Raw genomic sequence first — 54,593 nt, forward strand, 5'->3', positions numbered from 1 at the left:
ATTCAGCACGCCAGTTTCCGCTCGCTCTTCGCGCCGGGGCAGGCACGGGATACGGTCGCGCTGTGGGCGGCGTTCTTCATGTGCCTGCTGGCCGTGTACGCGGCGTTCAGCTGGTTGCCGACGATGCTGGCTTCAGAAGGTTTGAGCGTGGCTGTGGCCGGTTCGGGCCTGACGGCGTACAACCTGGGCGGCGTGATCGGCGCCTTGGTTTGCGCGGTCACCATCGCGCGATGGGGTTCACGTTGGCCAATGGCGATGTGTTGCGTGGGCGCGGCCGCGAGTGCCTTTGCGTTGCAGGGTGTCGATGCCAAACTGAACACGAACCTGCTGATCGTCGGTCTTGGGCTGCACGGGCTATTCGTCAACGCCGTGCAATCGACGATGTATGCGCTGTGCGCCTACGTTTATCCGACGGCGGTGCGCGCGACAGGCACGGCATCGGCGGTGGCGTTCGGACGGCTGGGCGCGATCCTCAGCGCATTTGCAGGCGCGATGGTTATCACCGCCGGTGGGTCGGTGGCCTATCTGGCAATGCTCGGGATTGTGATGCTGGTGGTGCTGGCCGCGCTGCTGGCGATGCGTGAGCAAATTCCCCGCCTAGCGGAGCGCGCGCAAGCATCCATGGCAGCGGCGCCGGTTCCGCACGGCAGCCCGGTCAAACCGTAGCTGCCGCGCTGGGAGCCGTGCTACATCAGGATGATGTCGTATTGCTCCTGGCTGGCCGCCGACGATTCCACTTGCAGCGAAATCGGCTTGCCGATGAAATCGCCCAGCATCGCAAGGTGCTGGCTTTCTTCTTCCAGGAACAGATCAATCACCGCTTGCGAAGCAAGGATGCGAAATTCGCGCGGATTGAACTGCCGCGACTCACGCATGATTTCGCGCAGGATGTCGTAGCACACCGTGCGTGGCGTCTTCACCTGACCCTTGCCCTGGCACACCGGGCACTGCTCGCAGAGCACGTGCGCGAGCGATTCCCGCGTGCGCTTGCGCGTCATCTCCACCAGCCCAAGCTGCGAGAAGCTGTTGACGGTGATGCGCGTGCGGTCGCGTGACAGCGCCTTGCGCAGTTCCGCCAACACCGCGTCGCGATGCTCGGCCGACTCCATATCGATGAAGTCGATGATGATGATGCCGCCCAGGTTGCGCAGCCGCAGTTGCCGCGCGATGGTGTGGGCCGCTTCCAGGTTGGTCTTGAAGATCGTGTCGTCGAAGTTGCGTGCGCCCACGTAACCGCCGGTGTTGACGTCGATGGTCGTCATCGCCTCGGTCTGGTCGATCATCAGGTAGCCACCCGATTTCAGGTCGACCCGGCGCGACAGCGCGCGCTCAACCTCCGCCTCGATGTTGTACAGATCGAAGATTGGCCGTTCGCCGGTGTAATGCGTCAGGCGCTCGACTACGGCCGGTGTGTACTCTTGCGCAAACTCGACAAGCTTCTGATGGTTCTCGCGCGAATCGACCTGGATGCTGCGCGTTTCGTCCGTCACGAAATCGCGCAGCACGCGCTGGGCGAGGTTCAGGTCCTGATACAGGATCGACGGGGCGGGCAGGGTGGTCGCGTTGTGACGGATGGTCGCCCAGATCTTGCGCAGGTAAGCAACGTCGTTGGCAAGTTCTTCGTCGGTCGACTCTTCGGCGATGGTACGCACGATGAAGCCACCGCGTTCCTCAGTGGGCACCATGGCGGTCACGCGCGTGCGCAGCGCCTCACGCTCGGCCTCGTTACCGATCTTCTGCGAGATCCCGATGTGCGGGTCTTGGGGTAGATACACCAGCGTGCGGCCGGCAATGCTGACCTGCGTGGACAGCCGCGCTCCCTTGGTCCCGATCGGGTCTTTGATGACCTGCACCATCAGCGCCTGGCCCTCGAAGAGCGTCTTCTCGATGGCGACCTGGGGGGCGGGTGGCGCGTCCTTGGCGTCACGCGGGTGCCAGATGTCGGCCACATGCAAAAACGCCGCGCGCTCGAGCCCGATGTCGATGAAGGCCGATTGCATGCCGGGCAGCACGCGCACCACCTTGCCAAGGTAAATGTTGCCGACCAGGCCGCGCGTTAGCGTGCGCTCGATGTGAAGTTCTTGAACGGCGGCTTGCTGGACGATGGCCACGCGCGTTTCTTGCGGCGTGATATTGACGAGGATGTCTTCGGACATGGGGGTACCTGGAGAGCGGGTTTCAGCACCCGCCTCCGGGCTTGATCGTATGCGCCCGAAGCGTGTCTTGAAACCGGCCCTCGCACGCTGTCCGGTGCGTGCTTCAGCGGCCGGTCAGGGGCGAGTTACAGCGTGATGCTCGCCTGTGCGAGTAGTGCGGCGGTCTCGAACAAGGGTAGGCCCATGATACCCGAATAGCTTCCCGAAATATGGGCGACAAAGGCGGCTGCGCGACCCTGGATGCCGTACGCGCCCGCCTTGCCGAAGGGCTCGCCGCTGGCGATGTAGCGGGCGATGTCGTTGTCCGTCAGCACGGCAAAGCGCACATCGGAAACAGACAGCGCGTGCATTGGCGTGCCGCTGGCGGTGACGACCGTCACGGCGGTCAGCACGCGATGTTCGCGGCCGGACATGGCGCGCAGCATGCGATGCGCATCGGCGGCGTCGGTCGGCTTGCCGAGGATCTCGCCGCCCAAGCATACCGTGGTGTCGGACGTGAGGATTGGTCGGGCGGGGAGGTCGCGTGCAATGCGGCGGCGCACCGCGGCTTGTGCCTTCAATGCGCAGACACGTTGGACGTAGTCATCGGGCGTCTCCCCGGGGAGCACGGCTTCCAGCGCTTCGGCATCTTCATCTTCGCCGGCCAGCAGCAGCTCGAAACGCGCGCCGATCTGGCGCAACAGTTCCTGCCGGCGCGGGCTCTGCGAGGCGAGATAGAGGTGCGGCGCGCCGGGTGCATCCATGGTCATACGCGATGATATGGGTGGTTCTGCGTGATGCTCCACGCGCGGTAGAGCTGCTCGGCCAGAAGCACGCGCACCATGCCGTGCGGCAGCGTCAGGCTCGATAGGCGGATCAGCATGCGAGCCTTGGCCTTGAGCGCCGGGTCCAGCCCATCCGCGCCGCCGATCACGAAGGCGATGTCGCCGCCTTCCTGTTGCCATCCGGCGAGGGATTCAGCCAGTGCGACGGTGGTGAGGTCTTTGCCGCGCTCATCCAGCGCGATCATGCGGCAGCCCTTGGGCAGCGCGGCTTCAATGCGCGCCGCTTCAAGCTGCATGACGGTGGCAGCGGTGCGACTGCCGGAGCGCTGCTCAGGCTTGATTTCGCGCAGTTCGATGCGCAGTTCGGGCGGCATGCGCTTGGCGTATTCAGAGAAGCCGTCCTCGATCCAGGACGGCATCTTGTGCCCCACGGCAACGATCAGCAACTGCATGGCGAGACTGCGCGCTCGACGTTACGCTGCGCGCTTCTTGGCCGGAGCGCGCTTGGCTGCCGTCTTGGTTGCCGTTTTTGCGGCGGTCTTGGTGGCGGTCTTGCCAGCACCGGTAGCCCGCTTGGTGGCGGGCTTCTTGGCGGGAGCCTTCTTGGCCGGTGTTGCGGCCTTGGTCGGGCGTTCACCTGCCAGCTTCGGCTTGGTGGTGCGACGCTTGGCCGGCGTGACCTCTTCGGCCTCGTCTTCCTCGTCGTCGTAACCTTCGCTGGCCTTGGGCAAGCCACGCTTGCCGGTGCCGCCCAGTTCGATGCGCACCGGCTTGTCACCCCAGATCTCTTCGAGGTTGTAGTACTGGCGCAGCTGCGGCTGCATGATGTGGACCACGGCGTCGCCGCAGTCGACCAGCACCCATTCGCCTACGTCTTCGCCTTCCACGGCGATGACGTGGCCGCCGGCTTCCTTGACGGCGTCACGCACCGATGCGGCCAGAGCTTTGGTTTGGCGGTTAGACGTGCCGCTGGCGATGACCGTACGGTCGAACAGTTCGGTCAGGTGGGTCGTATTGAAGACCTTGATGTCTTGCGCCTTGACGTCTTCGAGCGCGTCGACGATCACGCGTTGTAGTTTGCGAATATCCATACTGAGTGAGAAGAACGTTTAAAAGGCGAGAAAAAAGGTCGAAAAGAAGCGCGTGAATGCGGTCAATCACGCGGTCAAGCACTGACCGTGCCATTGGCACGGCGGTACAGCGAATGCGATTGGATCAAGTCGGCCACGCCGGCGGGCAGGTCGATGTCGCAGCGCGCGCCGGTGGCAAGCTGCCGGCGCAGGCGGGTGGACGACAGGTCGACAGCCAGGGTCTGGTCGATCCACATATGGCCTGCGGGTGCGCATTGTATCAATGCCGTGCCGGCCCGGCGCACATCGAGTTCGCGCTGCACCGGCGCATGTAGCGCCTGAAGGTCGAAACCGGGGCGTGTGGCGACGCACAAGTGAACGTATTCGAACAGGTCCTGCCAGCCGTGCCAAGTGTCCAGGCCGACGAGCTGGTCGGCGCCCATGAGCCATGCCATGGAGGTGTCCGGGCCGTAGACACCCCGCAATTCACGCACGGTGTCGATGGTGTAGCTGGGCCCGTGGCGGTCGACTTCCATGCTGCTCGCGTGGACTCGGGCGCGGCCGCCGCGCACCGCTTTGGCGGCCAGTTCGGTCATGGCAAAGCGCAGCGGCGCGGGCGTGATGTCGGCGGCTTTCTGCCAGGACACGCCGGTCGGGATCCACAGCAGCTCATCCAGGTCGAGGCGGGCAATGCACAGCTCGGCCAGGGCGATGTGGCCGACATGCGGCGGATCGAACGTGCCACCCAGCAAGCCAAGCCGATAAGGGCGATCGAGATCGGGGCGCACGAACGTGGGAAGCGTCATACCCAATCGCGCGCCGGCAGGAAATCGGTGTACAGCGCCGCTTCCGGCGAACCCGGTTCCGGCTGCCAGTCGTAGCGCCAGTTGGCCACCGGCGGCATCGACATCAGGATCGATTCGGCGCGGCCGCCGCTTTGCAGGCCGAACAGCGTGCCGCGGTCGAATACGAGGTTGAACTCGACATAGCGGCCACGACGATAGGCCTGGAAGGCGCGCTCGCGCTCACCGTAGGGCGTGGCGTGGCGTTGTTCGGCGATGGGCAGCCAAGCGGGCAGGAAGGCGTCGCCAACCGAGCGCATCATCTCGAAGCTGCGCTCGAAGCCCAGCTCCGCAAAGTCGTCGAAGAATATGCCGCCGACGCCGCGCGCTTCCTTGCGGTGCTTCAGATAGAAATAATCGTCGCACCATTGCTTGAAGCGCGGGTACAGCTCGTCGCCGTAGGGCGCCAGGGCGCCCTGGCAGGTGCGGTGGAAGTGTGCGGCGTCTTCGGTGAAGCCGTAATAGGGCGTGAGATCCATGCCGCCACCGAACCACCAGACGGGCTCGGCGTCGGGGCGCACGGCGACGAAGCAGCGCACATTCATATGCACCGTCGGCACGTAGGGATTGCGTGGGTGGAAGACCAGCGACACGCCCATTGCCTCGAAACCGCGCCCCGCCAATTCTGGCCGGTTGGCGGTGGCCGACGGGGGCAGGGTGTCGCCCATCACGTGCGAAAAACCGACGCCCCCGCGCTCAAGCAGCGCGCCGCCTTCCAGAATGCGGGTGCGACCGCTGCCGCGCAGGCGCTCGGTGGGCGGCTTCTCCCACGCGTCGGTGACGAACGTGCCGCCGTCCAGCGCGCTGGCGGCAGTGGTGATGCGGTCCTGCAGGTCCAGCAGGTAGGCGCGGACGGCTTGGGTATCCATGCGATCAGAAGGGGCCGCTCGTAGGGGCGAGTCAGGCCGAGTCATACGGTTGTCACCATTGTAGCGGGCGGGCAGCCGGGGCAAGTCGGGGATCACCCGGGGTGACGGATGCCGCGCCTGCCCCATGGTGGGGCATCAGCGCGGCTGGCTATTGCTTAATGGCGGATGGCGCGATGGCCGATATCGGTCCGGTACTGGGCGCCGTCAAAGTGGATCTGCTCGATGGCGTTGTACGCCGCACGCTGGGCCGCTTTGACGGTATCGGCCAGGCCAACCACGCACAGCACTCGGCCGCCGTTGGTGGTCAACACGCCGTCCTTGAGCGTGGTGCCAGCGTGGAAGGTGACGCTGTCTTCGGTTTCCTTCGGGATGCCGGTGATGACGTCGCCCTTGCGCGGCGTGTCCGGGTAATTGTGTGCGGCCATAACCACGCCCAGCGCGGTGCGGCGGTCCCAGTCCAGCTCCATGCCGTCGAGCTTGCCGTCGATGGCGCGGTCGAGCACGTCGTACAGATCGGTCTTCATGCGCGCCATGATGGGCTGCGTTTCCGGATCGCCCATGCGGCAGTTGAATTCGAGCGTCTTGGGGTTGCCTTCTGCGTCGATCATCAGGCCGGCATACAGGAAACCGGTGTAAGGAATGCCATCCTTCTCCATGCCTCGGATCGTCGGCATGATGATCTCGCGCAGCGCGCGGGCGTGCAGCGTGGGCGTGACCACCGGCGCGGGCGAGTAGGCGCCCATGCCGCCCGTGTTGGGGCCGGCGTCGCCGTCGAGCAGACGCTTGTGGTCCTGGCTGGTGGCCAGCGCCACGACGTTTTTGCCGTCGCACACGACGATGAAGCTGGCTTCTTCGCCAGCGAGGAATTCTTCGATCACCACGCGCGCACCGGCGTCACCGAGGCGGTTGTCAGCCAGCATCATGTCGATGGCGCTGTGCGCTTCTTCGGCGGTCATTGCCACGACCACGCCCTTGCCGGCGGCCAGTCCATCGGCCTTGATGACGATCGGGGCGCCTTCCTGGTCAATGTACGCGTGTGCCTGCGCAGCATCGCCAAAGGTCTGGTACTTGGCGGTCGGAATGCCGTGGCGGTGCATGAACGCCTTGGCGAAATCCTTCGACGATTCGAGCTGCGCGGCGGCCTTGGTTGGCCCGAAGATGCGCAGGCCCTTGGCGCGGAACAGGTCGACGATGCCGGCGGCCAGCGGCGCCTCCGGCCCGACCACCGTGAAGTGGATGCCCTCGCGCTCGGCAAAGGCGGCCAGCACTTCCGGATCCGTGATCGGGAGGTTCTGCAGGCGCTTGTCGAGCGCCGTGCCGCCGTTGCCGGGGGCCACGTATACCACCTGCACCTTGGGCGAGCGTGCCAGCTTCCATGCCAGGGCGTGCTCTCGACCGCCCGAACCGACCACCATCACTTTCATGCTGTACCTACTCAAAAAATCGAAATCTGGAAAACAAAAACGGCGATCGTGAGGTCGATCGCCGTTATGCGCGTGTCCGGGACTTACTCCCCGATGACCGCGTTGGTGAAGACTTCCTGCACGTCGTCCAGGTTTTCCAGGACGTCGAGCAGCTTCTGCATCTTGACCGCGTCTTCGCCGGTGAACTCGACTTCGGTCTGCGGCTTCATGATGACTTCGGCCAGTTCCGCCTTGAAGCCGGCGGCTTCCAGCGCGGTCTTGACCTTGGTGAAATCGTTGGGCGGGCAGATGACTTCGAGCGAGCCGTCTTCATGCGTGACGACATCGTCGGCGCCGGCTTCGAGCGCTGCGTCCATCAGCTTGTCTTCGGGCGTGCCCGGCGCATAGATGAACTGACCGATGTGGTCGAACAGGAACGCGACGGAGCCCGATGTGCCCATGTTGCCGCCGTACTTGTCGAAACCGTGGCGGACTTCGGCCACGGTGCGCGTGCGGTTATCGGTCAGGCAGTCGACGATCACGGCTGCGCCGTTGATGCCGTAGCCTTCGTAGCGGATTTCTTCGTAGTTCGCGCCTTCCAGGCCACCCACACCGCGCTGGATGGCGCGGTTGATGTTGTCCTTGGGCATGTTCGCGTCGGTGGCCTTGTCCATGGCCAGGCGCAGGCGCGGATTGGAGTCGGCATCGCCGCCGCCCAGACGGGCCGCCACGGTGATTTCCTTGATCAGGCGCGTCCAAACTTTGCCGCGCTTGGCGTCGGCAGCGGCTTTCTTATGTTTGATATTGGCCCATTTGGAATGACCGGCCATGAAACTCTCCGAGCGGAATGCAGTGGAATCTGGCGCTCAGATGGCGGTTTGACGCCACCTGCACGCTCTATAATCGGTCGCGGATTTTAGCATGCTGCACACGCCCGCCGCCCCGTCCATCCGGTCGACTTGCTGGCGTGTCGTCCCCCCAGATTGATCCTCGTCCAAACGCCATGACCGATCCCATCCTGATTGCCAAGAACGCCAAAGCGGAGTTGGTGCTGTTGCCCCAGCTCGCCAACCGGCATGGCTTGATCACCGGCGCCACTGGCACCGGCAAGACCGTCACCCTGCAAACGATCGCCCAGGGCCTGTCGAAGATCGGCGTACCGGTTTTCCTGGCCGACGTAAAAGGTGATCTGACCGGCATTTCGCAAGCTGGCCAGTCCAACGACAAGCTCAAGGCCCGCCTGCAGGAGCGCGGTCTGGAAGAGCCGCAATGGGCCAACTGCCCGGTCACGTTGTGGGATGTGTACGGCGAGCGTGGCCACCCCGTGCGCGCCACCGTGTCCGACATGGGCCCGCTGATGCTCTCGCGCATGCTGGAGCTGAATGACATCCAGACCGGCGTGCTCAATCTCGTCTTCAAGATTGCTGATGACTCGGGCCTCGCGCTGCTCGACATGAAAGACCTGCGCGCGATGCTCCAGCACGTTGGCGAGCACTCGTCGGACTACACGAACAAGTACGGGAACATCTCGTCGGCCAGCATCGGGGCCATCCAGCGCAACCTGATCGCGCTGGAAGAGCAGGGCGCCGACCAGTTCTTCGGCGAGCCGATGCTGGATATCAATGACCTGATGCAGACCGTGCGCGGCCAGGGTGTGATCAACATCCTGGCGGCCGACAAGCTGCTCAATGCGCCCAAGTTGTACGCGACGTTCCTGCTGTGGATGCTCTCTGAATTGTTCGAGCATCTGCCGGAGGTGGGCGACGTGGACAAGCCCAAGCTCGCCTTCTTTTTTGACGAGGCGCACCTGCTGTTCAATGACGCGCCGCCGTCGCTGCTGCAGAAGGTGGAGCAGGTGGTGCGGCTGATCCGCTCCAAGGGTGTGGGCGTGTACTTTGTGACGCAGAACCCCGCCGACGTGCCGGACACGGTGCTTGGCCAGCTCGGCAACCGCGTGCAGCACGCGCTGCGGGCCTTCACGCCGCGCGATCAGAAGGCCGTCAAGGCGGCAGCGACAACGATGCGCGCAAATCCGGAATTCAGCATCGAAGAGGCCATTGGCGAATTGGCCGTGGGCGAGGCGCTGATCTCAATGCTGGACGAGGGCGGCCGCCCCGAGGTTACGCAGCGTGCGTTCGTCGTCCCGCCCGCATCGCGCATCGGCCCGATCTCGGACGACGAGCGCCGCGAGCTGATGACCAATTCGCTGGTGGCCGGCCGCTATGAGGCGGCAATCGACCGTGAATCGGCGTACGAAATCCTGAGCGGCCGCGTGGCAAACGGCGGGCCGGCATCTGCGCCGGCACCCGGTTCCATCGGTACGGATTTCGGTGCATCGACAGGTTCAGTGCCCGCACCGGCGCCTGCGCCTGCGCCCGCGCAACCGGAGAGCGGCTGGCTTGGCGATGTCGGCGCAATCCTGACGAAGGGTACGGGCCGCAGCGGCCGGGGCGATTCGATTGTCGAAACATTGGCCAAGTCGACGATGCGCACCATCGGTTCGACCGTCGGGCGCGAAATCGTGCGCGGCGTGCTGGGCAGCATTCTGGGCGGATCGAAGAAGCGCTGAGCGCCCCGACGTACCAAAGACAACAGCCGGCATTGCCGGCTGTTTTTGTTCGCGCTGGGAGCGTGCGATCAGTTTTTCGTGCCGAAAAGGCGGTCGCCCGCATCGCCCAGGCCCGGGATGATGTAGGCGTTTTCATCCAGGTGCGAATCGAGCGACGCCACGAACAGCTTCACGCCCGGATGCGCCTGCTGGAATACCTCCACGCCTTCGGGCGCCGCCACGAGCGCCAGGAACAGGATGCTCTCGTCGGGCACGCCGCGCTTCTTCATCACGTCGACGGCGTGTACGGCGGAGTAGCCGGTGGCGACCATCGGATCGCACAGGATAAAGGTGCGGTCCTCCAGATCAGGCAGGCGCACGAGGTATTCCACCGGGCGGTGTTGCTCGTCGCGGTACACGCCGATGTGGCCGATGCGTGCCGACGGAATCAGTTCCACCAGACCGTCGCTCATACCTACGCCTGCGCGCAGCACCGGCACCACAGCCAGCTTGCGGCCCGCGATGACGGGCGCTTCCATCGGGCCCATCGGCGTGTCGATGTGGCGGCTGGTCAGCGGCAGGTTGCGCGTGATCTCGTAGCCCATCAGCAAGGTGATCTCGCGCAGCAGCTCGCGGAACGTGCGCGTCGACGTGTCCTTGTCGCGCATGTGCGTGAGCTTGTGCTGGATCAGCGGGTGATTGAGGATGAACAGGTTCGGAAAGCGCGGATCTTGTTTCATGGCGGCAAGGAATTCTCAGATGGGGCGCATTGTACCGGCGCGCCCCGTGCCGATTGTGGGGGTGCTCAGCGGCGCCCGCGCATCAGGATCACATACACCACGGCCGAAATCGCGAGTCCCACGAACCATGCATACGTGTATAGCGCTTCGAACACGCCCGGCACGCTGGCGACGAACCCGGCCTGCTTGAAGAAGCCCGGCAGATTGGGCAGAACACCGATGACGAGCGCGACGATGGCACGGCCATTCCAACCGTTGCCGTAACCGTACGGGCCGTCCATGCGGAACAGCTCGCCGGTCTTCAGCACGGTGCGACGCACCAGGAAATAGTCGACCATCATGATCCCGGCCACCGGCCCTAGCAGTGCGCCGTAACCGACCAGCCACGTGAAGATGTAGCCCTTGGTCGTCTCCAGGATCTTCCACGGCATCATCGCTAGGCCGATGCCCGCCGTGATGTAGCCGCCGATGCGGAACGAGATGCGATGCGGCGCCAGGTTCGAGAAGTCATACGCCGGCGAAACCACGTTGGCGGCGATGTTCGTCATCAGCGTGGCGGTGATGAGCGCCAGCAACGCCACGATGACCGACGGGCCCGTCATCTTGCCGGCCAGCGTGACCGGATCCCAGATGGCCTGACCGTAGATGACCACCGTGGACGACGTGACGAGCACGGCCACCAGCGCCAGCAACCCCATCGGCAAGGGCAGCCCGATTGCCTGCCCGACAAGCTGATCGCGCTGGCTGCGCGCAAAGCGGGTGAAGTCGGGAATGTTCAGCGCCAGCGTGGCCCAGTAGCCCACCATGGCAGTCAGCGACGGCCAGAAGAAACCCCAGAACTCGCCGGCGCGCTTGCCGCCCGCCGAAAACGCCGATGGCGCCGACAGCATCGGGCCAAAGCCGCCCGCGTTGATATACGCCCACCAGACCAAGCCAAGTGCTGCCAGGATCAGCAGCGGGGTGGCCAGCGCCTGGAAGCGCTTGATCGATTCGAGCCCCTTGGTGATCAGCCAGATGTGCAGCGCCCAGAACAGCAGGAAGCAGAAGCCCTGGCCCGGGTTGATGCCCAGCCCCGGAATGTTGCTGCCGACCAGCATGTTGTCGGTGACGACGTTGAGGATCGTGTAGATCGCCTGGCTGCCCAGCCACGTCTGGATGCCGAACCAGCCGCATGCCACGATGGCCCGCAGAATGGCCGGCAACTGCGCGCCGCGCACGCCGAACGATGCGCGCACCAGCACAGGGAAAGGGATGCCGTACTTGGTGCCGGCATGACCTACCAGCACCATCGGCACCAGCACGATCAGGTTGCCCAGGAACACCGTCAACACGGCCTGCCACCAGTTCATGCCCTCGCTCATCAGGCCGGAAGCCAGCATGTAGGCCGGCACCGACACCACCATCGACACCCACAGCGCGGCGTAGTTGGTCGCCGTCCAGGTGCGGGCAGCCTGCGGGGTCGGGTTGAGGTCTTCGTTCCAGAGCGTCGGGTCGGGTGCCCCGGCAGCGTCCGCAGAGAACGCGGGGGAGGTGGTTTGGCTCATGTCGATGAGGAATCCGTTGTCGTTGTTGATATTCGGAATGCTGGCGCGATTGTACGGCGGTCCCGTGTGCCCCAAAGCGAAACCTGTGCCACGTGCGGTGCACCCCGCGCCGGAACGTTTTGTTGAATTCCAATACAATCGACGACGCTCTCCAACGCCGCCCGCATCTCTCCGCGCCCCGCTGTGACCACCGCGTCTTCTGCGTCTTCCACTCCCGCAAGAACCACCGATACCGGCGGCCTGCTGCTCGCCTCCGTGGGCGCCGTCCTGTTTTCCGCCAAGGCCATCGTCGCCAAGCTGATGTACCGCTATCAGGTGGACGCCGTCATGGTCATCACCCTGCGCATGCTGCTGGCGGCGCCGCTGTTCATGGCGATGGGGTGGTGGCAGTCGCGCCGTGCGGAGCCGCTGACCGTGCCAGACCGCTGGCGCATCGTCGGCTTGGGGCTCATCGGCTATTACCTGTCCAGCTTTCTCGATTTCCTCGGCCTGCAGTACATCACGGCCGGGCTGGAGCGGCTGATCCTGTTTCTAACGCCGTCATTCGTGCTGCTGATTACATCCACGGTATTCAAGCGGCGCATTACCGGCTTGCAGTGGGTGTCGCTGGCGCTGGCCTATGCCGGCATCGTGCTGGTGTTCGCGCACGACCTCAACCTGGGCGGCAACAACGTGTGGCTGGGCGGCGGATTGGTGCTCGCCAGCGCCATCAGCTACGGTATCTATCTGCTGGCTAGCGGTGAGCTGGTCAAGCGCGTTGGGTCGATGCGGCTGGTTGCCTATGCGATGTGCGTGTCGACCGCAGCCTGTATCGTCCAGTTTCTGGTGCTGCGGCCGGTGTCGGCCCTCGTGTTGCCCTGGCAGGTGTATGGGCTGTCGACCATCAACTCGGTGTTCTGCACGGTGGCGCCGGTCACGATGACGATGATGGCGGTGGCGCGCGTGGGTGCGCCAGTGGCGTCGCAGGCGGGCATGATCGGGCCGGTGTCAACGCTGCTGCTGGGCTGGTGGCTGCTGGGCGAGCCGATCACGATTTGGCAGATTGCCGGAAGTGCGCTGGTGCTTGCCGGGATGGCGCTGCTGTCACGCCGTCGCGGCTGACAGGCGGCCGACACAGATAACAATCACAAGGAGTCAGACAGGATGGACTTGGGGCTGAAAGGCAAGCGTGCGCTGGTGTGCGGCGCAAGCAAGGGATTGGGCTTTGCGTGCGCCGACGCGCTGGCCGCTGAAGGCGTGGACGTGGTGATTGTCGCGCGCGGTGCCGAGGCGCTGTCGGCAGCCGCTGAACGCATCCGCACGGCGCACGGCGTGCGCGTGGAAGCCGTCGCCACCGACATCACCACGCCGGAAGGCCGCGCCGAGGCGCTGCTCGCATGCGAGCGACTGGGCGGCTCGCCCGACATTCTCGTCAACAACGCGGGTGGCCCACCGCCGGGCAACTTTCGCGACTGGGACCGCGACGCGTGGAATGCCGCCCTGAACGCCAACATGCTCACGCCCATCGACCTCATCAAAGCCACCGTCGACAAGATGATCGAGCGCCGCTGGGGCCGCATTGTCAATATCACCAGCGGTGCCGTGAAGGCGCCGATCGACGTGCTGGGTTTGTCCAATGGCGCGCGCTCCGGCCTGACCGGCTTCGTGGCGGGCCTGGCGCGTGAAGTCGCCAAGCATGGCGTGACCATCAACAATCTGCTGCCGGGCCAGTTTGAGACCGACCGCCTGACCAAGACGCTGGAAGCTGGCGCTAAGGCTGCCGGCATCAGCGCAGAAGAAAATTTCGACCGCAAGCGGCAGGGCAATCCGGCCCGACGCTTCGGCCAACCGGCCGAGTTTGGCGCCGTGTGTGCTTTCTTGTGCAGCCAGCACGCTGGCTACCTGAATGCGCAAAACATCCTGATGGATGGCGGCAGCTTCCCTGGCACCTTCTAAGCCAATAACGATGACCACTCTTACGCCCGAAAGCGCAGCCCGCAAACGCCGCGTCGCCCTGATCGCACACGATCACAAGAAAGACGACATGATCGCTTTCGCACAAACGCACCGAGCCTTCCTGTCGCAATGCGATCTGCTGGCGACCGGCACCACCGGTGGCCGCTTGGAGAAGGAAGTCGGCCTGACCGTGCAGCGCATGCTGTCCGGCCCGTGGGGCGGCGACTTGCAGATTGGCGCACAGTTAGCCGAAGGCCGTGTCGACGCCGTCATCTTCCTGCGCGATCCGATGACGCCGCAGCCGCACGAACCCGACATCAACGCGCTGGTCCGTGCCTGCGACGTCCACAACATTCCCTGCGCCACCAACCTGGCCACCGCCGACCTGGTGATGTCTGCCCTGCAACGGGTGGCGCCCGATCCGAAGGAGATCCACGCATGACACAAGCGAAAGCCATCCGCATCTTTGAGACCGGCGGTCCGGAAGTGATGCAGTACGTCGATGTCGACGTGCCCGCGCCCGGCCCCGGCGAGGTGACGGTCAAGCAGCACGCCATCGGCCTGAACTACATCGACGTGTATTTCCGCACGGGGCTGTATCCCCAGCCGCTGCCGGGCGGTATCGGCATGGAAGCGTCGGGTGTGGTGGAAGCCGTGGGCCTGGGCGTGACGCACGTCAAGCCCGGCGACCGCGTGGCCTATGCCGGCCGCCCGACCGGGGCCTATGCGGCGGTGCGAACCATGCCGGCCGACATTCTGGTGCGCCTGCCGGATGCGATCGACTTTGAAACCGGCGCAGCGATGATGCTGCAGGGCATGACCGCGCAATACCTTCTCCGCGACAGCTATCGCGTTCAGCCCGGTGATACGGTGTTGTTCCACGCAGCCGCTGGCGGTGTGGGTTTGATTGCGTGCCAGTGGCTCAAGGCGCTGGGCGCAATCGTGATCGGCACCGTCGGCAGCGATGCCAAGGCTGAACTCGCCCGCGCGCACGGCTGCGATCACACCATCGTCTACACGCGCGAGAACTTTACCGAGCGCGTGCGCGAAATCACCGGCGGCAAGGGTGTGCCGGTGGTCTACGACGGCATTGGCAAAGATACGTTTACGGGTTCGCTGGACTGCCTCGCGCCGCGCGGGATGATGGTCACCTACGGCAACGCATCGGGCCCCGTGCCGCCGGTTGACCTCGGTGTGCTGAGCGCAAAGGGATCGCTCAAGATCACGCGCCCGACGCTGATGACCTACACGGCGCGGCGCGAGCTACTGGAACCGATGGCGGGAGAGTTGTTTGATGTGGTGAGCAGCGGCAAGGTGAAAATCGAAATTCACCAACGCTACGAACTGCAGAACGCGGCGCAGGCGCACCGCGATCTGGAAGCGCGCAAGACGACCGGCTCGACGATCCTCTTGCCGTAAGGCGGAAAGTTACCGCCCGGTGGGCTTCACACGCCGGGCGGCGGCAAAGCGCGCATCCTCGCGCACGCGGTCGGGCAGGCCGCGCAGCAGTATGTGCAGCGCGAACGGCACCAGCACGATGTCGTCCACCCAGCCGATCACCGGGATGACATCCGGAATCAGGTCGACTGGCGATACGACGTAGCCCACCAGCAGCAGCGCCGCCGGCGCGAGCCACCAGGGCTTGTCCGGATGGCGCAGGGCAAACCACAGCAGGCGCGCATCGTTGCGCACCACGCTCCACAAGCGGAAGAGTCGTCCGAACATCGTGGGCTCCTTGATGAAAAGCCGGCGTCACATGAGAGCGTTTGACCGGCAAACCATCGTATCAGCTTGGGGAAACTGCCCGGTTTTCAAGATCAGGCGCCATCGCCCATGAAAAAAGCCGGCCCTCTCGCGAGGTGCCGGCTTTTTGCCGCAACGAACCTGTTCATGGTCCGTAGCGAGCGCTCCGAAGTTGGCTTGAGAAGCGCAGCCGTACATGGGTACGGCGAGCATCACAGAGCCAAGATCGGACCGCGCAGTAGGACCGTGGGCAGGTTAGCCCGGAATCTTGCCTTCCACGCCGTCGACGTAGAACTTGATGCCGTGCAGGAAGCCATCGTCGGCGACCTTGTCGGCGGGCAGGACTTCCTTGCCGGTGTTGTCCTTGAGCGGACCCTTCCAGATCGGTGCCGAGCCGTCGATGATGCCCTTCTTGCGGGTCTCGACCAGCGTCTTCACGTCTTCCGGTACCACGGCGTTGTACGCACCCAGATCGATCGCGCCTTCCTTCAGGCCCCACCACACGGTTTCCGGCTTCCACTTGTTTTCAAGCACGTCGCCGACGACCTTGGTGTAGTACACGCCCCATTTGTTGATCGAAGCGGCCAGGTGGGCCTTCTCGCCAAACTTGGTCATGTCGCTGTCCCAGCCGATCGCGTAGACGCCTTTCTCTTGCGCGGTCTGCACGACTGCTGCGGAGTCGGTGTTCTGCATCAGCACGTCGACCCCTTGGCCGATGAGGGTGGTGGCAGCTTCGCGCTCCTTGCCCGGATCGAACCATTTGTTGACCCAAACCACGCGGGTGGTGGCCTTCGGGTTGACGCTGCGTGCGCCCAGCGTGAACGAGTCGATGTTGCGGATCACCTCGGGGATGGGCACCGAACCCACCACGCCAAGCTTGCCCGACTTGCTCATCTTGCCGGCCACCACGCCCGCCAGGTACGCGCCTTCATACGTGCGCACGTCGTATTGGCCGAGGTTGTCAGCGGTCTTGAAACCGGTGGCGTGCTCGAACTTCACGTCCGGGAATTCCTTGGCGACCTTGAGCATCGATTCCATGAAACCGAAGCTCGTGCCGAAGATGACCTTGTTGCCCTGGGTGGCCAGGTCGCGGAACACGCGCTCGGCGTCTGCAGCGCTTTCGGGCACGTTTTCGACAAAGCTCGTCTTCACCTTGTCGCCGAACTTGGCTTCGACTTCCTTGCGGCCGGCGTCGTGAGCGTATGTCCAGCCCGCATCGCCCACCGGGCCGACGTAGACAAACGCGACCTTCAGCGGCTCATTGGCCGGTGCCGGCGCGGCAGCGGCGGGGGCCGAGGAAGCGGCCGGCGCGGCGGTCTTGTCGCCTGCGGCTTCGTTGGATTTGCCGCAACCCCAGAGGGTCAGGGCAGCACCGGCGGCCAGGGCGGCCAGCGTGATCCTGCGGGTAACGTTCATCGATTTCTCCTGTTGTGTGGCTCGTTGACTGTGTTGAAGCTTGAAACAAAGGACGGGAATGCAGAAGCCGTAGGCAGCAGTTTAGGCAGCCCCTGGGCGGAACGGCTTGCCGAGCGATGCAGGCATGTTCAGGCGAATCCAATCCGGATTGCGCGAGATGATGGCCAGCACGACGATGGTGGCGGCAAACGGCGCCATCGACAGAATTTGCGATGGCACCGATACGCCCATCCCCTGCAGGTAGAACTGCAGGATCGTCACACCGCCAAACAGCAGCGCGCCGAACAGGATGCGCATTGGGCGCCAGGTGGCAAAGGTGGTCAGCGCGAGGGCAATCCAGCCGCGGCCGGCAACCATGTTTTCGACCCACATTGGCGTGTAGACCAGCGACAGGTATGCGCCGGCCAGCCCGCAGCATGCGCCGCCAAACAGCAGCGCGCCAAAGCGGATGGTGCGCACCGGGTAGCCGAGCGCGTGAGCCGACTCCGGCGATTCACCGATCGCGCGCAGCGTGAGCCCCGCGCGCGTCTTGAACAGGAACCAGGCAATCGCGCCGCACAGCAGCAGGCTGAAATAGACCATCCAGTGGTGTGCGAACAGGGCAGGGCCGACGAACGGAATCGACTCCAGCCCCGGGATGCCGTGCGCCTGCGCTGGCAGTGACATGCCGACAAAGCGCTGCCCCATGAAGGCAGACAGCCCGGTGCCGAAGATCGACAAGGCGAGGCCCGTCGCGACTTGGTTGGTAACGAGCACCAGCGCCAGCCACGCGAAGAGGGCCGCCATCACCATGCCGGCAATCGCGCCGGCAGCAAAACCCAGCAGCGGAATCTGCGTCTGGTAACCGACCATGAAGCCGACCACGGCGGCCACCAGCATCATGCCTTCGGCGCCGAGGTTCAGCACGCCGGAGCGCTCGTTCATCAAGAGGCCCAGGGCGGCCAGCAACAGCGGGGTGCCGGCGTTGATCGACGCGGCGATCAGGGGAGCGAGACTTTCCATGTGTGAGGCCTGATCAGTGATGCGCGCGCCAGCGCAGGCGGTATTCGATGAGCGTGTCGCAGGCGAGCAGGAAAAACAACAGCATGCCCTGGAACACTCCGGTAATGGCCGACGGCAGGCCCAGGCGCGATTGCGCAAGCTCGCCGCCGATATAGAACAGCGACATCACAATCGCGCCCAGCACCGTGCCGACCGGATTCAGGCGCCCGACGAATGCCACCACGATGGCGGCAAAGCCGTAGCCTGGAGAAATGGATGGCAGCAGCTGCCCGATTGGGCCCGTGACCTCGAAGGCGCCGGCAATGCCTGCCAGGCCGCCCGACATCAGCAGCGCCGTCCACAGCGCCGCACGCGACGAGAAACCCGCGTAACGGGCCGCTTGCGGCGCCAGCCCGCCCACTTGCAGGCGATAGCCCGCAAAGCTGCGGAAGACGAACAACGTCATCGCCGCCGTCATCACAAGCATGAACAGGAAGCCGACGTGCAGACGCGTGCCGGCCACGAGCGTAGGTAGAACAAATGCGCTGTCGAACACGATCGACTGCGGGAAATTCATGCCGTTCGGGTCCTTCAACGGCCCGTTGACCACGTACAGCAGCAACAACTGCGCGATGTACGTGAGCATGAGCGAGACGAGGATCTCGTTGGCGTGGAAACGATCGCGCAGCAGCGCGGTAATGGCGGCCCACAGCGCCCCGCCGATCAGGCCGGCGACGACGGCCAGCACCAACGCAAAGCCGCCGGGGATGGCGGGCGTGGGCGTATCGAAGTAAATGATCGTGGCCGCCGCGAAGATGCCGCCGACGATGAGCTGCCCCTCCGCGCCGATGTTCCAGACGTTGGCGCGATAGCACACGGACAAGCCCAGTGCGCACAGCACCAGCGGCACGGTCTTGAGCAGCACTTCACCAATCGCGCGTTTGCTGGCCAGCGGCTCGACCAGAAACACGCGCATGCCCGCCACCGGGTCTTTGCCCAGCAGCGCGAACAGCAGCAGGCCAAACACCATCGTCAGCACCAGCGCGATCAGCGGCGAGGCATAGGCCATGGTGCGCGACGGGATTGCGCGCAGCTCCAGCGAGATCGGCAGCGCCAGGCGGCTGCCATGCATGACGTCAGCCATGGGCTACCTCCGAGGTTGCTGCCGGCGAAGCCGCGGCTTTGTCCCACATACCGCTCATCCACAGGCCGATCTGTTCGCGGTCGGTGGCGTGCGTGGGGGTTGAAGGGGAGAGGCGCCCGTTGGCGATCACGTGCAGGCAATCGCACAGCGCAAAGAGTTCGTCGAGTTCTTCTGACACGATCAGGATGGCGCAGCCCCCGGCCTTGAGCGCGAGGATTTCGTTGTGGATCTGGGCCGCCGCGCCCACGTCCACGCCCCAGGTCGGTTGCGCGACGATGAGCACGCGCGGCGCGCATTCAATTTCGCGGCCGACGATGAATTTCTGCAGGTTGCCGCCCGACAGGCTCTTGGCCAATGCATCCGGGCCGCCGGCCTTCACGCCAAATCGATTGATGATGCCGGTGGCCAGCTTGCCTGCCGCCTTCTTGTCGATGAGCCCGCCACGCACCTGCGGCGCACGCTGATGCGTCAGCAGCGTATTGGCGGCCAGCGACAGCGATGGCACAGCGCCGCGCCCGAGGCGCTCTTCCGGCACGAACGACAGTCCGCGCTTGCGGCGTGCACGCGGGTCGAGCTTGGCGACCGGCTCGTTGCCGATGCTGATGGTTTGTGCCGGGGCGCGGGTGTCTTCGCCAGACAGGGCCGCCAGGAGTTCCTGCTGCCCGTTGCCTGACACGCCCGCAATGCCGACGATCTCGCCGCTGCGCAATTGCAGTGCGATGTCACGCAGCTCCGTCGCAAAGGCGTGTGCCTTGGGCAGCGACAGACCGGCCACTTCCATGCGCACTTCGCCCGGTATGGTCTGCGGGCGCAATTCACGCGGAGGCTCGCCGCCGATCATCATGCGCGATAGCGACGCCGCCGTTTCCTGGCGCGGGTCGCACACGCCTGTGACCTTGCCCATGCGCATCACCGTGGCGGCGTGGCACAGGGCCTGAATCTCGTCGAGCTTGTGGCTGATGTAGAGGATGCTTGTGCCCTCCGCCGCCAACTGGCGCAGCGTCACGAAGAGCTTCTCGACGGCCTGCGGTGTCAGCACCGAGGTCGGTTCGTCAAGAATCAGCAGGCGCGGCTTGGTGAGCAATGCGCGCACGATTTCCACGCGCTGGCGCTCGCCGACGGACAGCGTGTGCACATGGCGGTGCGGCTCCAGCGGGAGGCCGTATTTCTCGCCGGTGCTGCGCACCTGATCGGCCACGTCGCGCAAGTCGGTACCCGCGGGCAGGCCGAGCAGAATGTTCTCTGCCACCGTGAGCGTGTCGAACAACGAGAAGTGCTGGAACACCATGGCGATGCCCAGCGCGCGGGCCTGGTGCGGATTGGCGATCTCGACGCGCTGGCCGTCGAGCAGCATCTCGCCGGCGTCAGGCTGCACGGCGCCGAAGATGATCTTCATCAGCGTCGACTTGCCCGCGCCGTTTTCGCCCAGCACGGCATGGATCTCGCCCGGCGCGACTGTCAGGCTGACGCCGTCGTTGGCGACCACGCTCGGGTAGCGCTTGGTCATGCCCGTCAGCGACAGGCGTGGTGGGAGTGGTGTCACAACAGTTGGCTCGTGGTTTCCGTGCCGCTCACCGTGCAGGGTACGCAGCGGAGGCGGTCTCATTTTGGGTGTTGACGACACTTCACAGCAGGCAACGCCGATGCAGGTTCGCGCCGACGCATCGCAGCAATCATCATGGTTGTGTGATGCTTGCCATCAACAACAAATTATATCGTCCGGCACCGCACCGGACGGCGATTTCGGCCAGCTCGCGACTGCCTCGTACGAGGGGTGGCGGAGTGCAAATCCCGTGCCGGGTCCATCGGGGCCATTTGGAGGTTCCAGCTTGTCATGCCGACGTATGCAGGTTGCACGCTCAGCCCTCGGGTGGGGCGCGCAGGCCGCCTTGCACCTGGCCGGTGCGCGCCCGTGGTTCGCCACTTTGCGCTAAAGTTCTTGGTTTGCTCCGGCGCGGGCTGCACGTCTGCGCCGCGTCTCGTTCTCCCTTCATGACTGCTCCCGCTCCTGCACGATCCCGCATGCCCGGCCCGATTCCCGGCTGGCTCCTGTTGCTTGGCGCGCTCACGGCCATCGGCCCCCTGTCGGTCGACATGTACCTGCCGAGCCTGCCGACCATCGCGCGCGATCTGAATACGTCGTCGGCTGCGGCGGGGCTCACGCTGACCGTCTTCTTGATCAGCCTGGCGATCGGCCAGCTCATCTATGGCCCGGCTAGCGATCGGTTTGGCCGAAAGCCGCCGCTCTATATCGGTCTGGCGATGTACGTGGCGGCATCCATCGGTTGCGCGTTTGCCAAAGACGCCACGATGCTGGCCGTGCTGCGCGGCGTGCAGGGATTTGGCGGCTGCGCGGGCATGGTTATCGCACGCGCTGCCGTGCGTGATCGCATGGACCCGGGCGGCGCCGCGCAGGCGTATTCCACGCTGATGCTGGTGATGGGGGTGGCGCCGATCCTCGCACCGATGATTGGCGGCGCGGTGCTGCAATTCGCAACGTGGCGGGTCATCTTTGCTTTGCTGACGGCGTTTGGCGTGCTGTCGCTGGTGGCCGTGCACTACCTGATGCGCGAGTCGCTGGCGCCCGAGCAGGCGCGCAAGCTGGCCGTCAGCCACGTGCTGCGCGACTACTGGGAACTCCTGCGCGATCACCATTACGCCGCCTATATGTGGTGCGGCGCGGTGTTCCTGTCGGGCATGTTTGCGTACATCACCGTGTCGTCGTTCGTGCTGATCGACGGTTATGGGCTGACGCCCTCGCACTACGCGTGGGTGTTCGGCAGCAACGCGGCGGGGATGATCGCGGCCTCGCGCGTGAATGTGCGGCTGGTGCGTAAATATTCGCCGGCGCGCGTGCTGCGGCGGGCGCTGTGGGTGCCGGTTATCACCAGCGTGCTGGCTGCGGCAGCCGCGGCGGCGGGTTATACGCCGCTGCCGCTCGTGCTGGTGGCGCTGTTCTGCTACATCGCATCGATCGGCTGCATCTCGCCCAACACCGGCGCCCTTGCAATGGCGGGGCAGGGCGCGCGTGCGGGTACGGGCTCGGCGCTCATGGGCGCCATGCAATTCGGCCTCGGCATGGTGACCGGTACGGTGGTTGCCGCCATCGGCCAGACCGCGCTGCCGCTGCTGGGCATGATGGCCGTGTGCGCCATCGCCGCGCTTGTTCTGGGCCTGCGCATCACGCGCGAAGAGCCCGGCGCCTGATCCTCGCGCTTCCGGCTATTCCTCAACGCCTCTTGTTCTAGAGGCGTCTTCCTCTTTTCATATGACTCGGGCATAACATGCCTGTCACGCTGACCGTGTCCGGCACCTATGATGAGTGCAGCCGGACCGCGTTCCGCCGCGACTTGGCCCTGAGCGACTAAGGGTTACTTCTTATACAGAATTTATCGACAATTTATTAACGTATCGCTTTCGTTTTCAATCGCGCATCGTTTTGCCGGGATCTTCCCGCCAACGGCGCACACGGGACGGGGGTTAAGTTGCAGTGCACGATTCACCGGCTGGGCGAACTGGCGCTGTTGTGCGAAGTGCCGCCGCCGGCCACCCTGACTTGTCAGCAGCGCATCTGGGCCATGGCCTCGCGCGCGTCCAATTGGGCGGGCGTGGTCGACGTGGTGCCCGGCATGAACAACCTCACGCTCGTGTTTGGCCCGTTGGCTGATGCGCAACGATTGACCACTCAACTGCGCGAGGCCTGGGAAGAAAGCCAGGCGCTGGTGGCCGACGGCAAACTCGTCGACATCGAAGTCGCCTATGGCGGTGACGAAGGTCCCGATCTGCGCGAAGTGGCCAAGCACACCGGCCTGAGCACGGCCGAAGTCGTGCGTCGTCACACCGCGCCCGAATACATCGTCTATTTCCTGGGTTTCCAGCCGGGCTTTGCCTACATGGGCGGGCTCGACAAGTCGCTCGCCACGCCACGCCGCGCCGAGCCACGCATGGCCGTGCCGGCCGGCTCGGTGGGCATCGGCGGCGAGCAGACCGGCATCTACCCGGCCGCATCCCCCGGTGGCTGGCAACTGCTTGGCCGCACAGACGCGGCGCTCTTCATGCCGCAGCGCAATCCCCCCACGCTGCTGGCGCCTGGAGACCGTATCCGCTTTGTTGCCTCGAAGGTGCGCGCATGACTTCGAAACCCCAACCCATGATCGAGATCGTGCGGGCCGGCGTGCTGGCTTCCGTGCAAGACCTGGGCCGCACCGGCTATCGCCGCTTTGGCGTGTGCACATCCGGCGCGCTCGATCCGCTGTCGCTGTATGTGGGCAACCGCCTGGTCGGTAACCGCAGTGATGCGGCGGGCATCGAGTTCACGCTGGGCAACGCCACGCTGCGCTTCCACGCCAACGGCTTGATCGCGCTGACGGGCGCCGATTGCCGCGCCACGCTCGACGGCGCGCCGGTGCATGCATGGCGCGCCATCCCCGTGCAGCGTGGTCAGACGCTAACCTTGCGTGTGGCGCAGGGCGGTGTGCGAGCGTATCTCTGTGTGGCCGGCGGCATCGATGTGCCCGAGATGATGGGCTCGCGCAGCACCGATCTGAAAGCCGGCTTCGGCGGCCTCGAAGGGCGCCCGCTGAAGGACGGCGACAGGCTGCCGGTGTTGCCTGCAGACACGACGTACGCCCCCGACATCAGCGGCGATACCGTTGCCGTGAAGGCCGCACGCTGGACGTTCGACCGCGCGCAGAAGGACACACCCGTCATGCGCGTGCTGCCGGGTCCCGAATACGACGATTTCGTTGCCGATGCGCAAGCCGCGTTCTGGGAATCGGACTGGACGCTCACGCCCAATAGCAACCGCATGGGCTTTCGCCTGCAAGGGCCGGAACTCAAGCGCAAGAAGCAGCGCAGCGGCGATCTGCTGTCGCACGGCGTGGTGCCGGGCGTGATCCAGGTGCCGCCGTCGGGCCAGCCCATTGTGCTGATGGCCGATGCGCAGACCACGGGCGGCTATCCGAAGATCGGCTCCGTCATCCTGGCCGACCAATGGCGCCTGGCGCAGATTCCGCTTGGCACGCGCGTGCGCTTTGAGCGCGTGACGCTGGAAGAGGCCGAAGCCGCCCGCGCCGACGTGGCACGGTATCTGCAACAAATCGAAACCGCGCTGGATTGGCAGCGCCAGGGCATTTTGTCGAGCGCGCACCGCACCGCCAAGACGCGACTGAACGCCTGATGCACCGGAAGACAACACCATGACTGCAATTGATCTGAACGCCGACCTTGGCGAAGGCTGCGATACCGACGAGGCGCTCCTCACGCTGGTGAGTTCCGCCAACATCGCCTGCGGCTGGCACGCCGGCGACGTCAACACGATGCGCCAGACCGTCGGCTGGGCGCTGCGCCAGGGCGTGTCGATCGGCGCGCATCCGAGCTTTCCTGATCGCGAGAATTTTGGCCGCACTGAAATGCACCTCCCGCCGGATGAAATCTACGCGGGCGTGCTGTTCCAGATTGGCGGGCTCTCTGCCATCGTGCGTGCGCAGGGCGGCAAGCTGGCCCACGTGAAAGCGCACGGCGCGCTGTACAACCAGGCTTCGCGTGACCGGCCTCTGGCCGTCGCCATCGTGCGCGCGATCCGTGATTTCGATCCGTCGCTGGTGGTGTTCGGTCTGGCGGGCGGTGAGCTGGTCAAGGCAGCGCGCGAACTTGGTCTGCAGGCCAAGGAAGAGGTGTTTGCCGATCGCGGGTACAACGCCGACGGCTCGCTCGTCAAACGCGGCACGCCGGGTGCCTTGATCGACAGCGAAGATGCCGCGTTGGACCAGACGCTGACGATGGTGCGCGAGCAGCGCGTAAAGGCCATCGACGGCACGTGGGTTCCGATCCGCGCGGAAACGGTTTGTCTGCACGGCGACGGCGCGCATGCGCTGGCGTTCGCGCGACGCATTCGGGAACGGCTGGGCAGCGAGGGTATCGCTGTTCGCGCCGGCGCCTGAGCCACGGCCCCGTCCTTCCAACGGGGCTTTTTATTAACTTGGGGGGGAAGCACCACATGGGTACGGCAGTGAATCTATGGCCGCTGATCGGGGTGGTCGTCATCATCGCGGGATTCATCCTGCGATTCAATCCGATGCTGGTGGTGGCTGTGGCCGCCATCGCCACCGGCTTTGCGGCATCGATGTCCATCGGCCAGATCCTGACGGCGATCGGGACGGGCATCATCAAGACGCGGACGTTGCCGCTGATCATCCTGCTGCCGCTCGCGGTGGTGGGTTTGCTCGAGCGTCACGGCTTGCGTGAACACGCGCAGAACTGGATCTCGCGCATCCAATCGGCCACGGTGGGTCGTCTGCTGATCGTCTACCTCGCCGTGCGCGAGCTGACGGCGGCGGCGGGCCTAACGAGCCTCGGCGGGCATCCGCAGATGGTGCGTCCGCTGCTGGCCCCGATGGCAGAAGGCGCCGCCGAAAACCGCTTCGGCAAGCTGCCGGCGCCGGTGCGCGAACGTCTGCTGGCCTTCTGCGCCGCCACGGACAACGTCGGCCTGTTCTTCGGTGAGGACATCTTCGTGGCCTTTGGCGCCATCGCGCTGATGCACACGTTCCTGCTCGGCTCGGGCATCGACGTGGAACCGCTGCACATCGCGGTGTGGGGCATCCCGACTGCGGTCTGCGCGTTCCTGATCCACTCGGTGCGCCTCAAGCGCCTGGACGGCTGGCTTGCCCGTGAAATGGGTGCCGCCGCTAACACCAACGCGGCCGCGGCCAAGCAGGGGTAAGCCATGATTCTGTCGATCAATTATCTGTACTGGCTGGCCGGGATCATCCTGACGATCACCGCGCTGATGACCTTTGCCGACAAGGGCCACCCGCGTCGCTGGACCACGGGCCTGTTCTGGGCGATCTTCGCCGTCATCTTTCTCGTTGGCGACAAGATTCCGCCGATTGCGGTGGGCGTCGGCGCCGTGGTGATGGCACTGCTGGCCGGCACGGGCGGTGTGACGCTGGGCAAGCATGGCGAACTGCCGGCAGAAGAGCGCCGCGCATCCGCCAAGCGCCTGGGCAACCGCCTGTTCATTCCAGCACTGACCATTCCGCTGGTCACTGTCATCGGCAGCGTGTTCCTCAAGGACATCAAGATTGGCGGCGATCTGCTGCTCGATCCGAAGAACCAGACCTTCGTCTCGCTGGGTCTGGGCTGCATCATCTCGCTCGCGCTGGCGTGCTGGTTGACGCGCGACACGCCGGTGCAAGCCATGCGTGAATCGCGCCGGCTGACGGAGTCGCTCGGCTGGGCGCTGGTGCTGCCGCAGATGCTGGCCATGCTGGGTCTCGTCTTCGCCGATGCCGGTGTGGGCAAGGCCGTGGCGCACCTGACCACCGCTTACATCAACATGGACTATCGCCTCGTCGCGGTCATCGTCTATTGCGTGGGCATGGCGCTGTTCACCGTCATCATGGGCAACGGCTTTGCGGCCTTCCCGGTCATGACGGGCGGCGTGGGCGTGCCGATCCTGGTGGGCGTGTTCCATGGCAACCCGGCGGTGATGGCGGCCGTCGGCATGTTCTCGGGCTACTGCGGCACGCTGATGACCCCGATGGCGGCCAACTTCAATGTCGTGCCGGCTGCGCTGCTGGAGCTTTCTGATAAGAACGCTGTGATCAAAGCGCAAGTCCCGACCGCGCTGCTGTTGCTTACAGCCAATATCGTGCTCTTGTACTTCCTGATGCTTCACTAATCGTGTTTAATGCGTCGCGTGCGGTGTGCGTCACGCGGGCGGCTCTTAGCCGGCCGACGCCACCAAGCGCGATCGCTGCCCGCGAGACAAGGGCATGCGGTCGTGTAGACCTCGCATCGTGCTCTTCTCCGGGGGGATTCATGAGCAGCCAGATGACGAGCGGCCGTTCCATGTCGGGACGCCGCTTTCTTTGTGTTCTTGCAGTCAGCGCCCTGTCGCTGATTTCCGCCGCGCAAGCCCGCGCGGAAACGCTCCGAGTGGCCACGCCGTATCCGGCCCTCAATTTCCATACGCAAAACCTGCAGGCCTTCGCCAGCGCCGTCAGTGCCGCCACCAACGGCGGGCTCAAGCTGGACGTCTATCCGAACGGCACGCTGCTCAAGCCGGCCGCCATCTTTGATGGCGTCAAGGACGGCAAGGCCGAAGCGGGCGAGGTGATGCTTTCGACGCTGGCCCAGCGCGATCCGCTCTTCGGCGTGGATTCAATTCCCTTCGTGGTGTCGGGCTACAACGATGCGCGCCTGCTGTGGGATGCCTCGCGCAGCCACATCGAAGCGCTGATGAAGGCCAACGGATTGCGCCTGCTGTACGCCGTGCCCTGGCCGCCGCAGAACCTGTATTCCGAAACACCGATCGCCCGTTTGTCCGACCTGAAGGGACATCGTTTGCGCACCTATAACGCGGCGCAAAAGCGCATTGCCGAGCTGTACGGTGCGCAGGCCGTGCAGGTGGAGGCCGCCGACCTGACCGCCGCGATTGCCGGCGGCCGGATCGACACTATGGTCACCTCGCCGTCCACCGGTTTGGAAACGAAGGCTGGCCAGCGCATGACCTATTACTACAAGGTCAACGCGTGGATCCCGAAGAACGCCGTGTTCGTCAACGAGGCGCGCTTCGCCAAGCTACCGCCGGCGATGCAGCAGACCGTGCTCAAGCTCGCCAAGGAGTACGAGACGCGCGGGTGGGATTCGAGCCGCCAGACCTATGAGCGCGATGAAGCCGAACTCGCCAAGACCGGCGTGCGCGTGCTCAATCCGGACGTGACGCTGCAGGGCGATATGCGCCGCCTGGGCGAGCGTCTGACGCGCGAATGGCTGCACACCGCGGGCACGGAAGAAGTCGACATCCTGTTGAACTTCGAGAACAAGCGCAGCAAGGCAAACTGACGCCGCAACGCGCTTGGGCATGATGTTCGACGGACGTTTATCATCGTTTTAGTCCTACGCTGCACGCAGGAGAACGTCATGCCTACCGTCCTCGTCACCGGTTTCGATCCGTTTGAGAACGAACCCATCAATCCGTCGTGGGAAGCCGTGCGCACCCTCGATGGCCAAGGAATCGCCGGTGCCGAGATTGTCGCGCGCCAGTTGCCGACCATCTTTGGTGAATCCAACAAAGTGCTCGGCAAGTTGCTGCAGACGCTGCAGCCGGATGTGGTGATCGCCGTGGGGCAGGCTGGCGGCCGCGCCGAGATGGCCATCGAGCGCATCGCCATCAACGTCGACGACGCACGCATTGCTGACAACGCCGGTAAGCAACCCATCGATATCGCCATCGCAAGTGATGGGCCGGCCGCGTATTTTTCAACGTTACCGATCAAGGCTATCGTGCGCGAACTGCGTGCGGGCGGCGTTCCTGCATCGGTCTCGCAGACAGCGGGTACCTTTGTCTGTAACCACGTCTTCTATGGGCTGATGCATGCCATCGCCCGCCACAAGCTGCCGACGCGCGGCGGCTTTATCCACATCCCGTATCTGCCGTCGCAGGCAGCCAAGCACCCGGGGCAACCGAGTATGGCGCATGACACCATCGTCACGGGCCTGCGCATCGCCATCGAGACAACGCTGCGCACGCTGCACGACGTACGCGAAACGGGCGGCCAGCTGCACTGAGCCCGCGCAGCAGCTCGGCGCGCTGGTCAGTCCGTGAAGCGCGTATGCCGTTGCAGTTCAATGCGCGCCGACGCGCTTGGGGCCGCATAGCCAGAGGCGATTGGAGCGGTGTCGACCGGTGCCGGTTCAAGTTCGATGAACGCAGATTCGTCGTCGTGCGGTGTGGCCGGGTGTTCCAACTCGGGCAGCCTCGGCGCTGGCTCGGTAGCCCGCACAAGCTTGCGCAGCCGTATCGATTTCTCCGGCAATTGCGTCACGGCCGGCGATGCAGCAGCGATGACTGGCGCGGCAACTTCCACACCGTCCAACGCTATGTCTGGAGCCTGCGCGACCGCCGCTGCGGCTGCGGTAACGGCTTCGGATTCCTCGGGCTCGTGGGTTTCTATTAGTGCGACCTGCTCGGTAGCAAGGTTCTCGTGCGGAACGCCCGGTGTGGTTGGCTGGGCGATGACGGCCACGGTGGTCTGATCCGACACTTCGGCCTGCTGCCGATGTTGCCGATGCGGCCTGGTCTGCCAGCCAAGCAGCGCAGCGGCCAATGTGCAGGCCACGCCAATTGACAGCACGGTCATGCGTTGACGCCATTGCCCGCGAGTAGTTGCGCCGGCTTCACCGTAGGTTTTGGCGGCAGGATCGGCGGGCGTACTCACCTGTGTGCCGACGATGGCCAGCGCCTCGTCGAGTGGTGGCCCGAAAGGCGGCGGCATACGCACCAGACCCGGTAGGCGCAGGTGTCCGTCAATGATGAAGTGGGGCGATTCCAAGTCCGTCTCCGCTGATGGCCGCAGCGGACGTCAAAGCAAAGCCGGCTGCGCAAGCAGGCGCCATGCTAAGCGGTGGGTGGACGGTGGTCGATCAGATTGATCCTAAGTCGATGCGGGCCGCACCGAAGGCTGGGGAGGTCGCTGGCCTGCCGTTTCTGCGCCAAGCCAGGAATGTGAATATCGCAGACGTTTACGGTGCTGGCGACCAGTGCGGATCGTTGAGCTGCTTTTCCAGCAGGCGGATCTGCTGCTGCAGCGATTCAACCTGGGTCTGGTACGCGCGGCGCTCGATGTCCAGCGCCTTGGTCTCCTGCCGCATGGTCTGCTGCTCGGTCAGCATCTTCTGGCGCTGCGCCTGCATGATGCGCACTTCCTGGCTGAGCGATGCGGCACGCTGCTGAGCTGCCTGGGCTTCGCGCTCCAGTTGCGCCTTCTGGCCCGCCGTGACGGCGCGGCGCAGATCATCTTCGGCCCATGTCCGGGTCTGGCTCGCCAGTGTGTCGTATGCGCCTTCGGCCGGAGCGACCGACGCAAACTTGTACACACGCCACAGTTCTTTGCGATACGACAGGGCAACGTAGGCCGTGGTGTCTTCGTTGACGAGCAGCAGGCTGGTGCCGTAGTCGCCGTTGTAGGTCGTGCGCAGTTCGGTCAAGCGCTTCTGCGCCAGCAACTGCTGCAGCTCGGCAACGGTGCCGCCCGACGCTGCCGTGGACACTGCCGGCGCTTGTGGCGCGCTGGCTTGCGCGTGGACGAAACCGGCGCCTGCAACCGAGGCTGCGGCAACGAACGAGAGGGCGGTTCGGCGAAAAACGAGAGACATCGCAAGGTTCAGAAATCGGAGCCGACGCGACTATATCAGCTTTGCACTCCAGGCCCTGCGGCAAGCGGTCCGATTTGACGTTCCGCAGCTTTTGAATCATGGCGGCGTCGCGCCTCGGCGACGATGCACTGCCACTCGTTGCGGGAAACGCGCTCGCGAAACATCTCGATCAGGAAGTCGCCCAGGTTCTGACGTGGCCTGGCCATGCCAAGCGTGGCTTTCAAGCGTCTCAATTCGTTCTGCAGTCGCGTGACCCGTGCCCGCGCCTTGGCCTGTTTCAGCGAACCGGCAGGGAATGTTCTTACTGAGGCTTCGGCTGCTGCGAGCGCACGCACAAGATCGGCACGTTGCTGTTGAAGCGGCTCAGTCCCGTCGTTGCGATTACCGAGGGTATCTTGCAAAGGAGATTGCCTGTCCTCTAGGCGAGCAAGGGCGTGGCGCATTTCGATGCTCCTGTATCGGGTCTAGGTACCCGAACCCCGACGCCAATCGGGGTGGCCGGGCACAAGGCAAGGTTGGCGTACCGGCGATACAGGAAACCGGCGAGCGCGAGCGCTCCCTCACCAAGGCCCGGCCATAGGAGGCGCTTGATGAACGGGCGTAAAAAAACCGCCAGCCGGCGGTTACCCGCCTGTATCTGCTCTCGGACGCCAATCCGAGGTCACGTTGTGTGCGTGACGGGCGGCAGTATAGCGCAGGGGTTGCGCGCTATTTGTGCCAAGTCGTGAAGCTGAGATGCCCCGATGCCGACCGGGCGGCGCGTAAGCGCTCTCTCGCCAAGGCACGGCGAAGGAGAGGGCGGGTGTCAGCGGTTCTGCATCTCCTTGAGCCACAGGCTCATCAGCCCAGCGCGGCCACGCACGCCGAACTTGCGATAGACGTTTGTGATGTAGGAGTGCGTGGTTGAAACGGCAAGGCCGAGCTGTTCCGCAATCTGCTTTTCTGCGGCCTCGGTCAACAACAGTTGCAATACCCGGGACTCGTGAGGCGCCAGACGCGCCTGCAGTTGCGCCAAGGGGCTGCGCTCTGCCAGCGTCCTCGTTGCGGTGACGTTACGCGCCACGCCAATGCGCAGTTGGTGCTCGACGCTCCACTGTGCCGACCACGACAACTGGACATCGGTGCCAAGCTGGTGGCGATAGCGATTCTCGAATCCAGTGCACTTTGCACCTGCCTGAACGCGACCCGCTTCCCGTTGCGTTCTGTCGCGGTCGTCCGGCGCTACAAGCTCGAGCATGCATTGCTCGACCAGCTCGGATGGCCGATAACCAAGGATGTCCTGCCACGCCGCATTGGCGTGACGGATCCGCCCACGCTCGTCGACCAGAAAGACGCCATCCGGAAGACTATTGGCCAAAGCGATCGCGCTCACATCATTGAGGACTTCCATGGTCTGCCGCGTTTGGTTGCAATACGAAAGAGAACTGATGGCCAGGCGCCGATGTGCAATACCAAGCTGGGTCGCAATCCCAGGCAGCGACAAACAGTTGCACAAGGCTGTGATCATGACAGCGCTGCCAGCACTTGCCGCGCTCCCGGATATGTTGATCCGCGCCCGCTGCACCAAAAAAAAGCAGCCGGCACGAACGGCGTCTGCTGGCGGGTTCATGCCCTCTAATTAGCAGGGTGCCAGTCAGAATAGCGTCTGCTATCGTTCCCGACAATATACGGTGTCAGCATCATGCCAAATAAGAATGTTCAGCACCTGTGCGGTTCCATGGGACCGACGCGGGGCGGGCAACGGGGAAAACAGCAAGTCGTCTGGCCCTCGCAGGCCAAACCTGACTCGTAGACACGGGGTGAGCGGATTCTCCCCTTGTCTTTTCGAGTTGGCGATCCGGCGACATGGCTTCGGCGTTGATGCGCAAGCCCTCACCAAGAAGCTTATTGGTGAGGGAAAAATAAAAAGAGTTGTACCTTTTTTGAAGAACGGGGAAGAGTCTTCATGCGCTCGACCAACCCCAAGCCCGGGGGGCTTGGGGCGGCGCTTGCGTTCTTGGCTTTGGTTAACGGCGCGCAGCAGCCGCGGTCAGGTTATTCCATTAAGAAAAAGAATAATCAATACGTCCGTTTTGATTTAGCGCCCGACTACTATGGATTTGATTTGCAAGGTAAGGTTGTACCAAGATCGTGGACGCTATTTTGCGGTGTTGGTCGCACCGGACACGATGTGCTCCAGCACAGGGCGAAACGCAGCTGAAGCTCTAACAAATCTAGGCCGGTCTATGGCCGAGAATCCTGTCCCTCAACCGGTCGATTTCTCGACAGAGTCGAAGGAGCGCAAGAGCGCTAATCAGGTTGGCGGGGTCACGCCCGCTCCTCGCGAATTTCCCCGCGCCATGCCTACCGTAAAACGTCTTCTCAACGAGCGTTTCGGCAAGGCCACCTTGCGTGAACTTTCAGAAAAGCTGGGTTTGGACGACGTCACTCCGCAACTGCTGTCGTCTTCCATCGCGGGCAACGGGGCGAAGCGCGTTCGTCTGGCCATTGCCAAGGCGCTTGGAGAGGATCCCAATGCGCTTTGGCCGATGGCGCGGCACTAACACGGCACGCGCTATTGAAGACCCGAAACTGGAAAAAGCGAAAATGCCCGCGGAACGGCGCTGTTAATCGACGCGGCGAGAGAAATTGGGAGTGCCTTGTAGCAAGGCAAGGACTGGCGGAAGCGGTGAGATTCGAACTCACGGATGGGTCACCCCATCGGCAGTTTTCAAGACTGCTGCCTTAAACCACTCGGCCACGCTTCCTTCGTGCTGCGCTGCTCGTTGCGAGCAAGGGCGCCATTGTAACGGCACCTGGCGCAACTTGGCACCGGTTACCGTCAGTTTTCGTCGTCAGCCAAGAACAATTCCTGCAAATCATTGAGGAATCGCTGGCCCAGCTCGGTCGGGCGGATGGCGACATGGTCGCGTTTCAGCAGGCCGCGCTGCTCGGCGGTATCGAGTTCACGCTCGATGGAGCGCAGCGGCAGGCCCGTGCGTTCCTGGAACAGCGTGACCGGGAAACCGTCCGTCAGTCGCAGCGCGTTGAGCATGAATTCGAACGGCAGGTCAGCGGCGTCGACTTCGCGCTGCTCCTGCATCACCGCCGCGCCGCCGGCCGTCTCGGCCTGACGCAGATACGTGTCCGGATGCTTGTGTCGCATCTCGCGGATGACCCGGTGCGGAAAGCTCAGCTTGCCGTGCGCGCCTGGGCCGATGCCGAGGTAATCGCCGAATTGCCAGTAGTTCAGGTTGTGCTTGCAGCGCTTGCCCGCCTTGGCATACGCCGATACCTCGTAATGCTCGTAGCCCGCCGCAGCCAGCCGCGCGTGAATCCAGTCCTGCATCGCAAACGCCGTGTCGTCATCCGGCAGCGCGGGCGGGTACTTGGCGAAGTACGTGTTGGGCTCCAGCGTCAGGTGGTACAGCGACACGTGGTTCGTATCGAACGACAGCGCGGCCTCCACATCGGCCTCGCATTCGGCGAGTGTCTGACCCGGCAGGGCGAACATCAAGTCCAGGTTGATGTTGTCGAAATGCGCGCGGGCGATGTCGATTGCGGCGCGCGCTTCAGCGGCACTGTGGATGCGGCCAAGCGCCTGTAGGTGTGCGTCGTTGAAGCTCTGGACGCCGATCGACAGGCGGTTCACGCCGCTGGCGCGGTAGCTGCGGAAGCGTTCTGCCTCAAACGTGCCCGGGTTGGCTTCCATCGTGATTTCGGCGTCGGCGTCGACCGGCAGCAGCATGCGGATGTCCGACAGCAGACGGTCCAGCCCTTGCGCCGACAACAAGCTGGGCGTGCCGCCACCGATGAAGATCGTGTGCACATGCCGGCCCCACACCATCGGCAGCGCGGCCTCCAAATCCTGCCGCACGGCAGCCAGAAAGCGCTCTTCCGGGATGCCCCGTTCCGGCTCTGCATGCGAGTTGAAATCGCAGTACGGGCACTTGCGTACGCACCACGGCACGTGCACGTACAAGGACAGCGGCGGCGAAGCCGGCAGGCTGATCTTGCCCGGCTGCAGGAAGACGGAGGTGACCTTGTCACCGGTCTCAGCGGCAGTTGCGGAGGGCGCCTTGGCTGCGCCGGCGGGGTGAATCGGGATCATCGGAACGTCAGGCGTTTTCAAAGGTGCGCAGCCGTTCGACAAGCTGCGCGAGGGCTTGTGCGCGATGGCTCACGCTGTTCTTCTCGGCCTTGGTCAGCTCGGCGGCGGTCTTGCCGAGATCCGGCAGCAGGAAATACGGGTCGTAGCCGAAGCCGCTGTCGCCGCGCGGTGTGTCGATCACCTCGCCAAACCAGTTACCTTCGGCAATGATCGGCTGCGGGTCATCTGCATGGCGCACGTAGACGAGCACACAAACATAGTGTGCGCCGCGATCGGCCTTGCCGGCCAGTTCGCGGACGAGGCGGGCGTTGTTGGCGGCATCCGATTTCGGCCCACCCACCAATTGCGCATAGCGCGCGGAATACACGCCCGGCGCGCCGCCCAGCGCATGCACGCAGATGCCGGAGTCGTCTGCCAGCGCAGGCAGGCCGGACGCGCGGCTCGCGTGGCGCGCCTTGGTGAGCGCGTTTTCAACGAACGTCGCATAGGGTTCTTCCGCCTCGGGAATGCCGAGCGCGCCTTGCGGCGTCACGTCGAACCCGAGGGTGCCTAGCAGCGCGTTGAATTCGACCAGCTTGCCCGCGTTGTTCGATGCGAGAACGATTTTGCGCATGGCAGTGCCGGTCACAAGCCCAGCGCCTGCTTCTGCAGGTCGATCAGCGTGCGGATGCCTTGGTCGGCCAGGTTCAGTAGTGCATCCATTTCGGAGCGCGAGAACGGCGTGCCTTCCGCAGTGCCTTGCACTTCCACAAAGCCACCGCTGCCGGTCATGACGACGTTCATGTCGGTATCGCAGGCGGAGTCTTCAGGGTAGTCCAGGTCGAGCACAGGTACGCCATCGACCACGCCCACCGATACGGCGGCGACGAAGTCGCGAACAGGGTTGCCCACCAGCAGGCCCTTTTTGCGCATGACAGAGACGGCGTCATATGCCGCGACGAACGCGCCGGTAATGCTGGCCGTGCGCGTGCCGCCATCAGCCTGCAGCACGTCGCAGTCGAGATGCAGTGTGTGCTCGCCCAGCGCGCGCAGATCGAACACCGAGCGCATCGCGCGGCCGATCAGGCGCTGGATCTCCTGCGTACGGCCGGTCTGCTTGCCGCGTGCGGCCTCGCGGTCGGAGCGCGTGTGGGTCGAGCGCGGCAGCATGCCGTATTCGGCAGTCACCCAGCCCTCGCCGCTGCCTTTCTTGTGGGGCGGCACCTTGGGCAGCACGCTGGCCGTGCAGAGCACTTGCGTGTCGCCAAAGCAGACCAGCACCGAGCCTTCGGCGTGGCGCGTGAAGTTGCGGGTGAGGGTGACGTGACGGAGTTGATCGGGCTGGCGGCCGCTGGGTCGCATGTGGGGTCTCGCTGAAGAAAACGGATAGCCCGACATGATACCGGCCCGCGCTGCGCTCGGCAGGGCGGGCCGGATAAGCACTGCGCGACGGCGTTTAGCGCGTCAGATTGCTGGTCTTGTCGATGGCGGCGCGGATTTCCGCGATGGAGCGCTCGATTTCCTCTTCCGACATCAGCCCTGATTCGCCTTGCGGCGCGTCCAGGATGGACGTGGTGAAGGCGTTCAGCGGGAGGGTATCGGTCTGCACCGAATCCTGCGAGGTGGTCACGGCGTCCAGCTCCCACATCATGGAGATGGCGGTGGTGTTGTCTGCGGTGTCGCCGGCATTGCGCAGCGCCCGGGCAATCAGCTCGGGAATCGCCTGCGTGACCGAGAAGCTGGTGCAGGTATCGACCAGTTCGTCTTCCTCCACGCTGCCCCACAGACCGTCAGAGCACAGCATGGCAACGTCGCCCGGCTCCAGGTTGACCGGCCCGCCGATGTCGATCAGCGGCAGATTGGGCGAGCCCAGGCAGTTGTAGATCTTGTTGCGCTCGGGGTGGTGCGCCACCTGCATCGGCAGCACACGGTCTTGTTGCAGCAGGTTCTCGATCTTGGAGTGATCGCGCGTGCGCGTCACCAGTTCGCCCTTGCGCATCAGATACATGCGCGAATCGCCGGCGTGCGCCCAGTGAAGCGAGCCGCGCTGGGCGAGCGCGCAGACGATGGTCGTGCGTGGCGCATCGGGCAGGCCGTTCGTCTCTGCATAGCGGTGAATGTCGCGGTGCGCGAGCATGATGCTCTCGTGCAGGAAATCACGCGGATTGCGGATCGACGGACGTGCGTGGCGCTGGAACTGGCGCGCCATGGTCTGCAGCGCCTGCTGGGCTGCAACTTCGCCCAGGGAATGCCCGCCCAGGCCATCGCACAACACCATCAGCATGGCATCACGCGTGAAGCAGTAGCCCATGCGGTCCTGGTTGACGCGTCGCGCGCCTTTTTTGCTTTCCTGATAAACCGAGAATCGCATTGCGGCTAGATGAGTATTCGGTGATGGGATGCGGTGCAGCGGCAAGTCCCGCCTGGTGCTGCACCATTTTGAAATCATACTCCGCCTATCGGCGGCGACCCGGCTGTCAACTGTCCCGGCGGCGCAACAGGCGGCTCATGAAACGTGTCGTCAACGCCTCTTTTTCTTCTGGTACCGGGCCACCTTGGGTGACGGCGGTCAGCGCCTGCAACTCGGTCAGCGCGTTGCTTTCTTCACGCAGTACCTTTTGCAGGCGGAACACGCTTTGCGGGCGCTCTTCCGGCTTCATCTTCAAGCACCAGCCAACCAGATCGATCAGGCTGGCCGTATAGACCTTGCGCAAGCGCTCCAGGCCCTCTTCCAGCTTGTCGTCTTTCTCACGCTGCGTGGCTTCCTGAGGCGGCGTGCCGGCCATGCAGGCATAGATGGTGGCGCCGATGCTGTAGATGTCCGTCCACGGTCCCAGCTCGTTGTGCTTGCGGTACAGCTCAGGTGCGGCAAAGCCCGGCGTGTACATCGGCTGGAAGCGCGAGGCCTCTGCGGTGAGCGTCTGCCGCGCCGCGCCAAAATCAAGCAGGATCGGCGAAAAGTCTTCGCGCAGGTAAATGTTGCCGGGCTTGATGTCGAGGTGCAGCAGCTTGTGGATGTGGACTTCACGCAGCCCACTCATCAGGTCATGGAAGACCTGGCGAATGAAGCGCTCGCGCAGCATCTTCAGCTTGCCTTGCTGACGCGCGGTGAGGATGTGCTCCTGCAGCGTTTTACCCTGCTCATACGTCATCACCATGTAGACGGTGCCGTTTTCCCGGAAGAAATTGAGCACGCGCACGATGGCAGGGTGGGAAATCTTGGCCAGCGACCGGCCTTCTTCAAAGAAGTATTTGAGCCCGAGGCGGAATGCGCTCCCGCTTTCTTCTGGCACGACAGGAATCAATTCGCCCGGCGCACGACGCGCCAGCGAAGACGGCAAATATTCCTTCACGGCCACCGGCGTCCCATGTTCGTCGGTCGCAAGATAGACGAAGCTGAACCCCCCGCTGGCCAACTTCTTTACAATACGATAATTGGACAGCAAGGTACCAACCGGCAACGGGGCACTGCGTGGCTGTCCTGAGCCTTTTGACTCTGTCATGGGTTTGTGTGGCGAAATGGCTGTCGGATTCTCCCTGACCAGTCCACACGTTGTAAAGCGACAAAAGGTGGGGGATTCCCCGCCAATTCCGGGCGTTAAATAACCGCCGCCGGATTTCCTGATTCGACCAAGCACAACACACCACGATTCCATGATCTATAGCATGACCGGCTACGGCGTTGCCACACGCCAGGCAGCCTTTACCGATGCCCATGGCGCACCCAGCGGGAGCGTCGCTACTGTTTCGGTCGAGTTCCGCACCGTCAACTCGCGCTTTCTCGATCTGCTGTTCCGGGCGCCGGAAGAGTGCCGCGCCTTCGAGCCGGCCCTGCGCGAAATGCTGATGAGCGCACTGTCGCGCGGCAAGCTGGAATGCCGAATCAACCTGCAGCGGCAGGAAGCCGCCAGTGATGTCGCGGCGCTCAATGTGGACCTGCTGCAACAACTTGCCAAGCTGGAGCAGGCGGTCACGCGCCACCTGCCGGCATCGGGTTCGCTGCGCATGGGCGAAATCCTGCGCTGGCCTGGCGTCCTGGCCGAGCCCCAACTGACGCAAGACGCGCTGCGCGATGCCGTGATCGAGGCTGCCAAAGAGGCGCTCAAGCAACTTCTGGAATCGCGCCGTCGCGAAGGCGATGCGCTCAAGGCCGTGCTGCTCGACCGTGCTGACGCGATGCTGGCCATCGTCGACAAACTCACGCCGATGGTGCCGGTCCTGATCCAGCAGCATCAGGACAAGCTGACCGAACGGCTGCGCGAGGCGTTTGGCCTGGCCGCACCGGAAGGCACGCCGGCGCTGACGCGCGATGAGCTGACAGAGCGCATCCGCCAGGAAGCCACCGTCTACGGCATCCGCATCGACATCGCCGAAGAACTCTCGCGCCTGCAAGCGCACCTGCGTGAGACGCGCCACATCCTGGAGAAGGGCGGCCAGATCGGCAAGCGCCTGGACTTCATGATGCAAGAGCTGAACCGCGAGGCAAACACGCTTGGCTCAAAGGCCGCCGCGAAGGAGCTGGCCGATGCATCGATGGAACTCAAGCTGCTCATCGAGCAGATGCGCGAGCAGGTCCAGAACCTCGAATAACTCGAAACAATAGAACTAGAACATGCCATCCTCTCAAGCGCACTCTGCCGTCGATACGCCCATCGAGAATCATTTTCCGGGCAGCCTGTTCATGGTCGTGGCGCCGTCGGGCGCCGGTAAGTCGACGCTGGTGAATGCGCTGCTGGCGCAGGATTCGTCGATCCGCCTGTCGGTCTCGGCCACCACGCGCAAGCCGCGTCCGGGCGAGCAGCACGGCCGCGAATACAACTTCATGACCGTCGAGGAGTTCAAGGCTTGCCGTGATCGCGGCGAATTTCTCGAGTGGGCCGAGGTGCACGGTAACTACTACGCCACTTCACGCGTGTGGATCGAAGAACAGATGCGTGCTGGCACCGACGTACTGCTCGAGATCGACTGGCAGGGCGCCCAACAGGTGCACCAGCGCTTTTCCAATGCTGTCGAAATCTTCATCCTGCCGCCATCGCTCACGGCGCTGGAAGAACGTTTGAAGAAGCGCGGTCAGGACGAGCCCAACGTGATCGTGCGCCGCCTGCTGGCCGCCGGCTCCGAGATGGCGCACGCACCCGAAGCCGACTACGTGATCATCAACGAAGTGTTCGATACCGCATTGGCTGAACTGCGCACCGTGGTGCAGGCCACGCGTCTGCGCTTCGGTGCTCAGAAGGCGCGCCACGGTGAGCTGTTCGTCGAGCTGGGCATTCACTGAGCAAGCAGCGCAATCGCGTTTTTCGGCGTGATTGCGAAAGTGTGGTAGCGCCCCCGCCCCCGTGCTGTCCGAGGGAAGTGCTGCGCTGCTGCTAAAATATCGAGATCAACAAGATTTGCCACCAGGTGGAGTTTTCATGGCGCGTATTACCGTCGAAGATTGCTTGAAACAGATTCCGAATCGCTTCGAACTGGCATTGGCCGCAACGTACCGCGCCCGTCAGTTGGTGCAGGGCCACACGCCCAAGGTCGATGCCAAGGACAAGCCGACCGTGACCGCATTGCGCGAAATCGCATCCGGCCAGGTTGGTATCGAGATGCTCAAGAAGGTTCCGTCCTGAGCTGACACGCATTACCTGGCATTACCTGGCGTGGTACGCTGCCTCGGTCACTGATCGTTCTCGCGATCTTTCATGGATGTGAAAGCCGCGAACGCACTAGACCCCGGCATGCCTACCTCGCCCGCTTCTTCGCCCAGGACCCAACATTCCGCCACGCACGAACACAACGTGCCGTCGGTGGAATCGTCCGCGAGGTCGTCCAGTCCTGCGTCGGGCGTCTCCACGGTTCCTTCCGGGTCTTCCACCGCTTCCATCGTTTCCATGCCGTCCTCCGCTTCCGGCTCCGGCCCTGCGTCGCCTCGTACGGGCGCGCCGAACTTGCCTGATCCGCGTGGTGCCGACCTGGTAGGGGAGCGGGCAGCCCTGCCGCCAAAATCGCACAAGGTCACAAGTGCCGAGGCACCTGAGCAGGCGGCCAAGCCCGAGGGCGCCGACACCCTTTTCATCGACGCGGTGCTGGAGCAGACCTATCGGCATCTGTTCGGCCCGACTTCGCAGCCCGCGGCACCGCCTCGCCAGCAGGTCGTCTCCATTTCGGGGCTGGCCGAGAAACTGTCGTATCTGAAGCCGGCTGATCTCAAGCTGGTGAAGGAAGCGTTCCACTTCTCCGATGAGGCGCACCTCGGGCAGTACCGCCAGAGCGGCGAGCCGTACATCACGCATCCCGTGGCCGTGGCAGAGATCTGCGCAGGCTGGAAGCTGGATGTGCAGTCGATCATGGCGGCGCTGCTGCATGACGTGATCGAAGACCAGGGCGTGACCAAGAGCGAATTGGCCGAGAAGTTCGGCCCCAAGGTCGCAGAGCTGGTCGACGGCCTGACCAAGTTGGACAAGCTCGAATTCCAGAGCCGCGAGCAGGCGCAGGCGGAGAGCTTCCGCAAGATGCTGCTCGCGATGGCGCGCGATGTGCGCGTGATTCTCGTCAAGCTCGCCGACCGCACGCACAACATGCGCACGCTCGACCACGTGCCGCCGGAGAAGCGCCGCCGCATTGCCGGCGAGACGATGGAGATTTACGCGCCGATCGCGCACCGCCTGGGCCTCAACACGACATATCGTGAGCTGCAGGAACTGAGCTTCCGCATCGGCTCGCCGTTCCGGTACGCCACGCTCGAGAAGGCGGTGAAGGCCGCGCGCGGCAATCGACGCGAAGTCGTGAGCCGCATTCTTGAAACGGCCCAGCGTGCGCTGACAGACGCGGGCATCCCGGCTGAAATGACCGGCCGCGAAAAAACGCTGTACAGCATCTACCGCAAGATGCACGACAAGCAGTTGTCGTTCTCGCAGGTGCTGGACGTGTATGGCTTCCGTGTGGTGGTCGACACGCAGATGCAGTGCTACATGACGATGGGCGCGCTGCACAGCCTGTACAAGCCGATGCCCGGCAAGTTCAAAGATTACATCGCCATCCCCAAGATCAACGGTTATCAGTCGCTGCACACGACGCTGGTGGGCCCGTTCGGTACGCCGGTCGAGTTCCAGATCCGCACGCGCGAGATGAACCAGATTGCGGAAGCCGGCGTGGCCGCGCACTGGATGTACAAGCAGCACCACGACGAGCCCGACCGCGCGCAGCAACAAGCACATCAGTGGCTGCAATCGCTGCTCGACATTCAAAGCCAGACGGGGGATTCGCAGGAGTTTCTGGAGCACGTCAAGATCGACCTGTTCCCGGATGCGGTCTACGTGTTCACGCCCAAGGGCGAGATCCGAGCACTGCCGCGCGGCGCCACGGCGCTGGACTTTGCCTATGCGGTGCACAGTGATCTCGGTAACCAGTGCGTTGCGGTCAAGATCAACAACGAGCTGCTGCCGCTGCGTACGGAACTGAAGAACGGCGACATCGTCGAGGTGGTGACGGCGCCGTACTCGAAGCCGAACCCGGCGTGGCTCACGTTCGTGCGCACCGGCAAGGCGCGTGCGGCAATCCGGCACTTCCTCAAGACGGCCAAGCTGGACGAGGCGATTCAACTTGGCGAGCGTTTGCTCGAACAGGCGCTACGTCAGCTCGGCATCGACATGAAGGCCGTGTCCGCCCAGGTGTGGGAGCGCATCGTGCAATGGACGGGTAACAAGGCGCGTGAAGACGTCTTTGCGGATCTGGCGCTCGGCCGACGGGTGGCCGCCGTGGTTGCGCGTCGCCTCGAAATCCTTCTGCAAGAAGGTGGTCACGACGGCGATGAGGCGTTGATGGCGGCCGTACACACCTTTGCTGGCGAAGAGGCCCCCGCCGTCACCGTCAGCGGCGACGAAGGCATGGCGATGGTGTTCTCGTCATGCTGCCGTCCGATTCCCGGCGACCCGATCGTCGGCTACATCGGCAAGGGGGAGGGGTTGCAGATCCACGTGCAGGAATGCCGCGTGGCCAAGCGTCTGCATGGCAAGGATCCGGAGCACTGGATCGACGTCATGTGGGCCGAGCACACGACGCGTGCATTCGACGTGTCGATCAAGGTGCTGGTGCGCAATACGAAGGGTATTCTTGCGCGCGTAGCGGCGGACTTGACCTCGGCCGACGCCAACGTGGCACACGTATCGATGGAGCAGGAGGGGCATCAGGAGGCGACGTATATGACGTTCCTGATTCAGGTGCACGACCGCGTGCATTTAGCCGACGTGATGCGCGCGCTGCGGCGCAACCCGGATGTGATTCGTATTGCGCGAGATCGCGGGGGAGATTGACGCTTCGCGCGAAGAACAAAAAAGGCGAGGCTATAAGGCTTCGCCTTTTTTTGTTTGTGGGCCGCTCGTCGCACGTGCGCGAGCGATGTTGACATCGCGCTGCACGCGAAGCCGAAGCGGGCAAAAGAAAAGGGCTTCCATTTCTGGAAGCCCTTTTCGTTCTCGTATTAGGTTGGTGCGGCTGGCAGGATTCGAACCCACGACCCCTTGGTTCGTAGCCAAGTACTCTATCCAACTGAGCTACAGCCGCAACCGAGAAATGAGATTATACAGAGATTTTCGGTCTTGTGAACCCCCTTCTTCACTTTTTCTTCGACAGGGGCCAGCTTTCTATAATGGAGCCTTGATCCACCGTGGCTTCCATCATGAACAAGGCTTTCGTCCGGGAAGATTCCGGCGATGACGAAGACGATCTGCCCGAGGGTGCTGCGCCCTTGCCCCCGGGTTCCAAGAACTACATCACGCCGGCGGGCTACGAGCGCTTGCGCACCGAGCTGATGCACCTGATCGACACGGAGCGGCCCGAAGTGGTTGGCATCGTGTCGTGGGCTGCATCCAATGGTGATCGCTCTGAGAATGGCGACTACCTGTACGGTAAGAAGCGCCTGCGCGAGATCGATCGTCGCATCCGTTTTCTCACGCGCCGTATCGAGAAGGCCGAGGTCGTCGACGCCAGCTTGCAGGGCGACAACGATCAGATCTTCTTTGGTGCGACGGTCACCTACGTCAATCAGCGTGGTGATGAGACTACCGTCACCATCGTCGGCATGGACGAGGTCGATCTGGATATTGGGCACGTGAGCTGGATCTCGCCGATTGCGCGTGCGCTCATCAAAGCGCGCGAGGGCGATACGGTGCCGCTGCGCACCCCAACGGGGGTCGAGCAGATCGACATCCTCGAGGTCAAATATCCGCCGCGCGCCGCTTGAGTGCTGTACTCAGGCCGGATGCCCCAAGCAGTAGGCGCCGAAGGCGATCACCGAGCAGGCTGACAGACGCCGCGCTGTGAGCGACTCCTTCAGGAACAGTCGGCCGAGCAGCGCGGCAAACACCACTGACGTTTCGCGCAAGGCCGACACGGGGCCCATCGGCGCGAGCGTCACGGCCCAGATGACGATGCCGTATGCGACGAGTGAGACCACGCCGCCGCCAAACGTCTTCAGTGTGGTGGCGTCGCGCAGGTCGATGTTCAACGGGCCTTTCCACACGCGATAGAGCAGCACCATTGGCAGACTGTCGAGCATGAACAGCCATGCCGAGTACGCGTTTGCATTGCCCGCTGCCCGCGCGCCGATACCATCGCACACCGTGTAGCACGCGATGAATACGCCCGTGGTGAGTGCCGCCAGCGTGGAGCCAAGGTCGGCCTTGCGGCCGCGCGCCAAACTGAGAATGCCGCCGCTCACCAGCACCACGCCCGCCAGCGCAATCACACCCGGCATTTCGCCCGCAAACAGCGCGGCGCCCATCGTTACCAGCAGTGGCGATGATCCGCGCGCAATCGGATACACCTGCCCGAACTCGCCAAACCGATACGCGCGCGCAAGAAACACGTTGTAGCCGACGTGCAGTACCGCGGACAGCGCCACATACGGCCACGCGGCCGGCGCGGGCAATGGCAATGCAATCGCCATCGGTATTGCCGCCACGCCTGAGGCCAGCGTCATCAGCGTGATGGCGCGCAGGCGGTCGGAGCCGCTTTTCAGCAACGCATTCCATGAGGCATGGAGCAGGGCGGCGCAGAGAACCAGGGCGATAACGGCGGGGGTCACGATGACGATGGGCGTGAAGTGAGAATCGGGTCGATTTTTCTCACTCGATGCAGTGTCAGCGAGAGCAAGAAGGTGCCAGCGTAGCGCCATAAAGTGTGGTCAACAATCGATATATACTGACTCGATCTGTGCAAAAAACTCACGTGATATGCGGACGCTGCCCCCACTGAATGCAGTGCGCGCCTTTGAAGCGGCGGCGCGCCATCTGAGTTTTACGCGTGCGGGCGAAGAACTGAACGTCACGCATGGCGCGGTCAGCCGTCAGATTCAGGCACTGGAGGCGTGGCTCGGTGTATCGCTGTTTCGCAGGCTGAATCGGCGGGTGGAACTGACCGATGCAGGGCAACGCTACCTGGCGGAGATTGGCGTGGCGCTTGACCGCATCAGCACGGCCAGCCAAGCGCTGCGTGACCGCGACGCGGTGCGCATCCTCCGCGTGAACAGCATCCCGACGTTCACGATGCGCTGGCTGATTCCTCGGCTCTCGACGTTTCAGATGCGCTTTCCGCGCGTGGAGGTTCGGCTGACCACGTCCATCGAAGAGATCGAAGACTTGCCCGATCATTTCGACGTGATTATTCGCGGCGGGCCGGAGGTTCATGCGGGCTTTCAGTCAGGACGCTTTCTAGACGAGAGTCGCTTTCCGGTGTGCAGCCCGGTGTTGCTGGAGCGCTTGCCGTTGTCGGCTCCGTCCGACTTGCGACATCACACGCTGCTGCATTCGGACACGCTGCCTTCGGTGTGGCCAAGCTGGCTGGTGCTGGCAGGCGTGCCGAATCTGCGGCCCGCGCATGCGCTTACGTTTGAGCATTTCTATCTGTCGATTCAAGCCGCCATCGATGGGTTGGGTGTCGCGATGGGACCATCGGCGCTCATCACGGATGATCTGGAGGAGGGGCGTCTTGTGGCTCCGTTCCCGAATCTCGCGCTGGTCGCACGCAGTTACTACTGGTACAGCCCTGCGCGCAATCTTGGTGACGAAGTGGTGCAGGCGTTTTGTGCGTGGCTGGGCGAGGAACGACCGCAACGTCACGCAAACGTGAACACATTTCCGCCCTCCGGTAAGGGAGGTAACGCCGCGTAACACCCTAGAGGCGACGGCGGAACCCGATGCTACGATCCATTCAAGTTCGATTGGTTTGAGAAGGAGGTCCTCACATGAAGAAAAACGCATGGATTCTCGCTGCATGCCTGGCGGCTGCCGGTGTGGCCGGGTCGATCGCTTTGCCTGCACAGGCACAGGTGTCGATCGGTGTGCAGATCGGCCCGACCTACGCGCCACCGGCGCCGCAGTACGAGCCTGTGCCGGTCTTGCAGCCGGGCTACGTATGGGTGCCGGGTTACTGGCAATGGCGCGATGGCCGCTATGTATGGCGTCGCGGCTATCGTGAACATGGCAGACCGGGTTACCACTGGCGCGAGCCGCGTTGGGAGCAGGGTCCGCACGGCTGGCAAATGCGTGACGGTGGTTGGGACCGCGGCGACGACGGCCGCTGGCGTGGCCGTGACCGCGATCGCGACGACCGCTACCACTGCCCCCCGGGCCACGCGCGCAAGGGTGAATGCTGATGATGCAACGACAGGCCGGTCATGTACCGGCCTGTTTTTTTTTGCAGGCAGGTTTGTCGACGCCGCAACCGACCAGTGAGCGGCCGCGGCGCCTTCCGGGAGGCAACATGACAATGGAATCGAACTGGCGCACCGAGCTGTACAAAGACTTCGACGTCTACGTATTGGCCATTCCCCGTGCCGAGCGCAAATCCGACAAAGGGGGGCAAGGACCCATGCAGTGGGATTTTGTCGTGCGCATCTGCGAGTCCGGCTCAGACCCGACGGCCGTCGAAACGCTCGTCGCCCACTCGCATGACGACCGCCCGCTGCCCACGCGTGAAGCCGCCGAAGATGCCGGGCTCACGCGCGGCTATGGCTTGATCGATGAATTGCTGGGACGCAACTCGGTCCAGCAGTCGATCGATCTCTGACGTGGGTTACGCCGCCAGCGCTGTGTCGCGAACGTGCCTGCGCGCAAATTGCCACCACAGCCACGTCGAGTCGGGCCCCGGTGCGTGGAATGCGTAGCGCGGGTCGCCGCCGCTCCAGGCGTGGCCCGCGGCGGTGAGCTGGCACAGGCTGACGATGCATTCGCCGTCGCGCATGTCGTTGCGCAGGACGTAACCCTCGCCGCGCGTGGTTTCGCGTGAGACGTTGCCTTTGTCGCCCAGATGATTCAGTGCGCGGAATTGCGCGGCCAACTGCGCCTGGTTGGCGGGGTTGACGGCCTCATCGCGCAGGCCGTGCAGAAGCATCGTCGGCATGCCGGGGTAGGTGGCCACGTTCACCACGCTTGAGAGCGCATCGACGGCGTCGACGCGTGCCCCGCGGCGCATCAGGTTCAATGCAGACGCCGGCGAGCGTGCCACGCCCAAGGCCGGGCCGGAATGCAGTGCCAACGCGGCGAGCAGTTTCGGATGACGCAATGCCAGCAGGCCGGCCAATCCCGCGCCGGCTGACAAGCCTGCCAGATACACGCGCGAAGGGTCCGCTCCAGTTTGTGCCAAGGTTTGTTGGATCAATTGGGCAATGCCATCGGCCTCGCGCGCACCGGCGTGCTCCGGGTCATACCAGTGCCAGCAACATTGCGGATGCGCGCGGCGCGGCTGCTCCGGATACAGCACGATAAAGCCCTCGCGGTCTGCCAGTGCGTTCATGCGTGTGCCATGCGCCAGCACTTCTGCCGATTGCTTGCAGCCATGCAGCATCACCATCAGGGCGGGGGGCTTGCTGCCGCGTAGGGGCGGTGTGTACAGCCAGTATTCCGGCCGGCGTGCCACCACGGCAGGGGACTCGGGTTCGTAGATGAACTGTTCGCGCACGAAGGTGCCCTGGGTGGGCGTGGGACGTACGCGGCGCGGATTATCGCGGCGTGCGGTTGGCTTGAGCGGCTTGACCGGTTTGGGCGGCCATGACTGGCGCCCAAAACCTGGGGTGGTCAGGGCGTCGACTAGCCGGGTGATGGATTTCATCCAAGTACGGTGCATGGCGGCGGAAATGAGCGCGGATGAGGACGATGGTGCCCGTGCTCTCCGAGGGGTCGCAAGTGGTTTTGATATTGGTAAGACAGTGTGCCAGTGATTTTGTTGCAATGCAGCATGCAAAGTGGGTGAAGCGCCTCATGGACGCCTAAGCGGGGCGCAAAGTTTGCAATTGCGCGCGAGACTGTCATGGAGACACCGTAGGTGAGCGGCTACACTGCCGCGACGGGCGAGCCCGACTGGGGCACGCCCTTCTGCTTTCCCGTTCCCCGTTGTGTACTTATGGAGGTCGTTATGGGTTTTTTTGACTTCATCAAAGAGGCTGGCGAGAAGCTCTTCCACGGCAGCGCTGCCGCCGCGCCGGCCGATGCGTCGGCGGATGCCGATGCCGCCAAGGCAGCCGACGATGCCAAGGGCCAGGCCATCCAGGACTACATCGCGCAGCAGGGCCTGAGCGCCACGGCGCTGTCAGTGCAGGTTGAAGGCGATGCTGCCAAGGTGTTTGGCGTAGCGCCCGACCAAGCCACGCGCGAGAAGATCATCCTGTGCTGTGGCAACGTCGAGGGCATCAAGTCGGTGGATGACCAGATGTCGGTCAACACCGAGTCGGAAGAATCGCAATGGCACACCGTGGAGCGCGGCGACACGCTCTCGGCCATCGCTAAGAAGTTCTACGGCGATGCCAACAAGTACCCGGCCATCTTCGAAGCCAACAAGCCGATGCTGTCGAATCCGGACAAGATCTATCCCGGGCAGAAGCTGCGCATTCCGGCGGCGTGACCTGTCTGGCGGTTGCATCAAGACAAAGGGCCTTCGGGCCCTTTTCTTTTGCTCACGCATGACGGTTGAGTGAGACACCTGTCGCATTCACTGCGACGTCTGTCTCGTTCGGCAGCGCTTTGCCGAGACGTCTTCAGGTGCCTTGCCATCTCCGGTTGCATCGTCGCAATTCCTTGCACTGAAAGGCTTTGCGGGTAATTCCCATGCACGCGTCCCGTTTCCGCATGCAGCTGGCACCCCTCTTGCAATTCCCGGTCAGCCGGCACAGCAGCCGGACACCGATACGAAAGCAAGAGGAGACTTTGCATGGACCCGACACCGCAACATCTTCTGTGGATGTACGAGAAGATGATCGAGATTCGCCAGTACGAAGAGGTCATGGCGAAGGTCTATCTGGAAGGCAAGCTGCCGCCGAAAATCCAGAAGGGCCTGGCCTTTGATATTGGCGCCGGCCCTGTGCCTGGCGAGATGCACCTGTCGGCAGGGCAGGAACCGGTGGCGGTGGGCGTGTGTGCGCATCTGCGGCCCGAAGACACCGTGGTCGGCCCGCACCGTGCCCACCATTTCGCCATCTCCAAGGGCGTGCCCCTGGATGAAATGACCGCCGAGATCTTCGGCAAGGCAACGGGCCTGGGGCGCGGCAAGGGCGGCCATATGCACCTGTTTCACCCGGAGACCAAGTTCTCGTGCAGCGGCATCGTTGGCGCGAGCATGCCGCAGGCCTGCGGCGCTGCACTGGCTGCGCGCAAGCTGAACAAGGACTGGGTGGCCGTTGCGGTGTTTGGCGAGGGCGCGGCCAATCAGGGTGCGTTCCATGAATCGCTGAATCTGGCGGCGCTATGGAAGCTGCCTGTCGTCTTCATCTGCGAAGACAACAAGTACGGCATCTCTGTCGAGAAAGCCGATTCGACCTCCGTGCCTTCCAACGATGTACGTGCTGCAGGCTACGGCATGCCAGGCGTGCTGGTGGACCGCAACGACGCCGTGGCCGTGTATCACGCGGCCGGCGAGGCCATCGCCCGCGCGCGCCGCGGTGAAGGGCCGACGCTCATCGAGGTCAAGACCGACCGCTACCTCGGGCACTTCCAGGGAGATCCGGAAACCTACCGCCCGAAGGACGAAGCGAAGCATCTGCGCGAGTCCGACCCCATCGACCTGCTCGGCAGCAGTCTGCGTGCTTCGGGCCTGCTTGATGACGACACGGACACCTCACTGCGGGCCGCTATCGCGGCGCGCATTGATGCGGCTTACGACTTCGGCCGCAACAGCCCATACCCCGATCCGAGCGACGCGCTGAATCACGTTTTCGTTCACTAAGCAGCCCCTGCGGCCATCACAGGAGACTCACCATGCAAGCCTCACAAGGCGCGGCGCAGGGCGCGCGCACCCTCACCATGGCGCAGGCCATTTCCGAAGCCATCGGCCAGGAAATGGAACGCGACCCGCGTGTCTTCGTCATGGGCGAAGACATCGGCAAGTACGGCGGCATTTTCAGCGCCACCACCGGGCTGCTCGACCGCTTCGGGCCGGATCGCATCATGGATACGCCGATTTCGGAGACCGCGTTTATCGGCGCAGCACTCGGGGCAGCGGCAGAAGGGTTGCGCCCCATTGCCGAGCTGATGTTCGTGGATTTTTTCGGCGTGTGCTTCGACCAGATCTACAACCATCTGGCGAAGAACACCTACATGTCGGGCGGCCGTGTCGCGCTGCCCGCGGTCATCACGACCGGCATCGGCGGCGGCTACAACGACGCGGCCCAGCACTCGCAATGTCTGTACGCCAGCTTTGCCCACATGCCGGGCATGAAGGTGGTCGTGCCGTCCAACGCGTATGACGCCAAGGGCCTGATGATCCAGGCCATCCGCGACGACAACCCGGTCATCTTCTGCTACCACAAGGGCATCATGGGCCTGTCGTGGATGTCCTATTTCGAGGGCAGCACGAACGCGGTGCCCGAAGAGGCCTACACGATTCCCTTCGGGCAGGCCCGCGTGGCACGCGAGGGCCGCGACGTGACCATCGTCACGCTCTCGCAGATGGTGCAGAAGTCGCTGCTCGCGGCCGAGCAACTGGCGGCCGAGGGCATCGATGTCGAGGTGATCGACCTTCGCACCATCGTGCCGCTCGACCGTCAGGCCGTGCTGCGCTCGGTGGCCAAAACCGGGCGGCTGCTGGTGGCCGACGAGGATTACCTGAGTTTCGGCCTGTCAGGCGAGATTGCCGCCATCGTGGCTGAGAACCTCGACACCGTGGCATTGCGCGCGCCCGTGCGGCGGCTGGCGGTGCCCGATGTGCCCATCCCGTATTCCCGTCCGCTCGAGCAGTTCGTCATTCCACAGGTCGACAGCATCGTCGTCCAGGTGCGTGCACTGGTGCAGCACCAACCCGTTTCCTATTCACTCAAGCGAGAAGCAGCATGATCGACATCGTGATGTCCGACGCCGTCTGGCAGGACGTTGAAGACGGTACCGAGGCCCTGTTGCAGGATTGGCTGGTCAAGCCCGGCGATGCAGTGAGCGCGGGGCAGGCACTGGCGGTGGTCGAGCTGGTCAAGACCACGCACGAAGTGGCAGCGCCTGCTGATGGCGTTGTCGCTGTGCTGGAGGTGGCGGCGCAAGATACCTTCGGGCGCGGTGCCGTGCTCGCCCGGCTGGAGCCGAAAGCATGAGCGAAGCCCTCGCTTTCGCGCCCGATGCCGGCGTGCGTCGTGTCGTACCGCTCGCCGGCATGCGTGGTGCCATCGCCCGCACCATGAGCGCCGCCTGGCAGGTGCCGCGCGTGGCGCAGTCGATCGAGGTGGATGCCACCCGGCTCGAGATTGCCGTGCAGGCATTGCAGCAGCAGCTCGGGCCGCAGTGCAAGGTCACGCTGACGGCCTTCGTGCTGCGTGCGGTGGCGTTGACACTGCGCGAGCATCCGCGCCTGAACGCCCGCTTGCTCGAGAAAGAGATCGAGCTGATGCCCGAAGTCAACATCGGCCTGGCCGTCAGCCTGGATGAAGGGCTGATGGTGCCGGTGCTGCGCAATGTCGACACGCAGTCAGTGGCCGACATTGCCGCCGAAAGCCGCCGCCTGGCGGCAGGCGCCCGCGCCGGCACGTTGTCGGCGGGCAGCTATCAGCACGGCACCTTCACCGTGACCAACCTTGGCATGACGGGCATCGACAGCTTCACGCCCATCATCAACGTGCCGCAGGTTGCCATCCTGGGGGTGACGCGCGTTGCCAAGCGGGTGGTGGTCAAGGGCGACAGCATCGTGATTGCGCCAATGATGGGTCTGCATCTGATCTTCGATCACCGCGCGGTGGACGGCTACCCGGCCGCACGCTTCCTGAGCGATCTGAAGACGCGTTTGGAAACTGTCGAAGGCCTGTGATGCTCGCGTCCGACTTTCTCTCCGACGGAATCCACTGCGCAGAAGAGCAGGAGTGGAACCGCGCGCAACTTGCGCAACCGGTCCTGCGGCCTGCGGTGCGGCTGTGGACGTATGCGGGCCCCGGTGTTGTCCTGGGCCGTGCGCAGGCGGCCTTGCATCCGGGCATGGCAAGCGGTGCCACGCCGGTGGTTGTGCGCGACGCCGGAGGCGGTGCGGTGCTGGCCGGGCCCTGGATGTTGTCGGCGTCGATCGTGCTGCCGGCCGATCACCCGCTGGTGGCGGGCACCGGCACGGTGTCGAGCTACCGATGGTTGGGCGTGCTGCACGCAGGGCTGCTGCGAGACGTCGGCATTCCCGCCTATGCCGTGCCGCCCGAGGAACTGCAGATGACGCCGCCGGCCCGATCGCTCAAGTGGGCCTGTTTCGGTTCGTTGTCGCCGTGGGAGGTGGTGGTCGGGCAACGCAAGATCGTCGGCCTCGCGCAGGTACGTCGGCGCACAGGCGTGCTGCTGACGTGCGGCACGCTCATCTCGTCGCCGGACTGGCCGCTGCTTTGCGCGGCATTGGGGGCAAACCCGGCGGATGCCCAGCGCCTGCAGGCCTGCACGACGTCCTGCACCGAGCAGCTGGGTGCGCCGCTGCTGGCAACCGTACTGGCCGAGGGCCTGCACCACATGCTGGTCGATGTGCTTGGCGAGCATGACCCCACGAATGAATCCCGCCATTCGCGCCGCGTGCAGCATCCGGCGCAGGCCACCCGGTCTGCCACGGCAGGCCCGTGAGTCCACGGTCAACGTTGTGCATTTCAACAAGATAAGGCGCGCGCTGTGCTCGCCCGATAACGGAGGCAACCAACATGAAACCCACGCCAGCCGCTGGCTCCGCCATGCGGGTTTTGGACAAGCAACCCAAGGTGTCGCGACGCGGCTTTCTGCGCGGTGGCGGCTTGGCCGCCATCAGCGTCACGGTCGTACCTGCGGCCATGGCGGTTACGAAGGATGTGGTGGTCGAGCAGAGCTTTCTTCGTCTAGGCACCGTCACCGGCAAGACGCTGGTGCGCATGGCGCGCGACATCTATCCGCACGACAAGCTGGCCGAGAAGTTCTACGTGGAGGCGGTCGCGCCCTATGACGTGGCCGCAGGCAAGGACCCCGCAGTGAAGGCGCTGCTGATCGATGGCGTGCACGACCTGGACCAACGCGCCAGGCAACGCTATGGCGTGCCCTATGCCCAGGTGAAGACCGAGAACGAACGTGTGTTGCTGCTCAAGGACATCGAGTCCACGCCCTTCTTCAAGAAGGTCCAGGGCGATCTGGTCACCGGCCTCTACAACAACAAGAAGCTCTGGCCCCTGTTCGGCTACGAGGGCTCGTCGTGGCAGAAGGGCGGTTACCTGCACCGCGGCTTTGACGACATCGACTGGCTCTAAGCCTCGGCACATAAAAAAAGGAGACAACCATCATGACGGATCAGGCAAAGTTTTCCCTCGACGACGACAGCGTCGTCGTGATCGTCGGCTCGGGCGCGGGCGGCGGCACACTGGCCAACGAGCTGGCGCAGCGCGGCGTCAAATGCGTGGTGTTGGAAGCGGGGAAGCACTACACGCAGGCCGATTTCGAGAACGACGAGTGGGCCATGTTCAACAAGATTTCGTGGCTGGACAAACGCATCTCGGCGGGTGGTTGGCACCACACCAAGACGTATCCGAACCTGCCTGCCTGGATCGTGAAGGGCGTGGGTGGTTCCACGGTGCACTGGTCCGGCGTGGCATTGCGTTTTCAGGAACACGACTTCCACACCAAAACCACTTACGGCGCCATCGACGGGGCTAACGTGCTGGATTGGCCGATCACGCTGTCCGAGCTTGAGCCGTACTACGAACTGGCCGAGAAGAAGATGGGCGTATGCGGCACCAAGGCCAGCGGCTTGCCCCCAATGCCGCCCAACAACCACTACAAGGTGATCGAGGCGGGGGCGAAGAAGGTCGGCTACAAGCACATCGTGCGTCCGGCTGCGTCGAACTCCGAACCGTACGACGGTCGCCCGGGCTGCATGCAGATCGGTTTCTGCATGCAGGGCTGCAAGATCGGCGCGAAATGGTCGACGCTCTACACCGAAGTGCCGCGCGCCCAGGCTACGGGCAATGTCGAACTGCGGCCCGAGTCGATGGTGCTGCAGATCCAGCATGACAAGCAGGGTCGTGCCAATGGTGTGCTCTATGTCGACAACAAGGGCCGCAAGCAACTGCAGAAGGCGCGGGTGGTCTGCGTGGCGGGCAACTCCATCGAATCGCCGCGGCTGCTGCTGAACTCGGCGTCGAGCATGTTCCCCAACGGGCTCGCAAATTCTTCAGGGCAGGTGGGCAAGAACTACATGAACCACGCGACGGCGGCGGCGGTGTCGATCCACAAGAAGCCGGTCTACATGTATCGCGGCTTTGACATCGCGGCGGTGGTGGCCGATGAGGTGCCACTCAACACCAAGCGCGGGTTTGTCGGCGGCTATTACCTCGAAGGCCTGGCCATTCATCTGCCGTACACGGCCGCGTTCATGAAGCCGGGCGGCTGGGGGCGCGATTTCACATCGGCCATGGAGATGTACGACCACATGAGCTGCGTGTGGGTCTGCGGTGAAGATATGGCCCGCGAGCAGAACACCATCACGCTGCACCCCACGGAGAAAGACCAGTACGGTCTGCCCATCCCGATCGTCACCAAGACTTATCACGAAAACGACGAAAAGATTACCGCGCACGGCCTAGTGCAGTGGCGCAAGGTGTCCGAGGCGGTGGGTGCGACACGCGTGATCGACATGCCTGCCTATCCGGCCAGCCACAACATGGGCACCAACCGCATGAGTGCGAAGGCCAGCGACGGCGTAGTCAACCGCTGGGGCCAGGCGCACGACGTGAAAAACCTGTTCATTTCGGACGGCAGTCAGTTCA

59 protein-coding genes and 2 tRNA genes (2 of these 61 running past the window's edge) are annotated in these 54,593 nt (G+C 63.9%); 32 read left to right on the top strand and 29 right to left on the bottom strand.

What is annotated here, in order from left to right; all coding sequences use genetic code 11:
- Positions 1-666, top strand: partial view of an MFS transporter gene (locus BG83_RS0102200; protein ID WP_051541436.1) — the end only. It extends 726 nt beyond the left edge of the window; the window shows 666 of its 1,392 coding nt (coding positions 727-1,392); its start codon lies off the left edge, out of view; its stop codon occupies positions 664-666.
- 20 nt (positions 667-686) lie between these two features.
- Here the strand turns inward: BG83_RS0102200 and rng are convergent, their stop codons facing one another.
- The 8 genes from rng to BG83_RS0102240 all read right to left on the bottom strand — a co-directional run bounded on the left by rng (position 687) and on the right by BG83_RS0102240 (position 7,934).
- Positions 687-2,156: a ribonuclease G gene (rng, locus tag BG83_RS0102205; protein WP_024975191.1), complete on the bottom strand. Its 1,470-nt coding sequence runs from the start codon at positions 2,154-2,156 to the stop codon at positions 687-689.
- A 125-nt stretch (positions 2,157-2,281) separates the two neighbouring features.
- Positions 2,282-2,905: a Maf family protein gene (locus BG83_RS0102210; protein WP_024975192.1), complete on the bottom strand. Its 624-nt coding sequence runs from the start codon at positions 2,903-2,905 to the stop codon at positions 2,282-2,284.
- A complete protein-coding gene (gene rlmH / locus BG83_RS0102215) occupies positions 2,902-3,372 on the bottom strand; it encodes a 23S rRNA (pseudouridine(1915)-N(3))-methyltransferase RlmH (RefSeq protein ID WP_024975193.1) in 471 nt (156 codons plus the stop codon). The genes BG83_RS0102210 and rlmH overlap by 4 nt, the downstream gene beginning before the upstream one ends.
- Before the next feature lie 21 nt (positions 3,373-3,393).
- The gene (rsfS, locus tag BG83_RS0102220; protein ID WP_024975194.1) at positions 3,394-4,011 is read right to left on the bottom strand and encodes a ribosome silencing factor; all 618 of its coding nucleotides are present in this window, start codon (positions 4,009-4,011) and stop codon (positions 3,394-3,396) included.
- Positions 4,012-4,085: 74 nt separating this feature from the next.
- On the bottom strand, positions 4,086-4,796 hold the full coding sequence (locus tag BG83_RS0102225) for a nicotinate-nucleotide adenylyltransferase (RefSeq protein WP_024975195.1): 711 nt from the start codon (positions 4,794-4,796) through the stop codon (positions 4,086-4,088).
- On the bottom strand, positions 4,793-5,701 hold the full coding sequence (gene hemF / locus BG83_RS0102230; RefSeq protein ID WP_024975196.1) for an oxygen-dependent coproporphyrinogen oxidase: 909 nt from the start codon (positions 5,699-5,701) through the stop codon (positions 4,793-4,795). Before hemF ends, BG83_RS0102225 begins: the two co-directional genes overlap by 4 nt.
- Positions 5,702-5,856: 155 nt before the next feature.
- Entirely contained in the window at positions 5,857-7,125 is a 1,269-nt protein-coding gene (gene purD, locus BG83_RS0102235; protein WP_024975197.1) for a phosphoribosylamine--glycine ligase, read from the bottom strand.
- 83 nt (positions 7,126-7,208) lie between these two features.
- Complete coding sequence (locus tag BG83_RS0102240; RefSeq protein ID WP_024975198.1) at positions 7,209-7,934, bottom strand: YebC/PmpR family DNA-binding transcriptional regulator; 726 nt, start codon at positions 7,932-7,934, stop codon at positions 7,209-7,211.
- A 173-nt stretch (positions 7,935-8,107) separates the two neighbouring features.
- Here BG83_RS0102240 and BG83_RS0102245 point away from each other — a divergent pair, with 173 nt between their 5' ends.
- Positions 8,108-9,673 carry a helicase HerA-like C-terminal domain-containing protein gene (locus tag BG83_RS0102245; protein WP_024975199.1) on the top strand — a complete coding sequence of 522 codons (1,566 nt, stop codon included), beginning with the start codon at positions 8,108-8,110 and terminating at the stop codon, positions 9,671-9,673.
- 68 nt (positions 9,674-9,741) lie between these two features.
- Here BG83_RS0102245 and upp read toward each other — a convergent pair whose 3' ends face one another.
- Both upp and BG83_RS0102255 read right to left on the bottom strand, forming a co-directional pair.
- Positions 9,742-10,392, bottom strand: a complete 651-nt coding sequence (gene upp, locus BG83_RS0102250; RefSeq protein WP_024975200.1) for a uracil phosphoribosyltransferase — start codon at positions 10,390-10,392, stop codon at positions 9,742-9,744.
- A 65-nt stretch (positions 10,393-10,457) separates the two neighbouring features.
- Entirely contained in the window at positions 10,458-11,936 is a 1,479-nt protein-coding gene (locus tag BG83_RS0102255; protein WP_024975201.1) for an NCS1 family nucleobase:cation symporter-1, read from the bottom strand.
- A 183-nt stretch (positions 11,937-12,119) separates the two neighbouring features.
- On the opposite strand from BG83_RS0102255, the gene BG83_RS0102260 reads away from it, so the two are divergent.
- Genes BG83_RS0102260 through BG83_RS0102275 form a run of 4 tightly spaced genes read left to right on the top strand, consistent with a single transcriptional unit; the run spans position 12,120 to position 15,290 of the window.
- The gene (locus tag BG83_RS0102260; RefSeq protein ID WP_024975202.1) at positions 12,120-13,037 is read left to right on the top strand and encodes a DMT family transporter; all 918 of its coding nucleotides are present in this window, start codon (positions 12,120-12,122) and stop codon (positions 13,035-13,037) included.
- Positions 13,038-13,079: 42 nt separating this feature from the next.
- Entirely contained in the window at positions 13,080-13,871 is a 792-nt protein-coding gene (locus tag BG83_RS0102265; protein WP_024975203.1) for an SDR family oxidoreductase, read from the top strand.
- 10 nt (positions 13,872-13,881) lie between these two features.
- On the top strand, positions 13,882-14,313 hold the full coding sequence (locus tag BG83_RS0102270) for a methylglyoxal synthase (RefSeq protein WP_024975204.1): 432 nt from the start codon (positions 13,882-13,884) through the stop codon (positions 14,311-14,313).
- The gene (locus BG83_RS0102275; protein WP_024975205.1) at positions 14,310-15,290 is read left to right on the top strand and encodes a quinone oxidoreductase family protein; all 981 of its coding nucleotides are present in this window, start codon (positions 14,310-14,312) and stop codon (positions 15,288-15,290) included. The genes BG83_RS0102270 and BG83_RS0102275 overlap by 4 nt, the downstream gene beginning before the upstream one ends.
- A 9-nt stretch (positions 15,291-15,299) precedes the next feature.
- Here the strand turns inward: BG83_RS0102275 and BG83_RS0102280 are convergent, their stop codons facing one another.
- The 5 genes from BG83_RS0102280 to BG83_RS0102300 form a co-directional block, all read right to left on the bottom strand.
- On the bottom strand, positions 15,300-15,596 hold the full coding sequence (locus BG83_RS0102280; RefSeq protein WP_024975206.1) for a YkvA family protein: 297 nt from the start codon (positions 15,594-15,596) through the stop codon (positions 15,300-15,302).
- Positions 15,597-15,869: 273 nt separating this feature from the next.
- Complete coding sequence (locus BG83_RS0102285; RefSeq protein ID WP_024975207.1) at positions 15,870-17,030, bottom strand: BMP family ABC transporter substrate-binding protein; 1,161 nt, start codon at positions 17,028-17,030, stop codon at positions 15,870-15,872.
- An 81-nt stretch (positions 17,031-17,111) separates the two neighbouring features.
- Positions 17,112-18,032: an ABC transporter permease gene (locus tag BG83_RS0102290; protein ID WP_024975208.1), complete on the bottom strand. Its 921-nt coding sequence runs from the start codon at positions 18,030-18,032 to the stop codon at positions 17,112-17,114.
- A 13-nt stretch (positions 18,033-18,045) separates the two neighbouring features.
- Positions 18,046-19,155 (bottom strand): ABC transporter permease, encoded by a 1,110-nt coding sequence (locus BG83_RS0102295; RefSeq protein WP_024975209.1) that lies wholly within the window; start codon positions 19,153-19,155, stop codon positions 18,046-18,048.
- Complete coding sequence (locus BG83_RS0102300; RefSeq protein ID WP_024975210.1) at positions 19,148-20,662, bottom strand: ABC transporter ATP-binding protein; 1,515 nt, start codon at positions 20,660-20,662, stop codon at positions 19,148-19,150. Before BG83_RS0102300 ends, BG83_RS0102295 begins: the two co-directional genes overlap by 8 nt.
- Positions 20,663-21,147: 485 nt before the next feature.
- Here BG83_RS0102300 and BG83_RS0102305 point away from each other — a divergent pair, with 485 nt between their 5' ends.
- The 8 genes from BG83_RS0102305 (at position 21,148) to pcp (ending at position 28,731) form a co-directional block, all read left to right on the top strand.
- Complete coding sequence (locus BG83_RS0102305) at positions 21,148-22,362, top strand: multidrug effflux MFS transporter (RefSeq protein WP_024975211.1); 1,215 nt, start codon at positions 21,148-21,150, stop codon at positions 22,360-22,362.
- A 278-nt stretch (positions 22,363-22,640) separates the two neighbouring features.
- On the top strand, positions 22,641-23,288 hold the full coding sequence (gene pxpB, locus BG83_RS0102310) for a 5-oxoprolinase subunit PxpB (protein WP_024975212.1): 648 nt from the start codon (positions 22,641-22,643) through the stop codon (positions 23,286-23,288).
- Positions 23,285-24,334, top strand: a complete 1,050-nt coding sequence (locus BG83_RS0102315) for a biotin-dependent carboxyltransferase family protein (protein WP_080693641.1) — start codon at positions 23,285-23,287, stop codon at positions 24,332-24,334. Before pxpB ends, BG83_RS0102315 begins: the two co-directional genes overlap by 4 nt.
- Positions 24,335-24,353: 19 nt before the next feature.
- Positions 24,354-25,097 (top strand): 5-oxoprolinase subunit PxpA, encoded by a 744-nt coding sequence (pxpA, locus tag BG83_RS0102320; RefSeq protein ID WP_024975214.1) that lies wholly within the window; start codon positions 24,354-24,356, stop codon positions 25,095-25,097.
- Positions 25,098-25,153: 56 nt separating this feature from the next.
- Complete coding sequence (locus BG83_RS0102325) at positions 25,154-25,879, top strand: DUF969 domain-containing protein (protein ID WP_024975215.1); 726 nt, start codon at positions 25,154-25,156, stop codon at positions 25,877-25,879.
- Positions 25,880-25,882: 3 nt separating this feature from the next.
- The gene (locus BG83_RS0102330; protein WP_024975216.1) at positions 25,883-26,839 is read left to right on the top strand and encodes a DUF979 domain-containing protein; all 957 of its coding nucleotides are present in this window, start codon (positions 25,883-25,885) and stop codon (positions 26,837-26,839) included.
- 140 nt (positions 26,840-26,979) lie between these two features.
- Positions 26,980-28,005: a TRAP transporter substrate-binding protein gene (locus tag BG83_RS0102335; RefSeq protein WP_024975217.1), complete on the top strand. Its 1,026-nt coding sequence runs from the start codon at positions 26,980-26,982 to the stop codon at positions 28,003-28,005.
- A 78-nt stretch (positions 28,006-28,083) separates the two neighbouring features.
- Positions 28,084-28,731 carry a pyroglutamyl-peptidase I gene (gene pcp / locus BG83_RS0102340; protein ID WP_024975218.1) on the top strand — a complete coding sequence of 216 codons (648 nt, stop codon included), beginning with the start codon at positions 28,084-28,086 and terminating at the stop codon, positions 28,729-28,731.
- A gap of 26 nt (positions 28,732-28,757) precedes the next feature.
- Here pcp and BG83_RS0102345 read toward each other — a convergent pair whose 3' ends face one another.
- The 4 genes from BG83_RS0102345 to BG83_RS0102360 all read right to left on the bottom strand — a co-directional run bounded on the left by BG83_RS0102345 (position 28,758) and on the right by BG83_RS0102360 (position 31,825).
- A complete protein-coding gene (locus BG83_RS0102345) occupies positions 28,758-29,495 on the bottom strand; it encodes a ribonuclease E (RefSeq protein ID WP_235193146.1) in 738 nt (245 codons plus the stop codon).
- A gap of 190 nt (positions 29,496-29,685) precedes the next feature.
- On the bottom strand, positions 29,686-30,318 hold the full coding sequence (locus tag BG83_RS0102350; protein WP_024975220.1) for a DUF2968 domain-containing protein: 633 nt from the start codon (positions 30,316-30,318) through the stop codon (positions 29,686-29,688).
- Between the two features lie 35 nt (positions 30,319-30,353).
- Positions 30,354-30,761 (bottom strand): hypothetical protein, encoded by a 408-nt coding sequence (locus BG83_RS0102355; RefSeq protein ID WP_024975221.1) that lies wholly within the window; start codon positions 30,759-30,761, stop codon positions 30,354-30,356.
- A gap of 362 nt (positions 30,762-31,123) precedes the next feature.
- Positions 31,124-31,825, bottom strand: coding sequence for a PAS domain S-box protein (locus tag BG83_RS0102360; RefSeq protein ID WP_235193147.1), 702 nt, complete (start codon positions 31,823-31,825; stop codon positions 31,124-31,126).
- A 438-nt stretch (positions 31,826-32,263) separates the two neighbouring features.
- Here BG83_RS0102360 and BG83_RS29215 point away from each other — a divergent pair, with 438 nt between their 5' ends.
- Together BG83_RS29215 and BG83_RS27565 are read left to right on the top strand one after the other, a co-directional pair.
- Positions 32,264-32,518: a hypothetical protein gene (locus BG83_RS29215; protein WP_152543659.1), complete on the top strand. Its 255-nt coding sequence runs from the start codon at positions 32,264-32,266 to the stop codon at positions 32,516-32,518.
- A 25-nt stretch (positions 32,519-32,543) separates the two neighbouring features.
- On the top strand, positions 32,544-32,861 hold the full coding sequence (locus BG83_RS27565; RefSeq protein ID WP_024975223.1) for a hypothetical protein: 318 nt from the start codon (positions 32,544-32,546) through the stop codon (positions 32,859-32,861).
- Positions 32,862-32,975: 114 nt separating this feature from the next.
- Here the strand turns inward: BG83_RS27565 and BG83_RS0102370 are convergent.
- The 6 genes from BG83_RS0102370 to BG83_RS0102395 form a co-directional block, all read right to left on the bottom strand.
- Positions 32,976-33,065, bottom strand: a tRNA-Ser gene (locus tag BG83_RS0102370).
- Between the two features lie 74 nt (positions 33,066-33,139).
- On the bottom strand, positions 33,140-34,408 hold the full coding sequence (hemW, locus tag BG83_RS0102375; protein WP_024975224.1) for a radical SAM family heme chaperone HemW: 1,269 nt from the start codon (positions 34,406-34,408) through the stop codon (positions 33,140-33,142).
- A gap of 7 nt (positions 34,409-34,415) precedes the next feature.
- Complete coding sequence (gene rdgB, locus BG83_RS0102380; protein WP_024975225.1) at positions 34,416-35,021, bottom strand: RdgB/HAM1 family non-canonical purine NTP pyrophosphatase; 606 nt, start codon at positions 35,019-35,021, stop codon at positions 34,416-34,418.
- 11 nt (positions 35,022-35,032) lie between these two features.
- Complete coding sequence (gene rph, locus BG83_RS0102385; protein ID WP_024975226.1) at positions 35,033-35,749, bottom strand: ribonuclease PH; 717 nt, start codon at positions 35,747-35,749, stop codon at positions 35,033-35,035.
- A gap of 94 nt (positions 35,750-35,843) precedes the next feature.
- A complete protein-coding gene (locus BG83_RS0102390; protein WP_024975227.1) occupies positions 35,844-36,758 on the bottom strand; it encodes a PP2C family protein-serine/threonine phosphatase in 915 nt (304 codons plus the stop codon).
- Positions 36,759-36,864: 106 nt separating this feature from the next.
- A complete protein-coding gene (locus tag BG83_RS0102395) occupies positions 36,865-37,890 on the bottom strand; it encodes a serine/threonine-protein kinase (RefSeq protein WP_024975228.1) in 1,026 nt (341 codons plus the stop codon).
- 151 nt (positions 37,891-38,041) lie between these two features.
- Between BG83_RS0102395 and BG83_RS0102400 the strand changes: the two genes are divergently transcribed.
- The 3 genes from BG83_RS0102400 (at position 38,042) to rpoZ (ending at position 40,005) form a co-directional block, all read left to right on the top strand.
- Positions 38,042-38,977, top strand: a complete 936-nt coding sequence (locus tag BG83_RS0102400) for a YicC/YloC family endoribonuclease (RefSeq protein WP_024975229.1) — start codon at positions 38,042-38,044, stop codon at positions 38,975-38,977.
- A 22-nt stretch (positions 38,978-38,999) separates the two neighbouring features.
- Positions 39,000-39,665 (top strand): guanylate kinase, encoded by a 666-nt coding sequence (gene gmk / locus BG83_RS0102405; RefSeq protein ID WP_024975230.1) that lies wholly within the window; start codon positions 39,000-39,002, stop codon positions 39,663-39,665.
- A 136-nt stretch (positions 39,666-39,801) separates the two neighbouring features.
- Positions 39,802-40,005 (top strand): DNA-directed RNA polymerase subunit omega, encoded by a 204-nt coding sequence (rpoZ, locus tag BG83_RS0102410; protein WP_004630929.1) that lies wholly within the window; start codon positions 39,802-39,804, stop codon positions 40,003-40,005.
- A gap of 47 nt (positions 40,006-40,052) precedes the next feature.
- Here the strand turns inward: rpoZ and BG83_RS0102415 are convergent, their stop codons facing one another.
- Complete coding sequence (locus BG83_RS0102415) at positions 40,053-40,268, bottom strand: hypothetical protein (protein ID WP_037031501.1); 216 nt, start codon at positions 40,266-40,268, stop codon at positions 40,053-40,055.
- On the opposite strand from BG83_RS0102415, the gene BG83_RS0102420 reads away from it, so the two are divergent.
- The gene (locus tag BG83_RS0102420; RefSeq protein WP_024975232.1) at positions 40,267-42,687 is read left to right on the top strand and encodes a RelA/SpoT family protein; all 2,421 of its coding nucleotides are present in this window, start codon (positions 40,267-40,269) and stop codon (positions 42,685-42,687) included. The two genes, BG83_RS0102415 and BG83_RS0102420, sit on opposite strands and share 2 nt — an antisense overlap.
- A 173-nt stretch (positions 42,688-42,860) precedes the next feature.
- Here BG83_RS0102420 and BG83_RS0102425 read toward each other — a convergent pair.
- Positions 42,861-42,937: transfer RNA gene (locus tag BG83_RS0102425), tRNA-Arg, on the bottom strand.
- Positions 42,938-43,052: 115 nt separating this feature from the next.
- Between BG83_RS0102425 and greB the strand changes: the two genes are divergently transcribed.
- On the top strand, positions 43,053-43,616 hold the full coding sequence (greB, locus tag BG83_RS0102430) for a transcription elongation factor GreB (RefSeq protein WP_024975233.1): 564 nt from the start codon (positions 43,053-43,055) through the stop codon (positions 43,614-43,616).
- Positions 43,617-43,625: 9 nt separating this feature from the next.
- Here greB and BG83_RS0102435 read toward each other — a convergent pair whose 3' ends face one another.
- Positions 43,626-44,459: a DMT family transporter gene (locus BG83_RS0102435; RefSeq protein WP_024975234.1), complete on the bottom strand. Its 834-nt coding sequence runs from the start codon at positions 44,457-44,459 to the stop codon at positions 43,626-43,628.
- Positions 44,460-44,607: 148 nt separating this feature from the next.
- Here BG83_RS0102435 and gcvA point away from each other — a divergent pair, with 148 nt between their 5' ends.
- From gcvA to BG83_RS0102450, 3 genes are all read left to right on the top strand, one after another.
- A complete protein-coding gene (gene gcvA / locus BG83_RS0102440; protein ID WP_024975235.1) occupies positions 44,608-45,543 on the top strand; it encodes a transcriptional regulator GcvA in 936 nt (311 codons plus the stop codon).
- A gap of 74 nt (positions 45,544-45,617) precedes the next feature.
- Positions 45,618-46,028 (top strand): YXWGXW repeat-containing protein, encoded by a 411-nt coding sequence (locus BG83_RS0102445; RefSeq protein ID WP_024975236.1) that lies wholly within the window; start codon positions 45,618-45,620, stop codon positions 46,026-46,028.
- Between the two features lie 107 nt (positions 46,029-46,135).
- Positions 46,136-46,441, top strand: a complete 306-nt coding sequence (locus BG83_RS0102450) for a hypothetical protein (protein ID WP_024975237.1) — start codon at positions 46,136-46,138, stop codon at positions 46,439-46,441.
- Positions 46,442-46,447: 6 nt separating this feature from the next.
- Here BG83_RS0102450 and BG83_RS0102455 read toward each other — a convergent pair whose 3' ends face one another.
- Complete coding sequence (locus BG83_RS0102455) at positions 46,448-47,482, bottom strand: PHB depolymerase family esterase (protein WP_024975238.1); 1,035 nt, start codon at positions 47,480-47,482, stop codon at positions 46,448-46,450.
- A gap of 303 nt (positions 47,483-47,785) precedes the next feature.
- Here BG83_RS0102455 and lysM point away from each other — a divergent pair, with 303 nt between their 5' ends.
- From lysM to BG83_RS0102500, 8 genes are all read left to right on the top strand, one after another.
- Positions 47,786-48,271, top strand: coding sequence for a peptidoglycan-binding protein LysM (gene lysM / locus BG83_RS0102465; RefSeq protein ID WP_009241111.1), 486 nt, complete (start codon positions 47,786-47,788; stop codon positions 48,269-48,271).
- A gap of 306 nt (positions 48,272-48,577) precedes the next feature.
- Complete coding sequence (locus tag BG83_RS0102470) at positions 48,578-49,588, top strand: thiamine pyrophosphate-dependent dehydrogenase E1 component subunit alpha (protein WP_024975239.1); 1,011 nt, start codon at positions 48,578-48,580, stop codon at positions 49,586-49,588.
- A 32-nt stretch (positions 49,589-49,620) separates the two neighbouring features.
- A complete protein-coding gene (locus tag BG83_RS0102475; RefSeq protein WP_024975240.1) occupies positions 49,621-50,694 on the top strand; it encodes an alpha-ketoacid dehydrogenase subunit beta in 1,074 nt (357 codons plus the stop codon).
- Complete coding sequence (locus BG83_RS0102480) at positions 50,691-50,942, top strand: lipoyl domain-containing protein (RefSeq protein ID WP_024975241.1); 252 nt, start codon at positions 50,691-50,693, stop codon at positions 50,940-50,942. Before BG83_RS0102475 ends, BG83_RS0102480 begins: the two co-directional genes overlap by 4 nt.
- Entirely contained in the window at positions 50,939-51,649 is a 711-nt protein-coding gene (locus BG83_RS0102485; RefSeq protein ID WP_024975242.1) for a dihydrolipoamide acetyltransferase family protein, read from the top strand. The genes BG83_RS0102480 and BG83_RS0102485 overlap by 4 nt, the downstream gene beginning before the upstream one ends.
- Positions 51,649-52,431, top strand: a complete 783-nt coding sequence (locus BG83_RS27570) for a lipoate--protein ligase family protein (RefSeq protein ID WP_024975243.1) — start codon at positions 51,649-51,651, stop codon at positions 52,429-52,431. Before BG83_RS0102485 ends, BG83_RS27570 begins: the two co-directional genes overlap by 1 nt.
- Positions 52,432-52,505: 74 nt before the next feature.
- Complete coding sequence (locus tag BG83_RS0102495; RefSeq protein ID WP_152543660.1) at positions 52,506-53,078, top strand: gluconate 2-dehydrogenase subunit 3 family protein; 573 nt, start codon at positions 52,506-52,508, stop codon at positions 53,076-53,078.
- Between the two features lie 32 nt (positions 53,079-53,110).
- Positions 53,111-54,593: the 5' portion of a GMC family oxidoreductase gene (locus tag BG83_RS0102500; RefSeq protein ID WP_024975245.1), read on the top strand. The gene runs 98 nt beyond the window's last position; the window shows 1,483 of its 1,581 coding nt (coding positions 1-1,483); the start codon lies at positions 53,111-53,113; its stop codon lies beyond the right edge, outside the window.

The organism is Ralstonia pickettii (assembly GCF_000607165.1).
Lineage (GTDB): Bacteria > Pseudomonadota > Gammaproteobacteria > Burkholderiales > Burkholderiaceae > Ralstonia > Ralstonia holmesii.

What these genes read in the sequence shown, in the direction of transcription:
- BG83_RS0102395 (WP_024975228.1), bottom strand. Translation starts at nt 37,890, where the DNA reads ATGACAGAGTCAAAAGGCTCAGGACAGCCACGCAGTGCCCCGTTGCCG.
- BG83_RS0102210 (WP_024975192.1), bottom strand. Translation starts at nt 2,905, where the DNA reads ATGACCATGGATGCACCCGGCGCGCCGCACCTCTATCTCGCCTCGCAG.
- BG83_RS27565 (WP_024975223.1), top strand. Translation starts at nt 32,544, where the DNA reads ATGGCCGAGAATCCTGTCCCTCAACCGGTCGATTTCTCGACAGAGTCG.
- BG83_RS0102295 (WP_024975209.1), bottom strand. Translation starts at nt 19,155, where the DNA reads ATGGCTGACGTCATGCATGGCAGCCGCCTGGCGCTGCCGATCTCGCTG.
- BG83_RS0102255 (WP_024975201.1), bottom strand. Translation starts at nt 11,936, where the DNA reads ATGAGCCAAACCACCTCCCCCGCGTTCTCTGCGGACGCTGCCGGGGCA.
- BG83_RS0102290 (WP_024975208.1), bottom strand. Translation starts at nt 18,032, where the DNA reads ATGGAAAGTCTCGCTCCCCTGATCGCCGCGTCGATCAACGCCGGCACC.
- BG83_RS0102270 (WP_024975204.1), top strand. Translation starts at nt 13,882, where the DNA reads ATGACCACTCTTACGCCCGAAAGCGCAGCCCGCAAACGCCGCGTCGCC.
- BG83_RS0102355 (WP_024975221.1), bottom strand. Translation starts at nt 30,761, where the DNA reads ATGCGCCACGCCCTTGCTCGCCTAGAGGACAGGCAATCTCCTTTGCAA.
- BG83_RS0102455 (WP_024975238.1), bottom strand. Translation starts at nt 47,482, where the DNA reads ATGAAATCCATCACCCGGCTAGTCGACGCCCTGACCACCCCAGGTTTT.
- gmk (WP_024975230.1), top strand. Translation starts at nt 39,000, where the DNA reads ATGCCATCCTCTCAAGCGCACTCTGCCGTCGATACGCCCATCGAGAAT.
- purD (WP_024975197.1), bottom strand. Translation starts at nt 7,125, where the DNA reads ATGAAAGTGATGGTGGTCGGTTCGGGCGGTCGAGAGCACGCCCTGGCA.
- BG83_RS0102225 (WP_024975195.1), bottom strand. Translation starts at nt 4,796, where the DNA reads ATGACGCTTCCCACGTTCGTGCGCCCCGATCTCGATCGCCCTTATCGG.
- BG83_RS27570 (WP_024975243.1), top strand. Translation starts at nt 51,649, where the DNA reads ATGCTCGCGTCCGACTTTCTCTCCGACGGAATCCACTGCGCAGAAGAG.
- BG83_RS0102420 (WP_024975232.1), top strand. Translation starts at nt 40,267, where the DNA reads ATGCCGTCCTCCGCTTCCGGCTCCGGCCCTGCGTCGCCTCGTACGGGC.
- BG83_RS0102305 (WP_024975211.1), top strand. Translation starts at nt 21,148, where the DNA reads ATGACTGCTCCCGCTCCTGCACGATCCCGCATGCCCGGCCCGATTCCC.
- BG83_RS0102265 (WP_024975203.1), top strand. Translation starts at nt 13,080, where the DNA reads ATGGACTTGGGGCTGAAAGGCAAGCGTGCGCTGGTGTGCGGCGCAAGC.
- BG83_RS0102330 (WP_024975216.1), top strand. Translation starts at nt 25,883, where the DNA reads ATGATTCTGTCGATCAATTATCTGTACTGGCTGGCCGGGATCATCCTG.
- BG83_RS0102315 (WP_080693641.1), top strand. Translation starts at nt 23,285, where the DNA reads ATGACTTCGAAACCCCAACCCATGATCGAGATCGTGCGGGCCGGCGTG.
- BG83_RS0102275 (WP_024975205.1), top strand. Translation starts at nt 14,310, where the DNA reads ATGACACAAGCGAAAGCCATCCGCATCTTTGAGACCGGCGGTCCGGAA.
- pxpA (WP_024975214.1), top strand. Translation starts at nt 24,354, where the DNA reads ATGACTGCAATTGATCTGAACGCCGACCTTGGCGAAGGCTGCGATACC.
- BG83_RS0102280 (WP_024975206.1), bottom strand. Translation starts at nt 15,596, where the DNA reads ATGTTCGGACGACTCTTCCGCTTGTGGAGCGTGGTGCGCAACGATGCG.
- rsfS (WP_024975194.1), bottom strand. Translation starts at nt 4,011, where the DNA reads ATGGATATTCGCAAACTACAACGCGTGATCGTCGACGCGCTCGAAGAC.
- BG83_RS0102360 (WP_235193147.1), bottom strand. Translation starts at nt 31,825, where the DNA reads ATGATCACAGCCTTGTGCAACTGTTTGTCGCTGCCTGGGATTGCGACC.
- BG83_RS0102415 (WP_037031501.1), bottom strand. Translation starts at nt 40,268, where the DNA reads ATGGAAACGATGGAAGCGGTGGAAGACCCGGAAGGAACCGTGGAGACG.
- BG83_RS0102475 (WP_024975240.1), top strand. Translation starts at nt 49,621, where the DNA reads ATGCAAGCCTCACAAGGCGCGGCGCAGGGCGCGCGCACCCTCACCATG.
- BG83_RS0102285 (WP_024975207.1), bottom strand. Translation starts at nt 17,030, where the DNA reads ATGAACGTTACCCGCAGGATCACGCTGGCCGCCCTGGCCGCCGGTGCT.
- BG83_RS0102325 (WP_024975215.1), top strand. Translation starts at nt 25,154, where the DNA reads ATGGGTACGGCAGTGAATCTATGGCCGCTGATCGGGGTGGTCGTCATC.
- BG83_RS0102445 (WP_024975236.1), top strand. Translation starts at nt 45,618, where the DNA reads ATGAAGAAAAACGCATGGATTCTCGCTGCATGCCTGGCGGCTGCCGGT.
- lysM (WP_009241111.1), top strand. Translation starts at nt 47,786, where the DNA reads ATGGGTTTTTTTGACTTCATCAAAGAGGCTGGCGAGAAGCTCTTCCAC.
- BG83_RS0102495 (WP_152543660.1), top strand. Translation starts at nt 52,506, where the DNA reads ATGAAACCCACGCCAGCCGCTGGCTCCGCCATGCGGGTTTTGGACAAG.
- pcp (WP_024975218.1), top strand. Translation starts at nt 28,084, where the DNA reads ATGCCTACCGTCCTCGTCACCGGTTTCGATCCGTTTGAGAACGAACCC.
- rlmH (WP_024975193.1), bottom strand. Translation starts at nt 3,372, where the DNA reads ATGCAGTTGCTGATCGTTGCCGTGGGGCACAAGATGCCGTCCTGGATC.
- rph (WP_024975226.1), bottom strand. Translation starts at nt 35,749, where the DNA reads ATGCGACCCAGCGGCCGCCAGCCCGATCAACTCCGTCACGTCACCCTC.
- BG83_RS29215 (WP_152543659.1), top strand. Translation starts at nt 32,264, where the DNA reads ATGCGCTCGACCAACCCCAAGCCCGGGGGGCTTGGGGCGGCGCTTGCG.
- hemF (WP_024975196.1), bottom strand. Translation starts at nt 5,701, where the DNA reads ATGGATACCCAAGCCGTCCGCGCCTACCTGCTGGACCTGCAGGACCGC.
- BG83_RS0102400 (WP_024975229.1), top strand. Translation starts at nt 38,042, where the DNA reads ATGATCTATAGCATGACCGGCTACGGCGTTGCCACACGCCAGGCAGCC.
- BG83_RS0102390 (WP_024975227.1), bottom strand. Translation starts at nt 36,758, where the DNA reads ATGCGATTCTCGGTTTATCAGGAAAGCAAAAAAGGCGCGCGACGCGTC.
- rng (WP_024975191.1), bottom strand. Translation starts at nt 2,156, where the DNA reads ATGTCCGAAGACATCCTCGTCAATATCACGCCGCAAGAAACGCGCGTG.
- BG83_RS0102480 (WP_024975241.1), top strand. Translation starts at nt 50,691, where the DNA reads ATGATCGACATCGTGATGTCCGACGCCGTCTGGCAGGACGTTGAAGAC.
- BG83_RS0102350 (WP_024975220.1), bottom strand. Translation starts at nt 30,318, where the DNA reads ATGTCTCTCGTTTTTCGCCGAACCGCCCTCTCGTTCGTTGCCGCAGCC.
- BG83_RS0102485 (WP_024975242.1), top strand. Translation starts at nt 50,939, where the DNA reads ATGAGCGAAGCCCTCGCTTTCGCGCCCGATGCCGGCGTGCGTCGTGTC.
- greB (WP_024975233.1), top strand. Translation starts at nt 43,053, where the DNA reads ATGAACAAGGCTTTCGTCCGGGAAGATTCCGGCGATGACGAAGACGAT.
- upp (WP_024975200.1), bottom strand. Translation starts at nt 10,392, where the DNA reads ATGAAACAAGATCCGCGCTTTCCGAACCTGTTCATCCTCAATCACCCG.
- BG83_RS0102300 (WP_024975210.1), bottom strand. Translation starts at nt 20,662, where the DNA reads ATGACCAAGCGCTACCCGAGCGTGGTCGCCAACGACGGCGTCAGCCTG.
- rpoZ (WP_004630929.1), top strand. Translation starts at nt 39,802, where the DNA reads ATGGCGCGTATTACCGTCGAAGATTGCTTGAAACAGATTCCGAATCGC.
- rdgB (WP_024975225.1), bottom strand. Translation starts at nt 35,021, where the DNA reads ATGCGCAAAATCGTTCTCGCATCGAACAACGCGGGCAAGCTGGTCGAA.
- BG83_RS0102470 (WP_024975239.1), top strand. Translation starts at nt 48,578, where the DNA reads ATGGACCCGACACCGCAACATCTTCTGTGGATGTACGAGAAGATGATC.
- BG83_RS0102335 (WP_024975217.1), top strand. Translation starts at nt 26,980, where the DNA reads ATGAGCAGCCAGATGACGAGCGGCCGTTCCATGTCGGGACGCCGCTTT.
- BG83_RS0102240 (WP_024975198.1), bottom strand. Translation starts at nt 7,934, where the DNA reads ATGGCCGGTCATTCCAAATGGGCCAATATCAAACATAAGAAAGCCGCT.
- gcvA (WP_024975235.1), top strand. Translation starts at nt 44,608, where the DNA reads ATGCGGACGCTGCCCCCACTGAATGCAGTGCGCGCCTTTGAAGCGGCG.
- BG83_RS0102245 (WP_024975199.1), top strand. Translation starts at nt 8,108, where the DNA reads ATGACCGATCCCATCCTGATTGCCAAGAACGCCAAAGCGGAGTTGGTG.
- BG83_RS0102450 (WP_024975237.1), top strand. Translation starts at nt 46,136, where the DNA reads ATGACAATGGAATCGAACTGGCGCACCGAGCTGTACAAAGACTTCGAC.
- hemW (WP_024975224.1), bottom strand. Translation starts at nt 34,408, where the DNA reads ATGATCCCGATTCACCCCGCCGGCGCAGCCAAGGCGCCCTCCGCAACT.